Origin of the sequence: Vibrio aestuarianus, from assembly GCF_012395185.1 — a bacterium.
GTDB classification, from domain to species: domain Bacteria; phylum Pseudomonadota; class Gammaproteobacteria; order Enterobacterales; family Vibrionaceae; genus Vibrio; species Vibrio aestuarianus.
In genome coordinates, this window is the sequence record NZ_JAAZTU010000005.1 from 57,672 (window position 1) to 115,342 (window position 57,671).

Genomic DNA, 57,671 nt, shown 5'->3' on the forward strand with positions numbered 1-57,671 from the left:
ACCGCATTATTTGCAAAGCAATACTCAGCTCAGTCATCCACAAGAATTGATCAAACACCCTTGGATCGATTTCATCGCATTTCGCCAAGAAGATCTCACACTGCTTCATCCTCACAATGGCAGCTTTATATTACCGGCGCTCTCTAGCCGTTTACAAAGCGACAATTTGGCTATGCAAGCCGATGCCATCGCCAAAGGTAGAGGAATTGGTTTACTACCAACATGGTTTGCCGAAGGGTTTGAAAACGCACATCCAGGCAGTGTCGTTTCTTGTCTACCTGGTTGGGTATCAGAGCCTAGCGAAATTGGTTGCTATTATCCAACTGGTCGCCACCCTCTAAGGTTGCGATTATTTATCGATGCATTGCGTCAAGCTTGCCCTGATGACTGGAAGTGAGCTAAATGATGGCATAAAAAAGCCCCGCTTATCACAAGCGGGGCTCTGTTTATTGTATGCCTAAAGTCAATTAAGCAAGCAGCTCATTTGCTGTTTTCACTACGTTTTCAGTGGTGAAGCCAAACATCTCGAACAACTGATCAGCAGGCGCTGACTCACCAAAGGTGGTCATACCGATGATCTTGCCGCCAAAGCCAACGTACTTGTACCAGAAATCCGCAATGCCTGCTTCAATCGCGATACGTTTAGTCACGTCTGCTGGCAATACGGCTTCGCGGTAAGCGGCATCTTGCTTATCGAATGCATCAGTTGCAGGCATTGAAACCACGCGTACTTTCTTACCTTCTGCGGTTAGTTGCTCTGCAGCTTTCACTGCAAGTTCAACTTCTGAACCAGTCGCGATTAGGATGAGCTCAGGCTTACCCTCGCTGTCTTTCAGGATGTAACCACCCTTAGCGATATTTGCCACTTGCTCAGCAGTACGTTCTTGCTGTGCTAGGTTTTGACGAGAGAAGATAAGCGCTGACGGGCCATCTTTACGCTCAATCGCCAGTTTCCATGCTACCGCAGATTCCACTTGGTCACATGGACGCCATGTGCTCATGTTTGGCGTTAAACGCAGTGAAGCGATTTGCTCAACTGGTTGGTGCGTTGGGCCATCTTCACCCAAACCGATAGAGTCGTGCGTGTACACTTGAATGTTCTGAATTTTCATCAGAGCGGCCATGCGCATTGCATTACGTGCGTATTCCATAAACATTAGGAACGTCGCGCCGTAAGGAACGAAACCGCCATGAAGCGCAATACCGTTCATGATGGCAGTCATACCGAATTCACGCACACCGTAGTGAATGTAGTTACCTGAGAAATCTTCCGCCGTCAGCGATTTAGAACCAGACCACATAGTAAGGTTAGAAGGTGCTAAGTCAGCAGAGCCGCCCATAAATTCTGGTAGCATTGCACCAAAGGCTTCAAGCGCATTTTGTGACGCTTTACGTGATGCAATATTGGCAGGGTTAGCTTGCAAGTCGGCAATAATTGCGCTGGCTTTTTCTTCCCACTGCGCTGGTAAATCACCATTTAAACGACGTTTCAGTTCTGCCGCTTCCGCTGGATATGCCGCAGCGTATGCTTTAAATTTGTCGTTCCAAGCGGATTCTTTTGCTTGACCTTCTTCTTTTGCATCCCACTGTGCATAAATATCAGCAGGAATTTCAAACGGTCCGTGTTCCCAACCTAGGAATTCACGAGCCGCTTTAATTTCTTCCGCACCAAGAGGCGCGCCATGACAGTCATGTGAACCCGCTTTATTTGGAGAACCAAAACCGATAATCGTTTTAGTACAAATCAAAGTTGGGCGACCAGTTTCAGCCTTCGCCGCTTCAATTGCCGCATTAATAGCTTCAGCATCGTGGCCATCAACCGCAGGAATAACGTGCCAACCATACGCTTCAAAACGTTTAGGTGTATCGTCAGAGAACCAACCTTCAACGTGACCATCAATAGAAATGCCGTTGTCATCCCAGAAAGCAACCAGCTTGCCAAGACCTAACGTACCCGCTAAAGAACAAGCTTCATGAGAAATACCTTCCATCAAGCAGCCATCACCCATGAATACATAAGTGAAGTGGTCGACGATGTCGTGGCCTTCTTTATTAAATTGTGCGGCTAGTGCTTTCTCTGCCATCGCCATACCAACCGCGTTGGTAATGCCCTGGCCTAGTGGACCTGTAGTCGTTTCAACACCCGGTGCATAACCATATTCTGGGTGACCTGGGGTTTTTGAATGCAGTTGACGGAAGTTTTTCAGATCATCAATCGATAACTCGTAACCGCTTAGATGCAGCAAAGAGTAAATCAACATTGAGCCATGGCCGTTGGAAAGAACGAAACGGTCGCGGTCTGCCCATTGTGGGTTTTGTGGGTTGTGATTTAGGTGAGAACGCCAAAGTACTTCAGCGATATCAGCCATCCCCATTGGTGCGCCTGGGTGACCAGAGTTGGCTTGTTGAACACCATCCATGCTAAGAGCGCGGATTGCATTGGCTAGTTCTTTATTAGAAAGAAGGTTACGGGAAGACATGTCTGCTCCTGAGTGCATTAAGCGAATTCAAAGTAACGAAATTGGGCTGAAAACAGCGCGGCTATTCTCTCAAAGCACTTTTATCACTGCAAACGTTTTACTGAGGAAATCCGGCTGTTTGTGGCTTATTTTTAGGATATTAACCCAAATTCAAAAATTTTTGAGCAAACCTAAGCAATCGTTTGGCTTTCAGATCAGAAAAAAATTACTTGTAATTCGACCATTCAAAACTAGAATAGACGTCTAGATGTAGAAACACCTACATAAATTAATGAATTGAGGTGGTAAGTTGCTAGCGACTTGCCACCGACCAACTACTTAAATTGGAGCTCTCATGGCTAAGCACCTGTTTACTTCTGAATCCGTATCAGAAGGTCATCCAGATAAAATTGCAGACCAAATCTCTGACGCTGTCCTTGACGCCATCTTAGAACAAGATCCAAAAGCTCGTGTTGCTTGTGAAACTTACGTGAAAACAGGCATGGTGATGGTTGGTGGCGAAGTGACCACTTCAGCATGGGTTGATATTGAAGAATTAACTCGTCAAACAGTACGTGAAATCGGTTATGTGCACTCAGACATGGGTTTCGATGCAAACTCATGCGCCGTATTGAATACTATCGGTAAGCAGTCTCCAGACATCAACCAAGGTGTTGATAAAGCCGATCCTAAAGAGCAAGGCGCCGGTGACCAAGGTATCATGTTTGGTTACGCAACTAACGAAACTGAAATCCTAATGCCAGCACCGATTACCTACTCTCACCGTCTGGTACAAAGACAAGCAGAAGTTCGTAAAAACGGTACTCTTCCTTGGTTGCGCCCTGATGCAAAATCTCAGGTTACTTTCCAATATGACCAAGGAAAAATCGTTGGTATTGATGCAGTCGTTCTTTCAACTCAACACTGTGATTCTATCTCTACACCAGACCTACGCGAAGCGGTAATGGAAGAGATCATCAAACCAGTATTGCCAGCAGAGTGGATCAGCAAAGAAACCAAATTCTTTATTAACCCAACCGGCCGTTTTGTTATCGGTGGCCCAATGGGTGACTGTGGTTTGACTGGTCGTAAGATCATTGTTGACACCTACGGCGGCGCAGCGCGTCACGGTGGTGGTGCATTCTCTGGTAAAGATCCATCAAAAGTAGACCGTAGTGCAGCATACGCAGCACGTTATGTAGCGAAAAACATCGTCGCTGCAGGCCTTGCTGACCGTTGTGAAATTCAACTTTCTTATGCAATTGGTGTTGCTGATCCAACATCTATCATGGTTGAAACATTTGGTACTGAAAAAGTTTCTGAAGAGATCATTATCGAAGCAGTACGTCAACACTTCGACCTACGCCCATACGGCCTACAAGAAATGTTGAACCTACTACAACCAATCTACAAGAAAACTGCCGCTTACGGCCACTTTGGTCGTGAAGAATTCCCTTGGGAAGCAACAGATAAAGCCGTTATTCTTCGTGAATTCGCTGGCTTGAAATAAGCAACTGCAGTGTAGATGAAAAATACACAAGCCCTTACTTTTTAGTAAGGGCTTTTTAGGAATAAATACGTGCAAAACTTTGAGTTACATTACCGCGCTCAAGCAAAAGTTAAACAATGTATTGATATCGCATCCGACCATTTTCGACATCCCTTTCCTTTGCCAACATTAAATTACCAACTCAGAGGCAAAGTCGCTGGAAAAGCTTACTTACAACGTTGGGAAATTCGCTTAAATCCCATTTTATTTGCAGAAAACGCACAAGCTTTTTTAGATGAAGTGATCGCACATGAAATCGCTCACCTCATTACTTATCGACGCTATGGTCGAGTCCGTCCACATGGAAAAGAGTGGCAGAGTGTGATGAATCAAGTCTTTCATTTACCCGCCAATACCACTCATCGGTTTGAAGTCTCTTCTGTGCAAGGCAAAACCTTTGAATATCGCTGCGACTGTACTCGCTATCCTCTGACTATTCGTCGCCATAACAAAGTGTTGCGCCATCAAGCCACTTATCGCTGCCAACAATGTTCGCAAACTCTGACCTTTACAGGCGTACAGCTTTCTTAAATTAGTGTTCTATTCGCTGCTTTTCGTGATGACCATCCCCGAAAATTAACGATAAAAACATCATTTATAATTCCTCATCCTGAGTGTTAGACTGAGAAAAACCATACTTATATCAGTCTAAATTATGTCGTATTTTCGTTTATTGTCTGTCGCAGGACTCTTAGCATTACTCTCGTTTAGTGCACTATCAGCACCACCCTCTTCATTTTCTAAAGCAAAGAAAGAAGCATTGAAGATCTATCAAGATCATCCAATTAGTTTTTATTGTGGCTGTGACATTGAATGGCAAGGCCGTAAAGGTACACCAGACTTACAAGCTTGTGGTTATCAAGTACGTAAACAACAAACCCGCGCCAGCCGCATTGAATGGGAGCATGTGGTTCCTGCTTGGCAATTTGGTCACCAGCGTCAATGCTGGCAAAATGGCGGGCGTAAAAATTGCACTAAGAATGATACCGCTTTTCGTTCTATGGAGGCGGATCTACACAACTTAACCCCCGCGATCGGAGAAGTTAACGGTGATCGCTCAAACTACAATTTCAGTCAATGGAATGGAGTGGATGGTGAAACCTATGGTCGCTGTGAAATGCAGGTCAATTTTAAGCAGCGTAAAGTCATGCCACCGGATAGAGCGCGCGGGTCGATTGCTCGTACCTACTTGTACATGAGCCAAGAATATGGTTTTCAGCTATCAAAACAACAAACTCAGCTAATGCAAGCATGGAATCGCCAATATCCGGCAGATTCATGGGAATGTAAGCGTGACCAACGCATTGCTAAAGTACAAGGCAACCACAACCCATTTGTTCAAAAGCAATGTGGTTCATAATCCGTTGAAACGTTTAATCTTGATGGCTGAAACTCATTCTTGCCCCTTGTTTTTTCAGCTAAAAGCATCCATGTTAGTGGCTATTCAATGTCAGGCAGGAAGTTACCATGCGCATCCCTAGAATTTATCACCCGACCCCAATTTCGCAGCTCGGCACCATCGCGTTAAGTGATGACGCGGCTGGACATATTGGCCGAGTGTTACGCATGCAAGTTGGTCAAGAAGTGCTGCTATTTGATGGCAGTGGCGCTGAATTTCCAGCAACTATCAGCGAAGTGACGAAAAAAGGCGTGTTAGTCGAAGTAGCAGAACGCGTAGAGAGTAGCTGTGAATCACCATTAAACTTGCACCTTGGACAAGTCATCTCTCGTGGTGACAAAATGGAATTCACCATCCAAAAATCGGTTGAGTTGGGGGTGAATACTATTACACCACTGATTTCTGAACGTTGCGGCGTTAAACTTGATGCTAAACGATTCGAGAAAAAACTCGAACAGTGGCAGAAAATTGCGATCAGTGCCTGTGAGCAATGTGGCCGCAACACCGTTCCGGTGATTCGTCCTATCATGCAGCTAGAAGCTTGGTGTGCAGAACAAAGTGATGCATTAAAACTTAACCTGCATCCAAGAGCTAAATATTCAATTAACACCTTGCCAGAGCCTGTCACTAAAGTACGTTTATTGATTGGCCCTGAAGGCGGATTATCGGCACAAGAGATCCGCATGACGGAAGAATATCAATTTGAAGAAACCCTGTTAGGCCCACGCGTGCTTCGCACTGAAACGGCTGCCTTAACTGCAATTACTGCCCTTCAAGTTCGTTTCGGCGACCTTGGCTAACCGGAGAAAATCAATGATTAAACTTGGTATCGTAATGGATCCCATTGCATCCATTAATATTAAAAAAGATTCCAGCTTTGCCATGTTGCTTGAAGCACAGCGCCGTGGTTATGAAATCCACTATATGGAAATGAATGATCTACACTTAGATCAAGGCGTCGCAGTCGCCGATACAAAAATCGTCGAACTGAAAGAAGATCCAAATGGCTGGTATGAATTTAAATCACAACAAACCATTAAATTAGCCGAACTTGATGCAGTATTGATGCGTAAAGATCCTCCGTTTGATACCGAGTACATCTACGCCACCTACATTTTAGAGCGCGCAGAAGACGAAGGCACTTTAATCGTTAACAAACCACAAAGCTTACGTGACTGTAATGAAAAGCTATTTACTGCATGGTTCCCAGAACTGACACCAACCACAATTGTTACGCGTAAAGCAGAGAAAATTAAAGCCTTCCGCGAGCAGCATGGTGATGTGATCTTAAAACCACTTGATGGAATGGGCGGCGCTTCAATATTCCGAGTCAAAGAAGGTGATCCTAACGTCTCGGTGATCATTGAAACATTGACCAACCACGGTCAAAACTACTGCATGGCGCAAACCTTCGTGCCAGACATCAGTAATGGCGACAAACGTATTTTGGTAGTTGATGGTGAACCAATGCCTTACTGCCTTGCTCGTATCCCAGCGAAAGGTGAAACACGCGGTAACCTAGCTGCTGGTGGTCGTGGTGAAGCTCGTCCACTGAGCGAAACCGATATTAAAATTGCGCAGACAATCGCTCCAACACTGAAAGAAAAAGGCTTAATTTTTGTAGGTCTTGACGTTATTGGCGACAAGCTAACTGAGATAAATGTGACAAGCCCAACCTGTATTCGTGAGATTGAGGCGGCATTTGATATCTCAATTACCGGTAAGTTGATGGATGCTATCGAGCGTCGTATCAACAAGTAACGTTTAATAGGGTAAGTCATTACACTATTACTCGCGGAAGGGTTGGAGGCAGTATGAATCTTACAAATCATTTTTTAGTCGCCATGCCAAGTATGCAAGATCCTTACTTCAAGCACAGTGTCATTTATATCTGTGAACATAATGAAGAAGGGGCGATGGGGCTAATGATCAATGCACCGATAGATATCACTGTCGGGGGCATGTTAAAGCAGGTCAACATCGAACCAAGTTATCCGCAGATCCAAGTGGATAGCCTGAAAATGCCGGTCTTAAATGGTGGACCGGTTGCAGAAGATCGCGGGTTTATTTTGCATCGCCCGAAAGATCATTATGAGTCGAGTATTCGCATGAGTGATGACCTTGCCGTTACCACTTCGAAGGATATTCTGTCTGTACTAGGTACTGATGCTGAACCAAGTAACTATCTGGTTGCCTTGGGCTATTCTGGTTGGGAACCGGGTCAGCTAGAACTGGAACTTTCAGAAAACTCATGGCTGACCATTGAAGCAGACCCAGAGGTCATCTTTAATACGCCAATCCATGATAAATGGAGCCAAGCGATTAAAAAACTCGGTATCGACCCGATACAGCTGTCTGGCCTGGCTGGACACGCGTAAACCGATCAAGAACGTAATTATGACTTCAAGAACCATTATGGCTTTTGACTTTGGCACCAAAAGTATTGGCAGTGCCATTGGTCAAGAGGTAACAGGAACGGCTTCACCGTTGAAGGCTTTTAAGGCCAATGACGGCATCCCTAATTGGGATGACATAGAAAAATTGATCAAAGAGTGGCAGCCCAACTTACTCGTAGTTGGGCTGCCTACTGATCTGCATGGCAAAGCACTAGAAACCATCACGCCGAGAGCGAAAAAATTTGCTCAACGTCTACAAGGTCGTTATGGCTTGCCAGTTGAAATGCACGATGAACGCCTATCGACCAGAGAAGCTCGCGCCGACTTATTTGAGATGGGTGGCTACAAAGCGCTTAGTAAAGGAAATGTTGACTGCCAATCGGCGGTCGTCATATTAGAAAGTTGGTTTGAGGCGCAGTGGGGCGAATAATCGCACCACTTTCCAATACCTAATCCCAAACTAGTTTTGGGATTTTTCTTTTTACAATAGCTAAAAGTTAATCCATATCAATCTGAACATTATCTAATGAGCCAGATCCATAACGGTCACCGCGTTTGGCTTTGAGCATCAAACGTAAATCATTGGCTGAATCGGCACTATGAAGTGCGTCTTGCTCGCTGATCTTGCCATCAATCACTAGTTGGTAAAGCGCTTGATCAAATGTCTGCATACCTACCTGTTGTGATTTCCCCATGGTGGCTTTCAGTTCGTGCAGTTCACCGCGGCGGATCAAATCAGAAACGCGCGGACTATTGAGTAGGATCTCAAACACACCATGTCGCCCTTGTCCGTTTTTATCGCGGATCAACTGCTGGCCAATCACCCCTTTCAGGTTCATCGACAGATCAAACAAAAGCTGATCTTTTTGCTCTTGAGGAACCAAATGAAGAATTCGCTCTAACGCTTGGTTGGCATTATTAGCGTGTAACGTTGCCATGCATAAATGGCCCGTTTCAGCAAAGGTCATCGCATACTGCATGGTTTCTCGAGAACGTATTTCGCCAATCAAAATCATATCAGGCGCCTGTCGAAGTGAATTCTTCAGCGCCACCTCGTAGCTTTCGGTATCTAACCCAACTTCACGCTGCGTGACGATGCAGCGTTGATGCTCATGCACAAACTCGATCGGATCTTCCACCGTTAAAATATGCCCGGTTCGATGCGTATTGCGATAGCCCGTCATCGCCGCCATTGTGGTCGATTTACCCGACCCCGTAGCTCCAACCACAAGTACTAAGCCACGCTTTGCAATCGACAGATCCTGTAAAACGCCTGGTAACTTTAGGTCATCAAAGGTCGGAATATTGGTTTCAATGCGGCGGATCACCGCTCCCGGTAATTCACGCTGAAAAAAGGCGCTGACACGAAAACGCCCAAAATCACGCACAACCGCGAAGTTAGCTTCATGAGTGAGCTTAAACTCTTCACGACGTTCGCTATCCATCATTGCATCAAGTAAATCCATCACTTGTGAAATGGTTAGCTTTTCACCTTGCGCTCTCAATTCGCCATCAACTCGAAACAAAATCGGGGCACCGACCGTAATATAAAGGTCCGATGCTTTTTGACTTAACATGCCCTCAAGGCATTGATTTAATTCCATGGGCTGTCTCTTAGAACGGAGATGAATTCAATTCTAACTTTGCTTGCACTTCTTCAGCGTCAACCATGCCTTGAGCAATAAGCTGTTTCGCATTTTGTTCCATGGTTTGCATCCCATGAGCCGCCCCAGTTTGAATAATGGAAAACATCTGAGCAACTTTGTCTTCGCGAATCAAGTTACGAATGGCAGGCGTCCCCAACATAATTTCATGGCAAGCAACCCGGCCACCACCGATTCGTTTGAGCAGTTTTTGCGCTATCACAGCACGTAATGACTCTGACAACATAGAGCGCACCATCTCTTTATCGCTACCGGGAAACACGTCAATAATTCGGTCAATGGTTTTTGCCGCAGAGCTAGTGTGCAAAGTACCAAACACCAAATGGCCAGTTTCCGCTGCGGTTAACGCTAAACTGATCGTTTCTTGGTCACGCAATTCACCTACTAAAATAACGTCTGGGTCTTCACGCAGAGCGGAGCGCAAAGCCGCCTTGAAACTGTGTGTATCACGGTGTACTTCTCGCTGATTGACCAAACATTTATTGTTGTTATGTACGAATTCAATGGGGTCTTCAATCGTTAAAATATGCTTGTTGTGATGGGTATTAATGTAGTCGACCATCGCCGCCAAAGTCGTTGACTTACCTGACCCTGTTGGCCCGGTCACCAGTACTAGCCCCTTTTCGTAGTTGGCAATTTTGCTGAAAATCTCTGGCGTTTGCAGCTCTGCTAATGTCGGAATCGTAGTTGGTATCGTGCGAAAAACCGCAGAGCAGCCACGAGATTGATGAAAAGCGTTGACACGAAAACGCCCAACATCAGGTAACTCAAACGAAAAATCGACTTCCAATTTCTCTTCAAATTCACTACGTTGAGCATCGTTCATGATCTCAAAAATCAAACGATGTACGTCTGCATGAGTAAAAGCTGGCACTCCAAGCTTTCTTACTTCACCATCTATACGTACCATAGGTGGAACACCAGCAGAAAGATGTAGATCCGACGCGTTGTGCTTTACACTAAAATCCAGTAGCTCAGCGATATCCATTTAATTTCCTTAGTAAAGTCAGGCTATGAGTAGTATTCAACAAAACATTGAACAGATCACTTCACAAATTGAAAGTACACAACAAAAGTGTGGACGCGCTCTAGACAGAGTGCAACTTTTAGCGGTCAGTAAAACCAAACCTGTCGAAGCTATTCTAGCCGCAGCGCAAGCTGGGCAGACTGTGTTTGGAGAAAATTACGTGCAAGAAGGGGTCGATAAGGTGCAATATTTTGCTGCACAACACCCTGAACTGGCCTTGGAATGGCATTTTATTGGCCCGATTCAATCCAATAAATCACGCTTAGTCGCTGAAAACTTTAGCTGGGTGCACACGGTAGATAGAAACAAAATTGCACAACGTTTAAATGACCAACGCCCATCAGCTATGCCGCCACTACAGGTGTTAATTCAGGTTAATACTAGTGGTGAAAGCTCAAAATCAGGTATTTCTGAACAAGAAATATTTGAATTGGCAGAGTTGATATCCTCTCTTCCCAACCTCACTTTAAGAGGGTTAATGTCAATTCCTGAAAATGTCACAGACCATGCTTCTCAACTGGCAGCATTCCAAAAACTAGCCACGTTAAAAGCACAATTGTCTGAACATTTTGCAGGGTTAGATACGCTATCGATGGGCATGAGTGGTGACATGGAAGCTGCGATTGAAGCGGGTAGCACAATGGTACGGATCGGTACCGCTATTTTTGGCGCACGCGATTACGGTCAAGCGTAACGAGCGCACCAACCACAAGTTAGGAATCTTTTAATGGAACACAGAAATATCGCTTTTATCGGTGCGGGGAATATGGCGAAGGCCATCATTGCAGGCTTGGTTGCCAGCGGTTATCCGGCTAATAAAATCACCGCGACCGCACCGTCAAAGACACGACGTAAGCCGCTTGAAGCCGATTATGGCATTCAAACCACCAGCGACAACTTGAGTGCGGCGCAACAAGCCGATGTCGTCGTGCTGTCGGTGAAACCACAACTGATGGCTAGCGTTTGTGAACCATTACAAGTGATCGACTTTTCTAACAAATTGGTTATCTCGATTGCCGCTGGTATTTCGATTTCACGCCTGAATGAGATGCTAACCAGTGATTTGAACATCGTGCGCGTTATGCCGAACACACCATCATTGGTCAATCGTGGTATGAGTGGCTTATTTGCAGCACCACGAGTTTCTATGCAAGATAAAACTTTTACCGCTGAGTTGATGCAAGCGGTTGGCGAAGTATGTTGGGTAGAACAAGAGTCGGGTATTAACGGAGTAATCGCCGCTGCAGGTAGTGCGCCGGCCTATTTTTTCTTGTTTATGGAAGCGATGCAAACCGAAGCAATTGCACAAGGTTTTGACCAAGCGACCGCTCGTTTGTTGGTTCAGCAAGCCGCACTAGGTGCCGCAGAAATGGTGGTAGCGAATCAAGATATTGAGCTATCCACACTGCGTGAACAAGTGACCTCCAAAGGTGGCACTACCGCAGAAGCCATTCGTACTTTTAATGACCACCAGCTGTCAGATATTGTGGCAAAAGCGATGCAAGCAGCCGTCGCACGTGCACAAGAGATGGAAAAACAGTTTTAATCCTAGTGTCGTTTCACTAAGCTATAGCGCAAACGACACACTACTCGTATTAAGGGCCATTTATGAATTCAATGAGTTTTTTGATATCCACCCTGTTTGATCTGTATATCATGGTTGTGATCTTACGTATCTGGCTTCAAGCAGCGCGTGCGGATTTCTATAACCCATTCTCGCAATTTATCGTTAAATCAACACAACCAGTCGTGGGGCCACTGCGCCGCGCAATCCCATCGATTGGCAGTCTTGATTTAGCCACCGTACTGTTTGCTTATGTACTGTGTGTACTTAAATTCGTCGCATTGATCTTAATCGCCTCGGGCGGTTCAGTTAGCTTCAGTGTGGACTTTTTATTCCTAGGCTTACTATCTTTGATTAAAGCGGCGGGCGGTTTACTGTTTTGGGTATTGTTGATCCGAGCTATTTTGAGCTGGGTTAGCCAAGGCCGTAGTCCAATTGAATACGTTTTCCATCAATTGACAGAACCAATGCTGGCGCCTATTCGCCGTATTTTACCTGCAATGGGTGGCTTTGATTTAAGCGTATTAGTGCTCTTTATTGGCCTTCAATTTGCCAACTTCCTGATGGGCGATCTGATTGGCCCAGTGTGGCACCAGTTGTAATGTCAGTTGCCGCTTGGCAAGAGGGCGACGATTTAATTCTCAAGCTCTACATTCAACCTAAAGCAAGCCGCGATAGCATCGTCGGCTTGCATGGTGAGGAGCTGAAAGTCGCCATCACTGCACCTCCGGTCGATGGTAAAGCTAATGCACATTTAACTAAGTTTTTGGCCAAACAATTTAAAGTGGCTAAAAGTTTAATAGAGATTGAAAAGGGAGAATTGGGCCGTCACAAACAAGTCAGAGTCCATTCACCACAAGTGATACCAGCACCTATTGAAGCCATCTTGTGATGGCTTTTTATTTAGTAAACCTGCATGCATAAGGAGCAAACCATGCGCAAATGGATTATCGCCCTACTGATGGCAGTCCTCTCACTGCCCACTCTAGCCGAGCAGTTTAAGACCATTAAAAATGTGGAAGTGCACTACTCCGCCTTTAATTCCACCTTTTTGACACCGCAAGTGGCGCGCAGCTACCAGCTCAAGCGTAATGGCTATTCCGCGATTTTAAACATCAGCGTGCTGGACAACTCATCGTTAGGTAAACCTGCGGTCGAAGCGAAAATTACCGGTTACGCCAAAAACCTCATTGGTAATTTACGTGAGCTAGAATTTAAACAAGTAAAAGAGGGAGATGCAATCTATTACATTGCTCAATTCCCGATCACCAATGAAGAAAATTTGAGTTTCGATATTGATGTTAATACTGGCTTAAAAGGGGCTGGCAAACTTAAATTTTCCCAAAAATTTTATGTCGAAGAATAAAGAGAAACATTGAAGATGAAAAAAATAGTCTTAGCCACCGGCAACCAAGGCAAAGTGCGTGAAATGGCCGATCTCCTCTCTGATTTTGGCTTTGATGTGGTTGCGCAAAGCGAATTCAATGTGTCTGAAGTAGCCGAAACTGGCACCACTTTTATTGAAAATGCGATCATCAAAGCGCGTCATGCCGCTAAAGAAACAGGCTTACCTGCGATCGCTGATGATTCAGGCTTAGAAGTTGATTACCTACAAGGTGCTCCGGGCATTTACTCGGCTCGCTACGCCGGTGAGAAAGCAAGCGACCAACAAAACTTAGAGAAACTATTAGCAGCAATGGATGGTGTGCCAGATGAACAACGCAGCGCACGTTTTCATTGTGTTTTGGTTTTAATGCGCCACGAAAACGACCCAACACCTTTAGTTTGCCATGGCAAATGGGAAGGGCGAATTCTCCATCAAGCACATGGCAGCAATGGTTTTGGCTATGACCCAATCTTCTTTGTACCGGAAGACAATTGTTCCTCAGCGGAACTAGATCCTGTGCGTAAAAAGCAGTTGTCACATCGCGGCAAAGCACTGCAAAAGCTATTTCAAGCCATCAATGAGCAAAAATAATAATGCTGCAACCACCCGCACTTAGCTTGTATGTACACATCCCTTGGTGTGTACAAAAATGCCCATATTGTGACTTTAACTCACACGCGCTAAAAAATGATATTCCCGAGCGTGAATACATTGATGCGTTACTGGAAGATCTCGATACCGACATCGCCAAATATCAACTGGCTGACACCCCTCGCCCACTGCATTCTATTTTTATTGGTGGTGGTACACCAAGCCTGTTTTCCGCACAAGGTATTGCCCGCTTACTGCAAGGCATTGAAGCACGAATCGCGTTTAAACCTGATATTGAAATCACTATGGAAGCGAACCCTGGCACGGTAGAAGCCGAGCGCTTTGTCGGTTACCGACAAGCTGGTGTGACCCGAATATCGATTGGTGTACAAAGCTTTGAGCAACAAAAACTTGAGCGCCTAGGTCGTATCCATGGTCAGCAAGAAGCCGTCAATGCCGCCCACTTAGCTCATCAAATTGGGCTCAATAGCTTTAACCTTGACTTGATGCATGGTTTGCCGGATCAAAGCACTGAACAAGCACTAGCAGATTTAGACAAAGCGATAGAGCTTAACCCTCCGCACTTATCGTGGTATCAGCTAACCATTGAGCCAAATACCATGTTCTACTTCAAACCACCAACGCTACCTGACGATGATGCACTGTGGGATATTTTTGAATTAGGTCATCAAAAATTGGCGGCAGCTGGGTACGTACAATATGAAATTTCAGGCTACAGCAAGCCCGGCTATCAATGTCAGCACAACCTCAATTACTGGCGCTTTGGTGACTATCTCGGTATTGGCTGTGGCGCTCACGGTAAACTGAGTTTTGCTGATGGTCGAATTGTACGCACCACCAAGGTCAAACACCCTCGCGGCTATCTCAACTTACTTAAACCTTATCTGGATAGTGAAATGGAAGTGGCTGACAGTGATCGCCCATTCGAATTTTTCATGAACCGTTTTCGACTGATGGAGCCTTGCCCAAAACAAGATTTTGTCGAAACCACAGGCTTAAGTTTAGATGTCATCAAGCCGACCATTGATTGGGCACTGGCAGAGCAATATTTAAGTGAAAACGCGACACACTGGCAAATCACCGAGAAAGGAAAATTGTTCCTCAATGATTTGTTAGAAGCCTTTATGGCTGATGAAGAGTAACGCTAAGACGCCTCTCATAAGAGGGGCGTCATTAATGTATAAAACGGTTTGTAAACGAAAACAATGTATTAAAAGATAGAGCGGCCAATACGTTCTGCTAATAACTCTAATGCTTTTGTCCCAGCCAGAGAGTTTCCTGAAGGATCGAGCTCTGGAGACCATACAGCAATCGTCATTTCCCCCGGGACAATGGCAACAATACCACCGCCTACGCCAGACTTGCCCGGCATACCCACTCGATAAGCAAACTCTCCCGCTCCATCGTACAAACCACATGTGGCTAGTAGTGCATTAATTTGCTTGCTTTGAGTGGTCGTCACAATCGCTTCCCCCGTCTGTACCGACACACCTTTATTGGCCAGGTAGCTAAAAGTTTTCGCCAACTGGACGCAACTCATTTTTAGTGCACAAGCGTGAAAATAGTTATGAAGAACCGGAATAACCTCGTTGTGAAAATTACCAAAAGAACGCATCAGGTAGGCTATCGCGGCATTACGGTCACTGTGCATCATTTCAGAGGCAGCCACAACTTTGTCGTACACGATACTCTCTTCACCGGATAGCTGGCGCACAAATTCAAGCAAACGTTGTCGAGGCGCAGACAAGCGACTATGCAGCATATCAGCTACCACTATTGCTCCTGCATTGATAAAAGGGTTACGAGGAATACCCTGTTCCATTTCAAGCTGAATCATCGAATTAAACGCTTGGCCTGAGGGCTCTTTGCCAACACGTATCCATAACTCTTCTGGCTTATACAACATCATCGCCAATGTTAAGCTCAGTGCTTTTGAAATCGACTGAATCGAAAAACCTTGGTCTGCATCTCCCGCTTTAATCACTTCGCCTTGGTTGGTATAAACCGCAATCGCCAGTTTTTGATTCGAAACTTTCGCCAACGCAGGAATATAGTTGGCGACCTTGCCGTGACCGATAAGAGGGCGAACCTCATCCAAGATGTCCGCAAGTATTGCTTGTGTCGGTTTCATTGATGACCTTACCTTCGGTGAGAAATGTACTTTCTCTATTTTTATAATGGTGATGTTTTGTAGGGCGCTAAGGCCGAAAAAGCCAACATTACTATAATGTTGGCTTTTATTTAATCGTTTATTGTAGTGAGCATGCTTAGCGGTAATGGATCACGACTAAACGCACTTCATTTGTAGTAGTGATACAAACACGCCTTATGCAATACGCTTGTATTTAATATCCCACACGCCATGACCTAAACGGTGGCCACGCGCTTCAAACTTGGTCAGTGGTCGTTCATCTGGGCGAGGAATATAGTCACCATCGGTTGCAATATTGGTAAAACCTGGCGCTTGGTTCATTATCTCAATCATATGCTCAGCATAATTTTCCCAGTCTGTCGCCATATGGAAGATACCGTCTTCCATTTTTAGTTTTTGACGTACCATTTCAGCAAATTCTAACTGTACGATACGGCGTTTATGGTGGCGCTTTTTATGCCAAGGGTCTGGGAAGAACAGTTGCAAAGTATGCAGGCTGCTCGCTGGGATCATGTGCTCAAAAACTTCAACCGCATCATGACACATTACACGTAAGTTAGTGACACCCGCTTCGCGCGCAGAAGCTAAACACGCACCAACACCAGGACTGTGTACTTCAATACCAAAGAAATTTTTCTCAGGTGCATTTTTAGCCATTTCAACTAATGAGGCACCCATACCAAAACCAATCTCCAACACTACTGGATTGTCATTGCCAAAAACAGCGCTCCAATCAAGTAATTGTGGCTGGTAATCAATACCCATTGTTGGCCAACATTCATTCATCGCAGCTTCTTGGCCTTTAGTTAATCGACCTTCACGACGAACAAAACTACGGATTCTACGTAGGATCTTGCCTTCTTCGGTGTATTCGTTGGTGGTTACTTCACTCATTGATCTTGCCTGCACATTGATTAATCAAAGCGGGGATTATCCAAAGAATCATTCTCGGTGCAAGTGTTATCGAAATAAACTTGCTGGATAAACCCACACAGTTTGTCGGTTTTACAACTCATCATTTATGTGGTGCAATTTTGCCCCACTAAAACTATAAACTAAAGAGCACGTCGTGACACCTTTCGCTAAAGCCATTTTAAAATGGTATGACGCCTATGGGCGCAAACATTTACCGTGGCAACAGAATAAAACCGCTTACAGCGTTTGGCTGTCTGAAATTATGTTGCAGCAAACCCAAGTAACCACGGTGATCCCCTATTTCGAACGCTTTATGCAACGTTTTCCAACCGTGGTTGACTTAGCCAACGCCGAGCAAGACGAAGTTTTGCATCTGTGGACAGGGCTTGGTTATTACGCGCGAGCACGTAACCTTCACAAAGCGGCTCAAATTGTTGCGAGTGAATATGGCGGAGAGTTTCCCCTTGATATAGAGCAAATGAATGCTCTACCGGGTATTGGCCGCTCTACAGCGGCAGCGGTACTCTCTTCGGTTTATAAGCAGCCACACGCTATTTTAGATGGCAATGTAAAACGCACATTAGCGCGCTGTTTTGCTGTAGAAGGCTGGCCGGGACAGAAAAAAGTCGAAAATTTATTGTGGCAATACGCCGAAACCAATACACCCAGTCAAGATGTCGATAGCTACAACCAAGCTATGATGGACATGGGAGCCATGGTTTGTACTCGTAGTAAACCAAAGTGCACGCTCTGCCCAGTTGAATCCTTTTGTATCGCCAATAAACAAGGTAACCCTCTCGATTACCCGGGTAAAAAACCCAAAACAGAAAAACCAACCAAGCAAACTTGGTTCATCATGATCCATCATAATAATCAGGTTTGGTTAGAACAGCGTCCTCAAAGCGGTATTTGGGGGGGGTTATTTTGCTTTCCAGAAAACCCTAATAACGCGATTGAAGATCAACTTGATCACAGGGCAATAAAAGAAAGTACCGTGCGTTCAATTCGTCCTTTGATCGCATTTCGTCATACTTTTAGCCACTACCACTTAGACATTACGCCAATATTGGTTGAACTGTCTCAACAACCCAATATCATCATGGAAGGAAGCAAAGGTCTTTGGTATAACTTATCGCAACCAGAACAAATCGGCTTAGCTGCCCCTGTAAAGCAGCTATTAGAAAGCCTTCCATTTGAAATTAACCCTTAAAAACTTAAGAGGAAGTCATTATGAGCCGCACTGTATTTTGTGCTCGACTAAATAAAGAAGCCGACGGTTTGGATTTTCAACTTTACCCAGGCGAATTGGGTAAACGTATTTTTGATAACATATCAAAAGAAGCATGGGCGCAATGGCAGCATAAACAGACCATGCTAATCAACGAGAAAAAACTCAATATGATGGATCCAGAACATCGTAAGTTGCTCGAAACCGAGATGACCAATTTCCTATTTGAAGGAAAAGAAGTCCACATTGAAGGCTATACGCCTCCAAGCAAATAAAAGTAACCTTATTTATTTCAAGGATAATCAATGACATCATAGTCGACGCTCTGATGTCATTTTTGTATTGGGAACCTAATGAGAAAGCTGACTTACTTTTTTATTGCAATGCTGCTGGCTGGCTGCAGTCGAGAATTCATAGAACGTATTTACGACGTCGACTATGAACCCACCAACCGCTTTGCGAAAAACCTAGCGCAATTACCCGGGCAGTTTGTCAAAGATACCGCTGCTTTAGATGCGTTAATTAGCAGTTTCTCCGGTAACATCGAAAAACGCTGGGGTAGCAAAGAAATTAAAGTTGCAGGTAAAAGCAACTATGTGAAATACATCGATAACTACCTTAGCCGCTCTGAAGTTAACTTTTCTGATGGCACCATTACTGTCGAAACCGTATCCCCGACCGACCCCAAAAAGCATCTGCGTAATGCCATTATCACCACCTTATTGACACCTGATGATCCTGCCCAAGTTGACCTTTTTTCATCACAAAATATTGAACTCAAAGGCCAGCCATTTTTGTACAACCAAGTTCTGGATCAAGACAAACAGCCAATCCAATGGTCTTGGCGCGCTAATCGATACGCTGATTATCTCATTGAAAATCAATTAAAAACGAAAAATGTAGATTTCAAAAAAGCCTATTACGTACAAATTCCGATGGTGGTCGACCACGCATCAAAGCGTAGCTACAAGTACGCGGATATTGTGCACCGAGCATCAAAGAAATATGACATCCCCGAAGATTTGATCTACGCGATCATCAAAACAGAAAGTAGTTTTAACCCTTACGCCGTCAGTTGGGCTAATGCTTACGGCCTAATGCAAGTAGTACCTAAAACAGCAGGCCGAGATGTCTTTTCTTTGGTGAAAAAGAAACCAGGTGAACCTAGCCCTGAGTACCTATTTAACCCAGAAAATAATATTGATACCGGTACAGCCTATTTTTATATCCTCAAAAATCGCTACCTGAAGGACGTAAAGCACCCAACATCGCTCGAATACAGTATGATATCGGCTTATAACGGCGGCACTGGCGGAGTTCTCAACACCTTCAATAAAGACAGAAAACGGGCCATGAATGACTTAAACTCACTGCAACCCAACCAAGTTTACTGGGCGCTCACTAAAAAACATCCCAATTCAGAATCAAGAAGATACTTAGAAAAAGTAACAAAGTTTAAAAAGGAATTTAACACCAGTGGCTAGCAAAGGTGTTTTTGTCTAAATTCGCAGCAAACAAACGGTTTTTTGAAAATATTTTAAAAAAGCAGTTGACGATTGAGAGGAAAATCCGTTTAATAGCGCTCCGTTGCCCGGATAGCTCAGTCGGTAGAGCAGAGGATTGAAAATCCTCGTGTCGGTGGTTCGATTCCGCCTCCGGGCACCACAAATTAAATTGTTGGTGCTTAACTTAAGTAACAGCAAGCAATAAATAAAGTGTGCCGACTTAGCTCAGTAGGTAGAGCAACTGACTTGTAATCAGTAGGTCACCAGTTCGACTCCGGTAGTCGGCACCATTTATTGCCTCGATAGCTCAGTCGGTAGAGCAGAGGATTGAAAATCCTCGTGTCGGTGGTTCGATTCCGCCTCGAGGCACCATTATTTGGTGCAAGTGTTTAATAAAGACATTTACACAAGAATAATTCCCCCTTAGTTCAGTCGGTAGAACGGCGGACTGTTAATCCGTATGTCGCAAGTTCAAGTCTTGCAGGGGGAGCCACTTTAAAAGCCAAGTCGCAAGACTTGGCTTTTTTTGTGCCTATTGTTTCTATCCACAATCCCCCCACCTAATAAGTTTCATGTTGAATTGGACTTTTTTTGAGATAAAAATTTAATCATTGTCATATTTTTGTAATCACCTATTACTGATGTAGGTATATTCCTACTATGATGGTTTCATTATTAAAAGTGATACTTAAAATATCACTTATAAGCCATAAACAGAGTATGAGAGTTAGGCCATGAAACTAAAGACACAAGCTTATTTATTATCAGGAATTATCTTTATAGCATTACTAGCCCTTACTACATCAGGCTTATGGACTCTACGAGTCGCCAGTAACTTAGATAACAAAGCTCGAGTAACAGAGTTATTCAAAAGTGCTTACAGTATTTTAACTGAAGTCGAAAAAATGGAGCAAGAAGGCAAACTTCAAGAGCAGGAAGCGAAAGATCTAGCCACAAGATTACTGCGCAACAACATCTATAAAGATAATGAGTACGTATATGTAGCTGATGAAAATATGACGTTTATCGCCACCCCACTCGACCCACAATTACATGGTACAAGTTTTAATGACTTTAAAGACAGTGATGGCAAAAGTGTTGGAGCTCTAATACAAAAAGTTATTGGCAATCAGTCAGGGAAAATTGTCGAATACACTTGGACACAAACTCAAGCCGATGGCTCTATTGAAGAAAAACTCTCTATTGCAGAAAAAACACCGCACTGGGGCTGGGTTGTCGGCACTGGTATTGGTTTTAATGAAGCCAACGCCCGTTTTTGGTCGACAGCACAATGGCAATTAGCACTCTGTGTTGTTATCGCAGGCATTATTTTATCCATTCTGATTTACTCCATTCATAAAATGCTCACGCTACTTGGTGGTGAACCTAAAGACGTACTCAATGCTGTTCAAGCCGTTGCTAAAGGCAGTATTCAAACAAGTTTTGAGACTAAAGCCTCTGACGGCAGTATCTATCAAGCAGTACAGCAAATGAGTCAATCTTTAGCAAACTTAGTGACAAATTTAGAGTCGTCAATGCATGCTCTGCGTCAAGAACTCGCTCAGGTAGAATCTCGCTCTTCTTCGATTGCTTATCTGACCGAAACTCAACAGCAATCAACGGCAATGATTGCGACCGCAATGACAGAAATGGCATCGTCGGCAAATAATGTGGCCGATTCAGCAAGTGATACGGCGCGCAACACAGACCAAGCCGATAAGCAAAGCCAACACACTCAGCAGTTGATACATAATACCGTCGACAATATCCGAGGCTTAGCAGCTCAACTAGGTACCGCAAGCCAAGCAGTATCAAACTTAGATAACGACGTAAACAACATAGCCAAAGTATTGGATGTGATTGGTGATATTGCCGAGCAAACCAACCTACTCGCTCTCAATGCTGCCATTGAAGCGGCTCGAGCTGGCGAACAAGGACGAGGCTTCGCAGTCGTGGCTGATGAAGTGAGAAACCTCGCGGGGCGCACCCAAACCAGCACGAAAGAGATCCAGCAAATGATCAACAACTTACAGGAAGGCTCTCGTAACGCAATTCAAACAATGCAAGTTTGTGCTGATACTAGTCAAAGCACGGTGACGGAATCTGAAGGTGCCTCTGAAGCGCTACAACAAATTGTGATTGCGTTAGAGTCAATCTCTGAAATGAGCCATCAAATTGCCACAGCAGCGGCAGAACAAACCCAAGTCGGTGATGATATTTCAAAAAGAATTAATATGATCGAAGAAAGTGGTGTACAACTTAGCCAGGTGGTTACTGAAAGTCACAATAGTACTCAAACTTTAACCTCACTCTCTAATGAACTTGAACTGTGGGTGAATAAATTCACCATAAAAAACTAGCTCTCTGTATTACAGCAATAGCTCAGCACACATCATCAAATTCAACAAAAGCATGTTTTCGACGTGCTTTTGTTTTTTCTCCTTTTAATTAAATGGCCTTATTTCATTATCTGATATCCATTTCCCTACATAATCCGCTACCATTTCTTAACCTAAATGGGCAAAAACGAGTCACTAAGTATAGAAAAGCAACAAACGATATTTTTTTTGCATTTTAGTGTTGACGTTAAATGCGAAAAACCTTTTAATACACCCCGTCGCCCGGATAGCTCAGTCGGTAGAGCAGAGGATTGAAAATCCTCGTGTCGGTGGTTCGATTCCGCCTCCGGGCACCACAGTTTCTAAATTGTTGGTGCTCAGCACAGACAATAAAATTAAAGAAAATATGTGCCGACTTAGCTCAGTAGGTAGAGCAACTGACTTGTAATCAGTAGGTCACCAGTTCGACTCCGGTAGTCGGCACCATTCTTTAAAACCTGTTCCCCCTTAGTTCAGTCGGTAGAACGGCGGACTGTTAATCCGTATGTCGCAAGTTCAAGTCTTGCAGGGGGAGCCACTTTTCATCAATGAGCCATAGCTTATTGATTCGGAGCCGACTTAGCTCAGTAGGTAGAGCAACTGACTTGTAATCAGTAGGTCACCAGTTCGATTCCGGTAGTCGGCACCATTCTCTTGATGAGAGATAAAAGCATCAATTCCCCCTTAGTTCAGTCGGTAGAACGGCGGACTGTTAATCCGTATGTCGCAAGTTCAAGTCTTGCAGGGGGAGCCACTTTCCAAAGCCAAGTCGCATGACTTGGCTTTTTTCATATCTGAATCATAAAAAAAAGAGCCAGTATCGACTGACTCTTAAATCTACGACTCAAACCGAGTTTATTTGAAACCTTTTACTTTTTTGATTAGGTCATAAGCATTTTGGATTTGTTGTGATTTTTCTTTCGCAACATTCATCATTTCTGGTGGTAAGCCTTTAGCCATTAGTTTATCTGGATGGTGCTCGTTCATCAGCTTACGATAGGCTCGCTTAATTTCTTTGGAATCCGCACTGTCGTCCACCCCCAAAACATCATAAGCGTCTGACAAGCGATCGCCTTGCGAAGCTTGCTGCCATGAACCTGATTGTTGCTGTCCTTGGTGTCCACCAAAACTACCACCATTTTGCTGAAAGCGGAAAGCCGCTTCTTGCATACGTAAACGTTGCTCTAATTGCGCTGAAGAAAAGCCCAAACCGTTGGCTATTTTGTGCAGTACACTACGTTCACTCGGATGCAGAGAACCATCAGCAAACGCTGCGGATATTTGCAGTTCAAGGAAAAACTGCATCAAATCAAAACGGCCACCGGTTGATAAGCGCACTCGCTCAAGTACCTCATCAAGAGGAAAGTGTGGCTCTTTACCATCACGAAATGCTGCTTGTGCTGCGGCTCTTTGCTCGCCATGCAGATTCATTCGTTCCATCATCGTTGTGGCGAGTTGAATCTCTTCTTTGGTCACCTGCCCTTTGGCTTTGGCTACATGCCCCATTACCGCAAATGCAGCTTTGAAAAACTCTTCTTGTCGCTCACTTTGGCTTGGACCAGAGCCAAATGCGCCAGTTTTAAAACCCGCTTGATTTAAGCGGCGAGCCTTATCAAATTGATGCCCGAGGAATAAACCAAACATTGCGCCAAACGGCCCGCCAAACAAGAAGCCAAAAAAAGCGCCAAGAATTTTGCCAAAAATATGCATTATGTGCTCTCAATCTATGAATTTTTTAGTAGTGAAGCTGTCTGATAGTGCCGGGAGCTTCAATTTCCTTTATGATAGGAAACGTTTTATTTAACATTCGGCCATTCACATTCCGAATCAATCAAGTTCAACAGGATAGTACAACTCGATGTCATGTTTTTCCCGCACCATACTAGCCGCTTCAATCAGCGCAGCTCTTTTTGTGCCACCGACTCAAGCAGAAGCTATGTTAGACGATAGTGTGCAGGAACTGCCCGCTATAGATCAATGTTTGATCAACGAACCCGAAGCTGAAGGCGCTAATGAGCAGCCTATCAATGTTGAAGCCGATACGCTAGAAGCAGTGAATGGCGAACGCGCAAACTACAAAGGTAACGTGGTCGTCGTTCAAGGCAAAAAACGTATTTTGGCAGATACAGTGACTCTTCACCAAAAAGAAAACATTGTGGTTGCTGAGGGCAATGTAAACTTTAGTGATGGCGAAGTAAAAACCGTTTCAGACAAAGCGACCAATGATCTTAATACCGACTTAATGACGCTAGAAAACACAAAATATCAGTTTTTGTGTGAACCGGGACGCGGTGAAGCGGTTTATGTTTCAAAAACAGGCAAAGCGGTTTATGAAATTGAAGATGGTTCGATTACCTCTTGCCCCGAAGGCGATAACACTTGGCGTTTGAAAGCATCGAGCATAGATATTGACCAGAACGAAGAACAAGCGACGTTCTACAACCCTCGTTTTGAAATTCAAAATGTACCGGTTTTTTACTTACCGTTTTTAACCGTACCGATTGGTGATACTCGTAAGACTGGTTTTTTGTACCCAACGATATCTTATGGCTCTAGTGATGGTTTTGAGGCTGAAGTACCTATCTACTGGAATTTGGCACCAAACTACGACCTAGAAACCACGTTTAAATACATGCAAGAACGTGGCACACAGTTAAACAGCAAATTTCGTTATCTGAGTGACTTCGGTAGCGGTAGCATTAAATCTGAATATTTACCTGACGATAAAAAATACACTGAACAAGGAAACCGTTGGGGCTTCCAATATGAACATAGCGGTATTTTCAACCAGGTATGGAAGTTTGATATTGATTACTCTCGCGTCAGTGACATTAGCTACTTTTCCGATTTAGATTCTGGCATTGGTAACCGTGAGGATGGGCAGTTAATTCAAGAAGGTCAAGCTACCTATCGCTCTGATAATTGGGATTCATCAATACTGGTTCGTGATTTTCAATTACTCACTGAAGATAAAACAAATACCAATCAACCATACCGTTTAATGCCACAGCTTGCGTTTAACTATTACGCACCAGAGCTGCTGCCCTATATGGACTTCGACTTAATCAGTCATATATCGCGCTTTGAAACCAATGCAACAGGCAAACCCGCTGCAACACGGGTACATATAGAACCCGGCATTACTATCCCTATCGCTAATACCTGGGGGACCTGGACTACCGAAGCCCGACTGTTAGGGACTTATTACCAACAAGATCTCGATGGTGTTACAGCAAGTGAATACCAAGATCTTGAAGAAAGCGTCACTCGCGTTATACCTGAATTTCGCTCTCATGCCGGAATTGTCCTAGAAAGAAATACCGCAATCTTCGAGGACTACACACAAACTCTCGAACCACAACTCCAGTACTTGTATGTCCCGAAAGAAAATCAAAACAACATTGCTAAGTACGATACAACGCTGCTGCAAACCGATTACTATGGGCTTTTCCGCAGCCGCAAATACAGTGGTGTTGATGAAATAGCGGCAGCAAACCAATTTAGCTACGGCGCATCAACCCGCTTCTTTGATGAGCAATATAAAGAACGTTTGAACATCTCTTTTGGTCAAATTCTATACCTTAACAAAAGCAACCGACTGGATAGCAGTAATAACGAAGAGGTTAAATCCAACTACTCAGCTTGGGCGGTAGAAATGGACTTCAACTATGACGATTACCTTTTCTACCACGGTGGCGTTCAGTACGACATTGATACAAGTGCGATGCAACTCGCCAACAGCACCTTAGAGTATCGTGCTGGCTCTGGATATATTCAAACTAACTATCGTTATGTAACGAAAGAGTATATCGAAAACACCGTCGGTGATAGCGTTCCGGTAAATTCAATTACTGTCGATGGCATTTCACAGGCTGGTTTATTAGGCGGTTACCAGATTAATCGTAAATGGAATGTGAGCGGTCAGTACTTCTACGATTTAACGACCGATGAAAGCTTGGAGTGGCTGGCGAACTTAAGCTATACCTCTGATTGTTGGTATATCGGCTTTACCTATAGCAATCAGTTAAGAAGTTGGAATGGTAACTTTATCACTGATCCGGATGCTGACCCAGTTTATGAAAATAACTTTAGCCTAAACTTCGGCATTGTCGGTTTTGGTACCACCATTGGTGCTGGTTCAGGTTTAGCTGGAGTTGATAACGCTGGTAATGCTTTAGGTTATGGTCGCCCATTTACTCTAAGTAACTAATTTATTTGGCCTATGCTATCACGTAGGCTTTTTCTCATCTTTGATAGGACTGCAAATGAAATTGTGGAAACACACCCTTATTGGCTTAGTTGCAACATTAAATATTGCAACCGCTTCAGCGACTCCCGTTGAGCTTGATCGCGTTGCCGTTATCGTCAATAGCGGCGTTATTTTGCAAAGCGATATTAATAGCGCCATAAAAACCCTGTACATCAATGCTAAGAAAAATAACCAAACACTTCCTGATGAAAAGGTCCTGCGCGAACAAGTGATAGAAAAACTGATTATCGATACCGTTCAGCAGCAAGAAGCTGAGCGTATTGGAGTGCGGATCGATGATAATCGCCTTAATGAAGCCATCAATGAAATTGCTAAAAATAACAACCAAACGATTGACGAACTGACTACTTCTGTTGCCGCTGAAGATTTAACTTACGCAGAATTTCGCGAACAAGTGCGCAAAGAAATTGCGGCTAGTGAAGCTCGCAATGCTCTTGTACGCCGGCGAGTCAATATCCTCCCAGCTGAAGTCGATAACCTAGCCGATATCCTTGCCCAGGAAACCAATGCGACCGTTCAGTATAAAATTGGTCATATCCAGCTACGTTTTAGTGATGACCAAGATAAAACCGTTGTTGAGAAACAAGCCAAAGAATTAGCTGAAAAACTAAACCAAGGTGCTGATTTTAGTACCATGGCTTATACCTACTCTAAAGGTCCAAAGGCACTACAAGGTGGTGATTGGGGCTGGATGCGTAAAGAAGAAATGCCAACCATCTTTGCCGATCAAATCAAAATGCAAAATAAGGGCACTATTATTGGTCCATTTCGTAGTGGTGTTGGCTTCCATATTTTAAAAATCGAAGATGTGAAAGGCTTAGAAACGGTCGCGGTAACCGAAGTAAATGCACGCCATATTCTGATAAAACCAACGGTTATTTTAAGTGATGACGGTGTACAAAAAGAGCTGAATGAATTTATCCGCCGCATTAATGCTGGTGAGGCTACCTTTGCCGAACTCGCTCAACAATACAGTCAAGACCCAGGTTCAGCAGCGCAAGATGGTGAATTAGGTTACCAAACACCTGACTTATACGTTCCAGAATTCAAACACCAAGTTGAAGTTTTACCTGTGGGTCAAATCAGTGAACCATTTAAAACCGTGCATGGCTGGCACATTGTTGAAGTGCTTGATCGCCGTGAAGTTGACCGCACCGATTCCGCAATAAAAAATAAAGCCTATCGTATTCTCTTTAACCGTAAATTTAATGAAGAAGCAAGTGCTTGGCTGCAAGAAATGCGCGCCAGTGCATTTGTGGAAATTTTAAAGGATGAGCAAGATGACAATTAAACGTATTGTTGTCACTGCTGGTGAGCCTGCGGGTATTGGTCCAGATTTAGTACTGGCGCTATCTAAAGAAGATTGGGCACATCAACTGATTGTGTGCGCTGATAAAACGTTACTCGAACAACGTGCACAACAGCTTGGTATTAATGTAAAACTTGAAGATTATGACTCAAGTGCGGAGCCGACCCCCCAACAAGCGGGGTCATTAGTTGTTGATCACATTCCTCTCGCAACCCCCGTTGTCGCGGGGAAGCTTGATGAAGCAAACGGTCATTATGTATTAAACACATTAGAAAGAGCCGCTTTAGGCTGTATGAATGATGAATTTGATGCTATTGTCACCGGCCCTGTGCATAAAGGGGTGATCAACCGTGCTGGTGTTGCTTTTAGTGGCCACACCGAGTTTTTTGCTGAGAAGTCAAATACACCATTAGTCGTGATGATGCTTGCAACTGAAGGATTAAGAGTGGCACTGGTGACGACTCACATTCCACTTGCGTATGTATCCAAAGCGGTTACGGAAGAGCGGTTAGAAAAAATCATTGAGATCCTACATAAGGATCTGTTGGAAAAATTTGCTATCACAGAACCGAAGATTTATGTGTGCGGATTAAATCCTCATGCAGGAGAAGATGGCTGCCTAGGTCGTGAAGAGATTGAAACCATCACGCCGACACTAGAAAAAATTCGTCAACAAGATGGCATTAATTTGATAGGCCCACTACCAGCCGACACCATCTTTAACGACAAATACTTGCAAGATGCCGACGCTGTTTTAGGCATGTATCACGACCAAGTTTTACCCGTATTAAAATACAAAGGTTTTGGTCGTTCAGTAAATATTACTCTTGGTCTACCCTTTATAAGAACATCGGTCGATCATGGCACCGCGCTCGAATTAGCAGGGAAAGGGGTTGCGGATACAGGGAGCTTTAGAACAGCACTCGCCTACGCGATTGACTTGGTAGAAAAGAAACCTAATTAATTTTGAGAAAACTATGAGAAATGATGTCCACTTAGGACACAAAGCGCGTAAACGTTTTGGTCAAAACTTCCTAAACGATCCATACATTATTGATGGTATTGTCTCTGCGATTAATCCACTACCAGGGCAAAACCTGGTTGAGATTGGTCCTGGTCTTGGTGCCATCACTGAACCTGTAGGCCGTGAAGTCGATAAATTTACGGTCATAGAGCTGGATCGTGACTTGGCCGAACGTCTCCGTAACCACCCTGAATTATCAAGTAAATTGACGATTCATGAAGGCGATGCCATGCGTTTCGACTTCACTCAATTAGTGAAGCCAAATAATAAACTGCGTATTTTTGGCAACTTGCCGTATAACATTTCAACACCGCTAATGTTCCACTTATTTGAATTTCATAAAGACATTCAAGACATGCACTTCATGTTGCAAAAAGAAGTGGTTAATCGTTTAGCTGCGGGCCCTGGTAGCAAGGCATACGGCCGTCTAACCGTTATGGCTCAGTATTTCTGTAAAGTAGTACCGGTGTTAGAAGTACCACCTACTGCATTTGTACCGCCACCAAAAGTAGATTCAGCCGTTGTACGTTTAGTGCCTTATGAAGTCCTACCGCATCCAACAACCAATATGAAGTGGTTGGAACGAGTGTGTCGTGATGGCTTTAACCAACGTCGTAAGACGGTACGTAACTGTTACAAAGGTTTAATTGAAGCGGAAACGTTAGAAGAACTTGGTGTTAACCCTGCTTTGCGCCCAGAAAACCTAACACTTGAACAGTTTGTTGCTATGGCAAACTGGTTAGACGCTAATCACGCCTAATGACGATTGAGCGATATACTTTCAATGTCTATCGCTCATCTATCAAACAAGGAGTTAACATGGACGTATCTCAACCTTGTATCAAAATCCAAGTCCAAACTAAATACATTGCCGAACAGTCAAGTCCTGAATTACATCGCTATATATTCGCTTACCTCATCACCATCACCAACTTAAGTAAACAGCAAGTTCAACTTATGAGCCGCCGCTGGCTTATCACTGACTCTAATGGTAAGCAAATGTCGATTGAAGGCGATGGCGTCGTTGGAGAGCAACCAATTATCCAAGCCAATGATGAATACTCCTATCACAGTGGAACGGCTTTAGAGACACCAGTCGGTGTTATGCAAGGTCACTATGTCATGCTTGATCAAGATCAGAATGAATTTATCGTAGAGATAGCCCCTTTTCGTCTCGCGATCCCTAACGTTTTAAACTAATGAGGTACTCGTGGCGAATTATATCGTCGGTGATATTCAAGGCTGTTTTGATGAACTTCAGCATCTGCTTGCTACCGTAAAATTTCAACCACAACATGATACGCTTTGGCTAGCGGGTGACTTAGTCGCACGGGGGCCAAAATCATTAGAAACATTACGCTTTGTAAAAGCGCTAGGTAATTCAGCGCGCGTCGTGTTGGGTAACCATGATCTTCACTTACTCGCGGTATCTATTGGGATTCATCCGGCCAAATCTCGAGATAAAACACTGCCGATCCTTCAAGCTCATGACGCTGACGAACTATTAGAGTGGCTACGCCATCAACCACTTATGGCTGAACATCCCGAGTTTGTGATGTGTCATGCCGGTATTTCGCCGCAGTGGGATCTCAATACAGCACGTGAGGCAGCAAAAGAAGTCGCCGCGGTCTTGCAAGGTGAAAACTGGCGCTGGTTGATAGAGCAGATGTATAGCAACACTCCCGATATCTGGAGTCACAAGCTGCAAGGTATAGAGCGTTATCGCTACATCATCAATGCTTATACCCGCATGCGATTTTGTTTTACGGATGGAAGGCTAGACATGGCGTGTAAGCTGCCGCCACAACAAGTTAGCGATGACGCACTCGTGCCTTGGTTTGATGTTCCTCAGCGAATTCCATTAGATAAAACCGTCATATTTGGTCACTGGGCCGCATTGGAAGGCTACCGCAGTCAATGCTGCATTGGATTGGATACTGGCTGTGTATGGGGAGGAACTCTGACCATGCTACGTTGGGAAGATCAACAATATTTCATTCAACCAGCTTTAGCACACAAAAACTAACGGATTAGAACATCCGGATCACCGCTTAATGGCGATCCGGAATCTGTTATTTCTTATCGAAAATCACAAACTGCATGTTGTGTGCATTTTTTTCATCCGCTTGATACGCTTCACGATGCACTTCCTGCCACTCACTTCCCCATTCAGGAAATTGGGTATCCCCCTCAACATTTAAGTCAATAAAGGTGAGGTATAGCTTATTAGCTTTTGTCATACAGGCTTGATAGATAGAGCCCCCACCAATGATCATCACTTCATCCACATCACCCGCAACCTTGATTGCTTCATCTATAGAAGGCGCAACACAGACTCCTTCTATCATCAGAGAAGCATCACGGCTGATCACGATATTATGGCGACCAGGTAGAGGACGACCAATCGACTCATAGGTTTTACGCCCCATGATCACAGGTTTACCTAAAGTACAGCGCTTAAACCACGCAAAATCAGCAGGTAAATGCCATGGCATTTGATTATCTTTACCAATAACTCGCTTGTCTGCCATCGCGGCAATCATACTGATGATCATAAAATAAGATCCTAGAGTGGAATGAGAGAAAACGATATTCCGCTTTCAATGTTCTAAACAATGGGTTTACGGCGATAGAATAACAAGCCTGGAACCGCGAGGCCAACCGCTAAGCCGGCAATAATAAACATTGCCTTCAGAAAATTAGCCATCAGCGTCGAAAATAGCTCGGGGGTGAAGCCAAGATGGTTAATTTCAACCATGGCGATCATTGCTTTAAAAGCAAAGACACCAGGTACCATCGGGATTAACGCCGCAACAGTGAACACTTTGGGATGTGCCAAAAATTTATGCGACCAATTAACGCCCACCATTCCAACAATGGTTGCGGCGAAAAAAGTCGCCCACTCAATTGGAATACCAAATTGCATCATCAAATAACGCGAGCCATGACCAATCGCACCACCTAAAGCACAGTACTTAAGCGCAGGCACGGGCACATTGAATACCAAAGCAAAACCCACCGCAGGAATCGCTGCAAAAAACATATCATTAGCTAAGCCAATCAATAAATTCATCCAATCCATGTTACCACCCCCACACGCCAGTAAGACTCATCGCAGCAACAATTCCAAGGCTAGTTGCCAGGGTCAGTAAGCTGGCCATGACAAAACGAGCAATGCCCATATTGATGTAGCCTTTGAGCATATCAGCAACCGCATTAATCAATGGAAAACCAGGCACTAACATCAATACCGAAGAAGCCATGACAATGGTCGGCTTATTACCTAATTGGTAAATGACCGCTTGAGTAGAAATGGTAGACGTAACAAATGCTGTGACCGCAAAGTTGACGAGCGGATTAAAGTGGCGATGGCCTATTTCTTGGCGAACGATCATGCCTACAGCAGAAGCAATGAAAGTCATTGCAAATACGGTCCAATCTCCGCCAGCCAAACGAGCGAATGCCGCACATGAAAGACCGATCATCACCACCACTAACCAACGATTATAGCGCTCTGGACTTATTTGATTGAGTTTCTTCTGTGCAAGAGAATAGTCTAAAATTCCTTTCTCCATCATGATACAAATGCGCTGCACTTGAGTCACAACTCGCATATTGATACCACGATCAGGGCAACGACGAGCGGTCGTAATGCAGTGGCTATCATAAACGGTAGTCAATACTAACGAACTGGCGGAAAGTGATACTTCCACTTCACTCATTCCACAGGCTGCGCCCATTCGACGCATAATATCACCCACTAAAGTGCTTTCAGCACCATGCGCTAATAACATCTGCCCTGCTTGGGCGACTAATCGAGAAACCGATCTCTGTTTGGATGCCATGATTCCTTTCCTAACGTCCTAAAAGTGCAACATTTTGCACGAAAATAAGTATCTGAAATTTGATTTAGACACAAAAAAGCCGCAATTGCTATTGCGGCTCAATACTTTGGACAAAATTAATCACGAACATAGATAACGTGACCGTCATCTTCTTCGTCATCCCAATCGTCCCAATCATCATCGTCATCTTCAGTAATAACGTTCTGACCACTCATTGCATCTTTATGGTAATCATCCCACATGAAGTCAACTTTTTGCGCTTCGCTTAGCTCTTCTTTTTCACGAGGTAATGTTTCCATAAAGTCAGCCAACTCACGGCATAACTCCGCGGTGCCTTTCTTATTCACAGCTGAAATTTTGAAGTATTTACCTTCCCAAGCCAATGCTTCCAAGATCTCTTGGATCTTTTCATCCGCTTCTTCTTCCAGCATAAGATCAACTTTGTTGAACACTAACCAACGTGGTTTTTGTGCTACTTTCTCGCTGTATTGCTCGAGCTCATCAATGATGGTTAGTGCATTTTGCGCCGGATCACTTTGATCAATCGGCATGATGTCGATCATATGCAGCAACACGCGACAACGCTCTAGGTGTTTTAAGAAGCGAATACCCAAGCCAGCACCATCCGCAGCGCCTTCGATCAAGCCTGGAATATCGGCAACCACAAAGCTCTTCTCAGGGACAACACTCACCACGCCTAAGCTTGGGATTAAGGTTGTAAACGGATAATCGGCAACTTTCGGTTTTGCAGCGGAAACAGAACGAATGAACGTTGACTTACCCGCATTAGGTAAACCAAGCATACCGACATCAGCAAGCAGCAATAGCTCAAGACGCAGCTCACGGACTTCACCTTTAGTACCCATCGTCTTTTGACGTGGAGCACGGTTAACCGAGGACTTAAAGCGAGTGTTTCCTAGACCGTGCCAACCGCCTTTTGCGACCATGACGGTTTTACCATGCTCAGCAACTTCACCAACCACTTCATTGGTATGGATATCAACCGCACGCGTACCGACAGGGACTTTTAGCGTAATGTCTTTACCGCGTTTACCAGTACAGTTACCACCACTACCATTTTTACCACGCTCAGCTGCGTAGAAACGCTGGAATCGGTAGTCAATTAGAGTATTAAGGTTTTCGTCAGCTTGAATGTAGACGTCACCACCATCACCGCCATCGCCACCGTCAGGGCCACCTTTCGCCACGAATTTTTCACGCCAAAAGCTAACGACACCGTTACCGCCATCGCCCGCTTCGACTTTAATTACCGCTTCATCAACGAATTTCATTTGTTACTCCGCACTATTTGCGCTGCGATATCACTGTTACACAATGATATAAATTCTAGCAGATACAGACTCAGAATCGACCTTGGTCATCCTTTGTTTCACCTGCAATTGGAACACATAAGGAGAAACTCTAGCGATTAGAGTGTCTTCTTTTCTGTTCGACTGATAAATAAAAAACCCCACCGTAACGGCAGGGCTTTTGAATTCAGCTAGGTACTAAACTTATTCAGCTTCGATGCTAACAAATTTACGGTTTTTAGAACCTTTAACCTCAAACTTCACTTTACCTTCGGTAAGAGCGAAAAGAGTATGGTCTTTACCAATACCAACGTTAGTGCCTGCGTGGAACTTAGTACCACGTTGACGAACGATGATGTTACCTGCAAGAACAGATTCACCACCGAAACGCTTAACACCAAGACGTTTGCTTTCTGAATCGCGGCCGTTACGAGTAGAACCGCCAGCTTTTTTGTGTGCCATTGTTAAACTCTCCTAAATTACTTAAGCGTTGATGCCAGTGATTTTCACTTCAGTGAACCACTGACGGTGGCCTTGCTGCTTACGAGAGTGTTTACGACGACGGAACTTAACGATTTTAACTTTATCGCCACGACCGTGTTGTACTACTTCAGCAGTAATTTTACCGCCTTCAACAAGAGGTGCACCAACAGTGATAACCTCACCGTTAGCAACTAGAAGAACTTTATCAAATTCAACAGTTGCACCAGTTTCAACGTCTAATTTCTCTAAACGAAGAGTTTGACCTTCGCTTACACGGTGTTGTTTACCACCAGATTGGAAAACAGCGTACATATTTTACTCCGCTCTTTCCGCACAGCCGTATGCTTTTTATTTGAGCAATTTGGGTGTGCGCTAAACTAATCATCAATAGGGCGCAGATTCTACGCGAATGAGTACCCTAAGACAAGCCATATTTTGAAAAAATTGGCGAAAAGCTAATCGCCAATGAAAAGTGCCGCAATCATGCCTTTAAGCCATGTATTAATCAACGTTTTTTAGTGTATTATTCGAGAATTATAGAAGAACAAAATACCTTATAGGTTCTAACTTCAGCCGGATCAATCATGGATTTTAACGCTATCCAAACACTTACTGCCAACGACATGGCAAAAGTGAATGAAACAATTCAAGCTCAGCTCAACTCTGATGTATCTTTAATCAACCAATTAGGGTTTTATATTGTCAGTGGCGGAGGTAAACGCCTGCGCCCTCTGCTGGCCATCTTGTCAGCTCGTGCTCTCGGTTATCAAGGAGAGGCGCACACGACCGCAGCCGCATTTATCGAATTTATTCATACTGCGACCTTGTTGCACGATGATGTCGTCGATGAGTCTGACATGCGTCGTGGCAAAGCAACTGCCAATGCCGCGTTTGGTAATGCCGCCAGCGTGTTGGTCGGAGACTTCATCTACACCCGTTCATTCCAAATGATGACTAAGTTAGGATCATTAAGGATCCTCGAGTTAATGAGCGACGCTGTAAACGTCATTGCGGAAGGTGAAGTTCAGCAGTTAATGAACTGTAATGATCCTGACACCACCGAAGAAAGTTATATGCAGGTGATCTACTCAAAAACAGCACGTTTATTTGAAGCGGCAACTCAAATTGGCGCTATCTTAAACGATGCCCCTCAAGAGATCGAAACAGCTTTACAAAATTACGGCAAATACCTCGGCACCGCTTTCCAGCTCATCGATGACGTGATGGATTACACCTCTGATGGAAAAGAGATGGGCAAGAATGTTGGTGATGATCTAGCGGAAGGTAAACCCACTTTACCACTGCTGTATGCCATGCAAAATGGTACGCCAGAACAAGCCAGTATGATCCGCGAGGCAATTGAAAAATCGAATGGCATGGAGCGTTTAGATGAAATTCTAGCGGTCATGAAGCAGACAGGTTCGTTAGAATATACAACGCAAAAAGCGCAACAAGAAGCCGATAAAGCGATCGCTGAACTTGCTGTAATTACTGATAGCGATTACAAACAGGCGTTGATTACACTGGCTCATATGGCAGTGAACCGCACTAAGTAACCGATAATGATGGCTCGATATAGCTTGCGATTTGTTCTTCTATTTTACCCGCAAGTAATCAAGCATTAGACAAACAGAGATGAAGAGCCTTGTTATCAAGGCTCTTCATCATTCTACTGAACATTAAGCTACAACCCACCTTGCCAAATCATCCCACAAGCAACAACAGCAACAACGGTCAAAGCACACGCGCCAAACTTCTCTCTCCCTTGGAATGGATGAATGCCCTGCTCTCGTTTAGCTTTGATGTAGAAATAAAGCCCTGGCAGATACAGCAATGCAGAGAGCATCAAATAATGCAGACCAGAAGCGTACAGCAACCACAACCCATAAATCGTCGCCGACAAACCAATGATGAGTAACTTACCACGATTTTTCTGTTCAATCGCCAGCTTAAGCGTGAACGCACCGACCAAAAAATATGGCACTAAGATCATTTCAGATGCAAAGATCAACAAAGTGTCATAAGTACTGCCCGCATACATCACTAAAATCAATGAACACTGGATACAAATATTGGTTAACGTCAGCGCCTTAACCGGGCTGCCCGCTGCATTTTGTTTAGCGTAAATGGCTGGAAACACTTTATCTTTTGCGCATAAAAATGGCGCTTCAGATGCCAGCACTGTCCAGCTTAAAAATGCCCCACAAACAGAAATAATAAGGCCGATACCAATGATGTACTCGCCCCATGGGCCAATAATCATGGTCAATACTTTTGCCATTGATGGATTCTGATATTGCGCCAGTTCTACCGGCTTGATCACCCCCATTGACAGCAACGTCACCAGCACATATATCGTCAAAGCTGTCAACAAACCGAGAATGGTCGCTTTGCCAATATCAGCACGATGACGAGCTCGACTAGACACCACGACAGCACCTTCAATACCAATGAACACCCACACGGTAATCAACATTGTGCTTTTGATTTGGGTAAGCAGATCGTGTTCGCTGCCAAAATGGAGCCCAGTAAAATCTAGCGTAAATTTATCCCAACTAAAGGCAAATGCAGCGCAAAGAATAAACAGAACTAAAGGTACCATTTTCGCAAAGGTAGTAATGAGGTTAATAAACGCCGCGGTTTGCACTCCCCTTAACACCAGTAAATGCACAAGCCAGAGTAATACCGAAGCACTAGCAATAGAAACCCAAGTATTTCCTGCTCCGAAAATGACGCTATCTGGGCTATCAAAAAACATTCCCAACGTGCTAAAAACGATGACTAGGTAAGAAACATTGGCGACCATGGCACTAAACCAATAACCCCAGGCAGAACAAAAACCTGCAAAGTCTCCAAAACCCTCTCTGGCGAAACCAAACACACCGCTATTGATGTGCGGCTTATGGATCGCTAGTTGTTGGAAAGAAAGCGCAAGAAAGATCATCCCTATACCAGTGATCCCCCATCCAATCATGACGGCTAAAGGGCTAGCCACAGAGGCCATATTTTGCGGCAGGCTAAATACACCAGCACCAATCATTGAGCCAATGACAAGCGCTGTGAGTGAGCCTAAACCGAGTTTATTATCCATGGTGATGTTCCAGTGAGTATCTACACATACGAGGAAGAAGGCGCTATTTTAGAGAACAATATGATAAGACATAGCCCTAAAGTGATCTTTATCACCTAGATAGTGATAAAGATGGCAACTTCATTGCCGAGGATCAAAAAGATAGTAAGTTCATCATCAAAATAACAGTGCAAACAGTAAAAAACTCCGCATTCTACACACAGAGAAGCGCCTTAATACAAAAAGTCGCACTTACTCAAACAATAACACCAACCTGATCATAAAAATCAAAATTAATGACTAAGAACTGGTGAATATAGCGATTAAATCGCTTAGAAAACACACAAGTGCTAAACCGATTAAAGTGCTGTTATGAAAACATTTATCCCATAAAAAATGCCGCTCTTAAAAGAGCAGCATTTTTAGAGTCATGATGTTTCGCGATTATTTAGCGAATTCAACACCAATAGCGATATCACCTTGCAGTGTTTCAAGCATGCCGTCTAAAGCAGCTTGCTCATAAGCACTTAATACACCGTAGCTTAATACTTCTTCTACGCCGTCTTTGCCTAATTTGATTGGTTGAGCAAAGAAAGAAGCATGTTCGCTACCACCATCAACGTAAGCACACTCAACAATACCAGGTTCACCTTGCAGTGCTTTCACTAAAGACAGACCGAAACGGCAAGCCGCTTGGCCCATAGAAAGTGTCGCACTACCGCCACCCGCTTTTGCTTCAACCACTTCAGTACCCGCGTTTTGAATACGCTTAGTTAAAGCTTCGACTTCTTCAGCGCTAAACTCAACGCCTTCAACTTGAGATAGAAGAGGCAAAATAGTGACACCAGAGTGACCACCAATAACTGGTACACGAATCTGGCCTGGATCTTTATCTTTAAGTGCTGCCACAAAGGTTTCAGAACGAATAACATCCAGTGTAGTCACACCAAACAATTTGCGCTTGTCGTACACACCCGCTTTTTTCAATACTTCAGCCGCAATTGGTACTGTTGTGTTTACTGGGTTAGTGATGATGCCAACGCAAGCTTTTGGGCACACTTTAGCAATTTTTTCTGCCAACGCTTTTACAATACCAGCATTAACATTGAATAGATCAGCACGATCCATACCTGGTTTGCGCGCAACACCAGCTGAAACTAAAACCACATCCGCACCTTCCAGTGCTGGTGTTGGATCTTCTCCAGCATAACCTTTGATCGATACCGGCGTCGGGATATGGCTAAGATCAGCAGCGACACCAGGAGTAACTGGTGCAATATCGTATAACGCTAGATCTGAACCAGCAGGAAGACGGTTTTTAAGTAGAAGTGCTAGGGCTTGACCGATGCCACCAGCGGCACCAATAACAGCTACTTTCATCGTAGTTCTCCTTGAGAGTTAATCTCTTATAAATGTTTTTAGTAGGGTATTTTTAAGGTAGAACGCTATAGCAATCACAATATGATTACAATCAATTAACGTCAGCTTTGCGACCTTGCGCAATCGCAAAAAACCGTGCCACAAAACCAGTGGCGATTATGACGCTTATTATCTTTACTGACAAAGGCTTAAGCCGCTATTCGACCAAAGTTTTACGTCAACTTTACAGTGACCTTTTAGACACTTTTGCAGGATAGTTTGGCTATAACTGCATAGCTATGCGAGAATATGCAGCAATAAATGTTCAATCGAAGACGATGACTATGCGCAATAATGATAAGCAAGATAATCTAGTTCGTGCTTTTAAAGCCCTACTAAAAGAAGAACGATTCGGCTCTCAAGGTGACATCGTTGATGCACTGCGTAACGAAGGGTTTGAGAATATCAACCAATCTAAAGTTTCTCGCATGCTCACTAAGTTTGGTGCCGTACGTACTCGCAATGCAAAAATGGAAATGGTTTACTGCCTTCCTGCTGAGCTTGGGGTTCCGACAGTATCAAGCTCACTGCGCGAACTGGTGCTAGATATCGACCATAACGCTGCACTGGTTGTGATCCATACCGGCCCTGGCGCAGCGCAGCTTATTGCTCGCTTGCTCGACTCTTTGGGGAAATCAGAAGGTATTTTAGGCGTAGTAGCCGGTGATGATACGATTTTTATCACCCCAACTTTGAATGTCACGACAAAGCAACTATTTGATTCTGTTTGCGATCTGTTTGAATACGCAGGTTAAACTTCAGCTCAAACTCCGCTCATTTTCTAACATTATCAGAGTCGTGCCGCTTATTGAGGCGTGACTCTGTTCACATCTTCAAAAATAAGACATCACTAATTAAGCGATAATAACTCATTGATAGGCAAGCCATTGTCATATATTTGACACTAAAGGAGTCACTAATATATAGCCTATTTCGCTATATTTTTTAACATTCCTATAATTATGTGTCGATTTTTTGGTATTATTTAGCCGCTTTTTCAACACACGGATTGAAAAAGACGACGTTTCCTAGTTAAGGAAACTCCCCCTATATTGCTATTATTTATGGGGTTAATAATGGATAAGGAAGGAAAATTCATGGCATTGAATAAATTGATTAAAGTTGGAGCGATTGCAGCTGCAGTGATTGGCGCGGGTGCGGTCAATGCTCAAGAGTTCATTACAATTGGTACCGGTTCGGTGACGGGTGTTTACTACCCAACAGGCGGTGCGATTTGTAAACTTGTCAACAAAGGACGTAAAGATCACAACATTCGCTGTTCTGTAGAATCAACTGGCGGCTCTATCTACAACGTTAACACTATTCGTGCTGGTGAGTTAGATTTCGGTATCGTTCAGTCAGATTGGCAGTACCACGGTTACAACGGTACCAGTAAATTTGAAGAGCAAGGTCCATTCAAAAAACTACGCGCGGTTTTCTCACTTCATACCGAACCTTTTAATATCATCGCGCGCGCTGATTCTGGCATTAATGGCGTAGCAGACCTGAAAGGTAAACGTGTCAACATTGGTAATCCAGGCTCTGGTGACCGCGCAACCATGGGCGTTGTTATGGATGCGATGGGTTGGACTAACGATAGCTTCAAACTTGCCTCTGAACTAAAAGGTTCTGAGCGTTCTCAAGCATTATGTGATAACAAAATTGATGCCTTCATCTACATGGTTGGGCACCCAAATGGTTCAATCAAAGAGGCAACAACTTCTTGTGATGCAAAATTAGTTTCTGCAACAGGGCCTGAGATTGAAAAAATCGTCGCTGATAACCCTTACTATGCATACAGCACAGTACCTGCTGGCATGTACCGTGGTACAGATCAAGATGTGAAAAGCTTTGGTGTAGCGGCAACATTAGTGACGAGCACTGACGTTTCAGACGATGTTGCCTACAACTTAGCTAAAGCAGTATTTGAAGATTTCGATACCTTCAAACGCCTACACCCTGCTTTCGCAAACTTGAAAAAAGAAGACATGGTAAAAGCGGGGATCTCTATTCCTCTTCACCCTGGCGCTGAAAAATACTACAAAGAAATTGGCCTGCTAAAATAATGTCGCACTGCGATAACTCATAACTTAGCGAACCAGAAAGGAGGTGTCATGCCTCCTTTCATTAACACATTCATATATTCCAAACCGTTAGAGTTTAGCCAAGCTGTTCAAACTCTATATCTTAGGGATGTATTTTGGTTTTCAATGATTAGAAAACCAACTTTGATCGATTCCTGAAAACCCTACTAATCTGTTCACGGCAATGAATCATTCATGCCGAATGCACTGATGTATGGAAACTTTTCAGATCAGACCATCACATAATAAGGATAACGTACATGACGAAGACAACGACTCAGTCTACCGATGTGCAAGAAATGGTGGCGCAATCCGATACTGGCGCAAGAAACCCAAGTGGGTTATCTGGGCGCATTCTATGGTTTGTCCCACTATGTTGGTCATTGTTCCAACTTTGGTATGCATCACCGTTACCATTTATCTTCAATTTTGCTGTCTTGAACGATACTCAAGCACGAGCCATTCATCTTACTTTTGCCGTATTCCTAGCGTTTACCGCTTATCCCGCCATGAAGAGTTCATCGCGAGATCGCATTCCTCTTATCGACTGGCTATTGGCCCTAGCAGGAAGTTTCTCGGCTGCCTACATCTACCTTTTTTATACCGAGTTGGCGGGGCGTTCGGGAGCTCCGACAATATTAGACATCGTCGTTTCAGTCATTGGTATGGTGTTACTTCTTGAAGCAACACGCAGAGCGTTAGGTCCACCGTTAATGATGGTGGCTGCGATATTCTTGCTCTATACCTTTGGCGGCCCATACATGCCAGATGTCATTGCTCATAAAGGTGCAAGCTTAAATAAAGCAATGTCGCATTTATGGCTAACGACCGAAGGGGTATTTGGGGTTGCGTTAGGGGTATCCACTTCTTTTGTCTTCCTCTTTGTTTTATTTGGCGCCATGCTTGAGCGTGCGGGAGCCGGTGCTTATTTCATTAAAGTCGCATTTTCAATGCTTGGCCATATGCGTGGTGGTCCAGCAAAAGCCGCGGTAGTTGCATCAGGTTTATCTGGCCTAGTATCTGGCTCATCGATTGCCAACGTTGTGACAACCGGAACCTTTACCATTCCATTGATGAAACGAGTTGGCTTTCCGGGCACTAAAGCCGGAGCGGTCGAAGTTGCGGCATCAACCAACGGACAATTAACGCCACCAATCATGGGGGCGGCGGCATTTTTGATGGTCGAATATGTCGGTATCTCGTACGTTGAAGTTATCCGTGCCGCATTACTGCCTGCACTCATCTCTTACATTGCGCTTATCTATATTGTGCATTTAGAAGCCTGTAAAGCCGGTATGACCGGACTACCTCGTCGTAATACACCGACCTTGCTTCACAGCTTGCTCTCTTTTACCGGCACAATTTTAGGTTTGTGTGTCATCAGCGCCGTCGTTTATTACGGCATTGGCTGGACTAAAGACGTATTCGGCGCAGCAGCAACCCCTATCGTTACCATTGCATTACTGTTGACCTATGTCGCCTTAGTTAAGATCTCTGCTAGCTATGCCGCTGAAGGGGCAATGGATATGGATGCCGAACTGACCGAAGTTCCGGATCCGGGTCCGACGGTAAAGTCTGGTCTTCATTACCTCTTACCAATTGTGGTTCTAGTCTGGTGCTTAACGGTAGAACGTTTTTCCCCAGGGCTTTCCGCCTTCTGGGCCACCGTGTTTATGATCTTTATTTTGATCACTCAACGACCTCTCATGTCGCTCATTAACAAAACCAATGATGTGAATATCCAGATCAAAGCGGGTTTTATCGACTTAAGTGAAAGCCTAGTGTCTGGCGCTCGCAACATGATCGGTATTGGTGTAGCAACAGCGGCAGCAGGGACTGTCGTCGGTGTCGTGACGTTGACGGGGATTGGTCTCGTCATGACTGACTTTGTTGAGTTCATCTCTGGTGGTAGCGTGATCATGATGCTGATCTTCACCGCAGTGATCAGTCTGATCCTCGGCATGGGTCTACCAACAACAGCTAACTATATCGTTGTATCGACGTTAATGGCTCCGGTGATTGTTACTTTAGGCGCGGCACATGGGCTTATCATTCCACTGATTGCAGTCCACCTATTTGTGTTCTACTTCGGTATTTTGGCAGATGATACACCACCGGTTGGTCTCGCGGCCTTTGCCGCGGCGGCTATCGCCAAATCAGATCCGATTCGTACTGGTATTCAAGGTTTTGCCTACGATATTCGTACCGCTATTTTGCCATTTATGTTCGTGTTTAATACACAACTACTGTTGATGGGTATTGATACTTGGTGGCATTTAGCATTGACCATCTTCTCAGCCATCACGGCGATGCTACTGTTCTCAGCAGCAACTCAAGGGTGGTGGTTTACTCGCAGCAAATGGTGGGAAACCGTCTTATTGCTGGTGCTCACTTTCTCATTCTTCCGCCCTGGTTTTTGGTGGGATATGATTTATCCAGCGACCGAGATTCACCCAGGTACTGAGATTGCTCAAATTACTGAGGCGCTCAATGTCGGTGAGTCTATTGAACTGATCGTTGCTGGTGAAACACTTGACGGAGATTTCCGTTCAAAGACGGTACTACTACCTTTTAATGATAAAGCAGTAAGCGCTGAAGAGCGTATTCAGTCTATGGGGCTAACACTCAAGCAAGTCAATAACCGTATGATTGTCGACATGATTGAATTTGGTAGCCCAGCAGAAGCATCAGGGATTGATTTCGATTGGGAAATTCGCTCAGTCGTGGTTGATAGTGATCGTCCAATGAAAGAGTGGGTATTCCTACCTGCGCTACTATTGGTCATTGCTTTAGCATGGAATCAAAAACGCCGTATCAGAACACAAAAAATACGCGCTTAATCAATATGCCTAGCTAAAGCTAGGCATATACTTAACGGAAACAAGGTGCTCCAAAGCGCCATATCGCACAATGAGATAAACAATAATGTATAAACATATCCTTGTTCCAGTTGACCTAAATGATAAAGGCTTTGCAGATAAAGCCGTTGAACTTGCTGTTTGGCATGCAAGACATTCAAACGCTGAAATTCATCTATTAAACGTACTACCTGGCATTCACATGTCGATGGTCGCGACTTACTTCCCTAAAGATGCTGCAGCTAAAATGAAAAGTGATGTCAAGCAGCAGCTCAAACAGTTCGCTGATCAGCATATCGATGATGAAATTATTTACAAACTGCACGTAGCTGAAGGCAAAACCTACACGACCATTTTAGATTATGCAGAAAAGCTCGGAGCGGATCTGATTGTGATGCCAAGCCATAAACGTTCGAAGATCGATAAAGTCATGTTGGGTTCAGTGGCGAGTAAAGTCGTGCAGCATTCACCGATTAACGTGTTGGTTGTAAAGCCACAAGGTTAAAAACCTTATCCCCCACCGAAAAAAGGCGCTGAATGCGCCTTTTTTACGTTAGGAATCAACTATCACATTAATCGATATTTCCACCTTTTCATTATGAGAATAGTTATCAATAATGTTTGTATCCCATAGATAATCAATAGGTATACGACATGAAAAAGACACTTAACTTTGCAGCTATACATTTTAGCATTGCGTTTACAGTGGCTTATTTATTAACCGGTGACATCATTCTCGGTAGCTTGATTGCTATGCTTGAACCTATGGTCAACACAGTTGCTTTTTACTTCCATGAGAAGCTATGGGCTCAATATTCACCGTTGCAACGCTTTGCTCAGTCCGCCACAATCAAAACCACCAGTTTTGCTGTCATACATTTTAATGTCGCCTTTGGGGTCGCCTACTTAATGACAGGGAGCTTTTTAATTGGTGGGGTAATGGCGATGATCGAACCAAGCATTAACACTTGTGCTTACTACTTCTACGAGAAATTTTGGCAACGCAAACATGCAGCCACTTGGCACCCAGCCCATTGTTCACACTAAAATGTCTTGCAATTGTAGTAGAGGTGCAAACAAGCCCCTCAATGGCTATAAACAAGGTAATTGGGAAAGTTGAGCGCCATCAGCAACTTCACAGCGCAAGGCTTACAAAGGAAAATGAGTGACACATAAATCTTCACTCAATGCGATATGAAATGATTGCTGCTGTCCATCAAGTTGCACGGTTAACGTGTAGAGATCACTCGGATCAAGCTTATTCAGATCTGCATATTTAGGGGCTTCAACTTGAAATAGCGCGCTAGTGTGATCTTGGCGCACATCGATCGGCAACTGATAGCTCATACCATTAAATTTAACCACCGCCGCCACCAACCCTGGTGAGTAGGTTTTGTAGTGCAGATTGACCAAAAACTCACACCCACCACCGTGGTGCCAAATCTGTTCAGTGGTCACATGCTCTAAACGAACGTGACGAATAAACTGTAGATACGGCTGCTGCCAAATACCGATTCGTTGATCGTACTTTTTAACCTGATGATGGCCCAGTGGACAAAGTTCAATCGCATCTTCTTCGTCAAGCAACCACTCTTCTTCCTGTTCGAGAAATAAAATCTCAAAACGATTGCGCCCAAGCTGCATTAAAGGACGAATATCTTTTTTATAGATAGACTGGCTACCATCACAATCGAAAAGGGCCACGCCGTTTAACCGTATTTCGGCGTAAAAATCGATCCCTTCCAATACCAAATCTACCGCGGCAAACGCCAGCATAGACTCATCGACATCAATATCATGCATCAAGTGCCATTCTTGTTCGGCAATCTGCTGCTCTGTCATCGTTTCAGGCAAAACTTGACTAAGAGGAGCAGGAAAGCACAGATCATCTTGAGGGATCGACAAATCAGTCAACGGTGAAAGCTGCCAAAAGCCAGCGAGAGAAAGTTGCATAATAAACTTGAGCCAGATCAATTTTGTCGCATTATATACAAAAAAAGCACTCAAATGTGCGCTTACAGGTAACTATTTATTCTGTAGTCCAAGATAAGCAAAGATGAAATGTTGGATAAATCAATGCACCTTGCCCTAATTGCAGATAAAAAAATACCAGCAACAAGGCTGGCATTCTTTAACTGAGGAATTACTCTTCATCATCCTCGTCGTCATCACCGTACAGTGCATCCTCACCTTCGTAGTAAGTGCCCCATCCGTCGTAGATGATGTCATATTTTTCAGCAAGATTGATAAGCTTAGCCGCTTGTTCGTCAATGGCTTCTGCATTGAGCGTTGACTGCATTGTCGCATCACAGCACAGTAATTTATTGCCATCTTCATCTTCAGTTTCTTCAGCTTCAAGAACTTCAAAACCCATTTTAAATGCTTCAACGACCGCTTTTTCTAACGTGTCAAAATCTTCAGCAAACAGATGGTGCTCAATCTCATATAACGCTTCTGGATCACTTCCATCTTCCAATAGTGCTTGAATGATGTCGCGAGTATCCTCTTTTTGGATTTCAATTAACTCTTCAACGGACACGTAATCATCTTGTTGAGGTTGAGACATAAGGCGCTCCAGATTTGGCAAAAATAGATCTAAATGAATTGCGACGAAATATGGCATGGATCGCTAAAAATTACCACCAACAAAGCATTAAGATCGTTATCTTTGTAGAAGATCATTCACCTTAAAACTCTCGTAAAGCGGCGAGACAGCATAATTTAACAATTTATTTTCAATTGACCACTTCAGCAGATTATCTGCCTATCGCTTTTGGTGAATTACGCCTGAAAGTGCCCATTTATCGATCATCCATGCATATTCGAAAATTAGAACTTACAGAGAATCTCTGACCTTTATTCACTAAAAACGCATAAAAGCGAAAATTTATGCATATATTGTTCATGCTTGATTACTTTCTATTTTACGCAAAAGCGCATAATAAGGCATTTTCTATTCTAGCTCTTATTTATGCAAAATTGGAATTAATGATTATAAAAGTAAACATTAATGAAATTTAAAACCAATCATGTTGATTTTTTTGGTTTATATTACCAAAAGGATAACTTGCATCTTAACGGTAAGCTTGTCATTAATAACATCAGGAATAAGAGTAAGGATACAAAATGAGTAAGTTGTACGTGGGATCTGAAGTAGGCCATTTACGAAGAGTACTGTTAAATCGACCAGAACGCGCCTTAACCCATCTCACCCCTTCGAACTGTCATGAACTGCTGTTTGATGACGTTCTCGCGGTAGAAGATGCGGGAAAAGAACACGATGCTTTTGCTGATACACTAAGAAAGCAGGATGTCGAAGTATTGCTATTGCATGATCTTTTAGTCGATACCTTAGCGGTGGCAGAAGCAAAAACCTGGCTGCTTGATACTCAGATATCTGATTTTCGCTACGGGCCGATCTTTGCTCGCGATCTTCGCCGTTATCTAGCCGAGATGGACAACGAGCACCTTGCCACTATTTTACTTGGTGGGCTAGCCTATTCGGAACTACCGATACCTTCATCATCGATGCTACCAAAGATGCATAGACCATTGGATTTTGTGATTGAGCCTCTACCCAACCACCTATTCACTCGTGATACATCATGCTGGGTATACGGTGGCGTATCACTCAACCCAATGATGAAACCGGCTCGTCAACGTGAAACTAACCATCTGCGTGCAATTTATCGCTGGCACCCAGTCTTTGCTGGTCAAGATTTCATTAAATATTTTGGCGATGAAGCTCTGCATTACGATAATGCCAATATTGAGGGTGGTGACGTACTGGTGATTGGTAAAGGTGCGGTTCTGATTGGTATTTCAGAACGAACCACACCACAAGGTGTAGAAAATTTAGCGGCGAACCTATTCAAACATGGTCAAGCCAAAGAGGTAATTGCGGTTAATTTACCCAAACATCGCTCTTGCATGCACCTAGATACCGTCATGACACATATGGATATTGATACGTTCTCTGTCTATCCGGAAATTATGCGTAAAGACTTAGATACCTGGCGTTTAACACCAAAAAACGATGCTGATATACAGGTAGAAAATGTTCCCAGTTATATTCACGCCATTGAATCGGCCCTCGAGGTTGATTACCTTAAAATCATCACCACTGGTGGTGACAGCTATGAAGCAGAGCGTGAACAGTGGAATGACGCTAACAACGTACTGACAGTAAAGCCAGGCGTGGTTATCGGTTACGAACGCAATGTGTATACCAACGAAAAATACGATAAAGCAGGTATTGAAGTACTTACGATTCCAGGAAATGAGCTTGGTCGCGGTCGCGGTGGAGCACGCTGTATGAGTTGCCCAATTGAACGCGATGGCATTTAACCGTTTCTAACTTGGTAAGTATTGCATCATAAAAAAGCGGCGAATCATATCGCCGCTTTTTGTAAATCCAACCACCCCAAAAGTGCTTATTCCGTGCCGCCAACCGTCAAGGAATCAAGTTTAAGTGTGGGCTGACCGACACCCACTGGTACACTTTGTCCTGCTTTACCACACACGCCAACACCACGGTCAATGCTTAGATCATTGCCGACCATCGACACCTGCTGCATAGCTTCAATCCCTGAACCAATCAAGGTTGCACCTTTAATTGGGTGAGTGATCTTACCATTTTCAATCATGTAAGCTTCTGAAGCTGAGAAAACAAACTTACCAGATGTAATATCGACCTGACCACCGCCAAAGTTAGGCGCATACACCCCTTTTTTAACGGTAGAAATGATCTCTTCTGGTGTGTGTTCACCTGGCAACATGTAAGTATTGGTCATACGCGGCATAGGCAAATGTGCGTAAGATTCACGACGACCGTTACCGGTCGGGTTCACGCCCATCAAGCGCGCATTAAGCTTATCTTGCATGTAGCCTTTTAATACGCCCTTTTCAATCAAGGTATTATATTGGCCGTTCACCCCTTCATCATCAACATTGAGTGAACCACGCAAATCTTTCAAAGTGCCATCATCAACAATAGTACAAAGATCTGACGTCACTTTTTGGCCGATCTTACCGGAAAATACCGATGAGCCTTTACGGTTGAAATCACCTTCCAGACCATGTCCGACCGCTTCGTGAAGCAGTACACCCGGCCAGCCAGAACCCAAGACCACTGGCATAGTGCCTGCGGGAGCGGCTACCGCTTCTAAATTCACTAACGCTTGGCGAATCGCTTCATCTGCAAATTGGAAAGCAATTTTGCTTCCGTCTTGTTCAGTCAAGAAAAAGTCGTAGCCAAAGCGTCCACCACCACCAGCACTACCGCGCTCACGGCGGTCACCTTTTTGAGCCAATACGCTGATAGACAAACGAACCAATGGGCGTATATCCCCAGCATAAGTGCCATCAGTGGCAGCGACTAACATTTGTTCGTGCACACCACTTAAGCTAACCGACACCTCCTGAACCATTGGCTCTTTAGTTCGGATGTAAGCATCGAGCTCTTTGAGGAGATCTGTTTTTTGCTGCTTTTGCCAGCTTTCTAATGGATTATCCGCAGAGTAAAAGGCTTGGTTATCGGTTCGCTTAAATGCTTGAACACGGCCATTTTTACCTTGCTGAGCAATACCACGCGCCGCCATAGCACTTTGTTTCAACCCTTCAAGTTGAATTTGGTCTGAATAGGCAAACCCCGTTTTCTCTCCGGTAACAGCGCGTACGCCAACACCGCAGTCGATATTAAATGAACCATCTTTGATAATGCTGTCTTCAAGTACCAATGACTCATGCCAGCTAGATTGAAAATAGATATCGGCATAATCAATTTGGCGAGTGGCAATGCTCGCTAGCGTGTCAGCAATATCTTGCTCAGTTAAGCCAGCGGGTTTTAATAGTGCATCTTCAATGCGGTTAATACTCATAGTTTGCTCTTATCATCTATAAATTGATTCGTGAATCGTGTATGTGTGGCAATGGGCATGCGTTGGCGAATCTGCTCAACGATGCTTAAATCAATATCAACCACCAAGTTATCAGCTTGGTTGGCTAAGCTTGCGACAACTTCACCCCAAGGATTGATAACCATAGAATGCCCCCAAGTTTCACGCCCACATGGATGAACGCCCGTTTGCCCGACGGCAACGACCCAACACTGATTTTCTATCGCTCGCGCTCGCAGCAGAATTTCCCAATGTGCTTGTCCAGTCACAGCGGTAAAAGCTGCGGGAACTATTAAAATCTGTGCACCTTGTTTTCGAAGCTGAGAATACAAATGAGGAAAGCGAACATCATAACAGATGGATAGACCTATTTGACCAAATGGTGTCGAAACAACATTCAGCTTTGTGCCGGGGGTAAAAGTTTCAGACTCTCGATAGCGTTGATGGCCATCGGTAACATCAACATCAAACATATGTAGCTTATCGTAATGTGCGCAAAGTGTGCCTTGCGCATCAAACAGCAACGATGTTGTCGTCACAGCAGCACCTTGCTTAATCGGCATACTACCAACCAACAACCAGACCCGATACTGACGCGCAATCGATGCTAACTTGGCTTGAATATCACCTTGCCCTAGTGGCTCTGCATATTGGTGATAATCTTGCCGAGTACCAAATACAATCGAGTTTTCTGGTGTGACAACCCATTGAGCGCCTTGAGCAGCCAACTGACTAACTTGTTGCTCGATATCAGCAAGATTCAAATCCGGCCGAGGGCCGGAAGTCATTTGAATAAGTCCTACGCTATCCATGCTTGTGTCCTTATTTTTCTGCGATATTTCTCAGTTTTTCGGGCAGTTTGAATTCACCTTTGCTACGTGACAGTTCTTTAACAACAGGAGCGTTAATGGGCCCTTTAACCTCATAGTTCACTTGGCTAAACACTTCCACTACGGGCGCAATGACCGTGGTAATTGCCAATACATACAACGCGGTTTGTGGCGTTACCGCAAACGCTGTCAGTACTGGAATGCCAGAGGTAATATCAGGCACAAAGTTAACTTCAGCATCGACTATCCGTGTATTAAGGTTGGCTAACCCTTTAATTTTCATGTCACCCGCAACCGCATCCATCTCGATATTATTAGTCACAAATACCCCTTGGGAAATTTCACCGCTACCGGTAATCGAGTTAAATGCCATACCTTTATCAAACACGTCGCTAAAATCGAGCTGCATCTTACGGATGATCGAATCTAAACTAAACAAACCAAGTAACCGCGCCGCGCCACTTACATCTGAAATGATACCTTTTCCTAATTTAGTTCTGAGTTGTCCTTGTAGCGTATTGATCTTCATTGACCATGGTGCGCCATCCCAATTACTTTCAGTGGACAATTCAAAAGGCGCTTTCTGAATGCCGGAACTAATACCAAAACGTTCCATTACATCGCTGTTATTGTCACCTTTCATATTGAGGTTGAAAACAGTGTGACTGGTTTGCTCGCTGAGCGTCCAAGTACCATCTATATTGATCTGGTTAGTACCGCTATTGATGTCAATACTCTTCCATTCGAGCGTGTCACCATGGCGTTGGAAGTCCATATTTAACTGACCAATTTTATACCCTTGCAACCAAAAATCATCGATAGCTAAGGTTAAGTTTGGCATCAACTGATGAAACTGGCGGTCAAAATCAGAAATAAGAGGCTCGGCTTGACGATCTGAATCCACTAGTAAGTTTTTATTATTATCGTCATACAAAGTATCTAAAGATGGAATGTAAACATGCAGACGTTCTAATGAGACAGACAAATCATAAGGCTCAATATAACTGGCTTGTCCTTTGACTTCTTGACTGTCAAGTTGTACCAACCACCCTAGGTTTTTACGTCTTGCACTAAAATCAACATCGTGCCATTCAAGCCCAGCTAACATCAATTCCTTGACGTTAACATTAATCTTTTCTGGCTGTGGAATAGTCGGAGTGTTCATTTTATCAAGCACAGCACTAGCTTTTGGCTGAGGTTCATTGGCTACGTTTAACCACTGGTCTAAATCAAATTGATCACTACGTATCAGAGCATAATGCCCCACGACAGGGCTAATTCTGAAATTTCCATTTCCAACCACTAGGTTGGTGGCGGTAAGCACTGGTGTATTAGGCGTTATGTCTATTTCCGCTTGGTATTTAACTTGTGGCAATTGTAAGCGAGCCGTAATCGACTCTTGATTTCCAGAGGCTTGCAAACGCGCTCTACCCGCCACATTAGATGATTTTTTCAATGGATATGGGTAATCACTTTCGATCATCTTCATATCTGCTGTGCTATCAATTTGGTAAGTAAAACCAATATCATTGAGCTGGAGATCAACGCCCATTTGCCATGGTGCATGACCACCTAAACGACTCACCCAACGTTCACCAACAAACGGGGTCAACGGTTTTATGTCCCAATCACCTAGCGCATCAATCTTCACTGAGTAACCTTGAGGGACATTTTCCCCCTTAAAATCGACAGAGATTGGCTGAGTCAGCAGTTCAGCGGAAAGACCGGCCGCCGTTACGACATCATTATCAAATTCAATTCGTCCTGATACCCCGTCCAGTGTCATTGGTGGTGCATTAATTTGGACATGGTTACTGTTTAAGTCAGCCCAACCCCACGCTCTGGCTTCTCTATCGTGATCAAAAGGGATATTGAGCTGAAATTGTGATTGAACTTCGCCACTCACTTGAATAGCGGTTAATGCCGCACCAACCGAATCAACCAACGGTGTGGAAGTCATGTAATCACGAACTGCGTTGCCTTGCGCTACCGCCGTGGCTTCAATTTCTATATGACCACCCGGTGCAAGCTTGGGGATACGACCTGTAATTCTTTTGGCTGCTACATCCATTAACGTTGCAGAATGTGAATCTAAATACATCACATCATTTTCAAATAACAGATCAAGCTGCAAATCGGTGATCGGTGGCCATGCGGTATCAAAACTAAACTTAGCTTGTTTTAATCCAACCCACGCCTGGAACATGCCGTTATTTTTGTCGTAAGGGAAATCTGCCAGTTCACCGTACCACAATAGTTTAGAAGTAGTGACTTTACCGGCCTGAATAGCCGTTGAAAGATAATCGGTTAAACTACGACCCATCGCAAGCGTTGGTAAATAACGCCACGTTTCACCAGCGTTGTATAAATCCGCTTCCGCATAGAATGAAAGCAAAGGGCTTTTCTGCTCAGGAAAATCGAGGCGAAATGCACCAAGCACTTGTAGATCGGGCGTTGCTGCAGTGACTTTATCGGCCCATAATGACCAACCGTCAACCTGCTGTTGCCAGACAATATCAACTTCAGCTTGGCGGATATTTAATGGCGCTTGGAAGACTTCGCCATACGGTAACACATCATCAATCAAAGTGACCTTGGCTCTGGCTTGTTCTGTATTACCAGAAATCGCAGCTTGCAGGTGATGAACTTCAGGCAATAACTTCCATTGCGCCATTGAACCGTCATTCAATTTGGCAGAATATTTCAGTGAATTTAGCGTTTCGCCTTTACTCAACCGGATATCTTCCAGTGTGCCGCCAAAGTTTAACTGTTGCAAAAGCTGGTTGGTTTTCGATGAATCAGGTGCAAGTTTGACCAACGGAAGCAGTGTTTTAATGTCCAATTGAGAAAGGTTTAAGCGCCATTGGCTAGGATGCCAATCAAAAGCGACATCAAGATCTGGCCATGCATCATCATCCGTACGAAGTTTTAGTGAGTAAGCATTTACTTGCCAACCTTTATCCACAGGAGAAAGCTTAACCGTTCCTGATTCTAATAGCAGATCATGTTGACGTTCATCATGCCACACCAGTTCTGACGGTTTTAGCTCAACATAACCATCGACTGGCTGGTTATGTTGAGCCGTTAGCCAACCATCAAAGCTAATGTTGCCTTTTTCAATCCCGGTTTCATCTTTCAAGTAACGTGTTAGCCAAGGCCCGATTTTAATATTGTCAGCACTGACATAGAAATTGCCAGAAATATCAAGCAATGAACCATGATCTTCGAAGTTAGCACTCACCAACAAAGAGTTGATACTGGTATCAGCAATACTGACCACACCTTCCGCTTTATGCTCAGCGCCATTATTTTGCCAACGCAGACGCTCTATATCTAACTGACGAATATCGCCCGCTACCGACTGATAAAAGACAGTAGAGTCGAGCAACGCAAAATCATCCAGTTGCCGTAGCAGTAAGTTATCTAAACGATGAATGACACTGCTCTGAGTGTTATTTTGAGGATTATCATCTTTATTAAGTTCTAACCAATTTACTGAACGAATATCCAGTTTGAGTTGATGTACGCTTAGGTCAGCAATGACAGGCTGTAACTGTAACAGAGATTGAATAAGGTCAAACTCAACATCAATTTGCTGGGCGGAAAAATAAATTTTCGAACCATCGGGTAAATTAGCTTGTAGCCCTTTTAAGGCAATAGAAGGGTGCGTATTACGCCAGAATCCCTTTACCTCACTGAGCTCAAATTCAAAGCCTGAGTTTTGGTTGATCCAATGCTGAATCTCGCCCTGAAAACGATTCATTTGTGGCAGTGCAACACGCAAGGTGGTCACAGCAATGGCTAAGACCACCATGGCACTGACTAGTAGCCATAACACGATGCGCCAGAGGCGCGTAAAAGGTGATATCACAAAGGTCCTACTACATCATTACAACGTCAAATTGCTCTTGAATATACAGTGGCTCAGCCTGAATACGCACTTCTTTACCAATAAAGACTTCCAGTTCAGCCAGAGCATGAGACTCATCTCCTTGCAAACTTTCTGCCACAGCTGGCGATGCATACACCACAAATTTATCCGAATCGTAGGCGCGATTGACGCGTGTAATTTCACGTAATATTTCAAAACAAACAGTCTCAACCGTCTTCACACTGCCACGACCCTCACAGGTTGGACAAGAAGAACAGAGCACATGTTCAATACTTTCGCGTGTGCGTTTACGCGTCATCTCTACCAATCCGAGTTGCGTAAAGCCGTTGATGTTGGTTTTTACACGATCTTTAGATAACGCAGCATCTAATGAAGCGAGTACCCGCTTACGATGCTCTTCTGACATCATATCGATAAAATCAATAATGATGATGCCACCAAGATTACGTAACCTAAGCTGACGAGCGATCGCCTGGGTTGCTTCAATGTTGGTGTTAAAGATGGTTTCTTCAAGGTTACGACGACCGACAAACGCACCAGTATTAATATCAACTGTGGTCATTGCTTCGGTTTGATCGATGATCAGATAGCCACCAGATTTAAGCTCAACCTTTCTCTCTAGAGAGCGTTGAATTTCATTTTCGGTGTCATACATGTCGAAAATTGGTTTATCCCCTTCATATAGTTCAAGCTTTTCGGTAAGCTCTGGCACGTATTCAGAGGTGAATTCTTTGAGGTTTTCAAATTCAAGACGTGAGTCAATGAGGATCTTAGTCAGTTCTGTGCCGACAAAATCTCGTAAAATACGTTGAGATAGACCTAATTCACCGTACAAAGTAGTGCGTGTTTTGTACTTTACACGTCGTTCTAACACTTTCGACCATAAGCGTTTAAGAAAGGCAGCATCTTGCGACAGCTCTTTTTCATCCGCCCCTTCCGCAGCCGTGCGAATGATAAAGCCACCATGTTCATCACAGTAATGTGAAACTACTTTTTTTAGCCGCTCACGCTCACATTCACTTTCAATACGTTGTGAAACACCCACATGACTCGCTCCGGGCATAAACACTAAATAGCGAGAAGGAATGGTAATATCGGTTGTCAAACGAGCGCCCTTGGTGCCTAGAGGGTCTTTCACCACTTGCACTACGATATCTTGACCTTGACGAACCAATTCTGAAATATCACGTACTTGAAATTGCTGTTTCTCATTTTCAGCAACGCATTCGGTATGAGGAACGATGTCGGACGCGTGCAAGAAAGCGGCTTTATCTAAGCCAATATCGACAAAAGCCGCTTGCATACCAGGTAAAACCCGGCTGACTTTGCCTTTGTAAATATTGCCGACAATACCGCGCTTTGCTTCACGTTCAATATGGATCTCTTGAAGAACTCCACCTTCAATCATCGCCACACGAGTTTCACTCGGGGTGACATTTAGTATCAACTCTGCACTCATGAGCACACCTCAATGTTAAATTATAAGAATTCGTGCAAGAGCTGGTCAGTTTCAAATAGCGGTAACCCTACAACGGCGTAATAACTGCCTTCGATCCTCGTTACAAATCGTCCACCCAATCCTTGAATGCCATAACTGCCAGCTTTATCGCATGGTTCACCTGACTGCCAATATTGTTCTATTTCATTGTCTGACAGGGGTTTAAACCAAACATCCGTGGTAACAACCACGGATTTATAGTGATCATTTGTTGCTACGGTTACTGCAGTCATCACTTGATGCTTAGTCCCCGATAAATGGCGTAACATTTGTTGAGCATGGTCAAAATCAATCGGTTTTTCCAGTACGGAATCACCTTGCACAACGATGGTATCTGAACCGATAACAATCGCATCAGAGGAAGTCAGCTTAAGTCCGGCAAACGCTTTATCACGAGAGAGTCGCTCAACGTAAGCTTTCGGGCTTTCATCCGCTTGTCGCGTTTCTTCCACATTAGGTACGTTAATATCAAATTGATAACCCAATTGGGCGAGCAATTCTCGGCGTCTTGGCGAGCCAGAGGCTAAAACAATTTTTTTACTCATCACTTCACATGCCAATGGCGACGAACTCGACGCAGTAGTAAAAACATCCATGGCCATAAAATGCAGTTAATCAACCCACTCCATAGTGAAAGAGGATTGAAAGTCACATCTTGAATCAAATATTCACCAAAGAAAATCAATACATCTAGCAACATCGAAAGCAAACCAATCACTACCGCTTGTTGCCACAACGCCATATTGCGTAATACTAAAAAGTTGATCGCAACCAAATAGATCACGATCGCCATCATCATACCGCGAATACCGAGTGTAGAACCGAGCAATAAATCCCAAAGTAAACCAAGGATTAATGCGGTGCCGACGTTGATTCGATACGGCAAAGCCAGCACCCAATAACACGCAACCAGCAATAACCATGATGGGCGCATCAGATCTAATTCACCAGGCCATGGAATAGTTTGCAAAATCAGAGCGAAAAGAAACGAAACACCAATAACCAATTTACCGCGAAATACTCTATTGGCCATGCTCTACGTCCTCTGACATTTGCTCTGGTGTTGCTTGTAATACTTTATGTTGGCGGTCTTCATTAGGCCAAATAAGTAACAAGTACCGCAGCCGATCAAAATCGACAACAGGGTCAGCAATGATAGAAGCAAACTCGCGCTGCGTGTCTTTATCAACCACAGAAACGTGCGCCACTGGGTATCCTTCTGGATAAACACCACCTAGACCTGATGTCACTAATAAATCACCCACTTCAACATCAGTGCTCGTTGGGATGTGCTCTAACTGAATTCGATCAATCTGACCATTACCAGAAGCAATGACCCGAATGTCGTTACGGATGATCTGCACCGGAATGGCGCTATTGGAATCGGTAAGTAACAACACACGGCTATTATGTGCCGCAACAAACGTAACTTGCCCAACAATGCCTTTATCGTTGATAACCGGTTGCCCTTCATAGACCCCATCAATACGCCCTTTATCGATCACAACTTGATGCCGATAAGGTGAGGTGTCTACCGCCATGACTTCGGTAACGACCTTCTTTTCGTCACGAACAAAAGAAGAGCCAAGTAGTTTGCGCAAGCGCTGATTTTCTTCACGATATTGGTCAAATAAAATCAAATCACTT

General features: G+C 44.0%; 55 protein-coding genes and 9 tRNA genes (2 of these 64 cut by a window edge). 41 read left to right on the forward strand and 23 right to left on the reverse strand.

The features are described 5' to 3' along the window. Nucleotides 1–397: the end of a LysR family transcriptional regulator gene (locus tag HGG78_RS03355; protein ID WP_172532130.1), read on the forward strand. Its footprint begins 500 nt before the window's first position; 397 of the gene's 897 nt are visible here — the last part of the coding sequence; its start codon lies beyond the left edge, outside the window; the stop codon is at nucleotides 395–397. A 70-nt stretch (nucleotides 398–467) separates the two neighbouring features. On the opposite strand, the gene tkt is transcribed toward HGG78_RS03355, so the two are convergent. Next, entirely contained in the window at nucleotides 468–2,480 is a 2,013-nt protein-coding gene (gene tkt, locus HGG78_RS03360; protein WP_172532086.1) for a transketolase, read from the reverse strand. Between the two features lie 334 nt (nucleotides 2,481–2,814). Between tkt and metK the strand changes: the two genes are divergently transcribed. From metK to ruvX, 7 genes are all read left to right on the forward strand, one after another. Then, nucleotides 2,815–3,969 carry a methionine adenosyltransferase gene (gene metK, locus HGG78_RS03365; RefSeq protein WP_172532087.1) on the forward strand — a complete coding sequence of 385 codons (1,155 nt, stop codon included), beginning with the start codon at nucleotides 2,815–2,817 and terminating at the stop codon, nucleotides 3,967–3,969. 69 nt (nucleotides 3,970–4,038) lie between these two features. Beyond that, the gene (locus HGG78_RS03370) at nucleotides 4,039–4,539 is read left to right on the forward strand and encodes a SprT family zinc-dependent metalloprotease (protein ID WP_172532088.1); all 501 of its coding nucleotides are present in this window, start codon (nucleotides 4,039–4,041) and stop codon (nucleotides 4,537–4,539) included. 124 nt (nucleotides 4,540–4,663) lie between these two features. Continuing rightward, nucleotides 4,664–5,368, forward strand: coding sequence for an endonuclease (locus tag HGG78_RS03375; RefSeq protein WP_172532089.1), 705 nt, complete (start codon nucleotides 4,664–4,666; stop codon nucleotides 5,366–5,368). A gap of 107 nt (nucleotides 5,369–5,475) precedes the next feature. After that, the gene (gene rsmE / locus HGG78_RS03380) at nucleotides 5,476–6,207 is read left to right on the forward strand and encodes a 16S rRNA (uracil(1498)-N(3))-methyltransferase (protein WP_172532090.1); all 732 of its coding nucleotides are present in this window, start codon (nucleotides 5,476–5,478) and stop codon (nucleotides 6,205–6,207) included. Between the two features lie 13 nt (nucleotides 6,208–6,220). After that, complete coding sequence (gene gshB, locus HGG78_RS03385; protein ID WP_053308733.1) at nucleotides 6,221–7,168, forward strand: glutathione synthase; 948 nt, start codon at nucleotides 6,221–6,223, stop codon at nucleotides 7,166–7,168. A gap of 53 nt (nucleotides 7,169–7,221) precedes the next feature. Next, nucleotides 7,222–7,785 (forward strand): YqgE/AlgH family protein, encoded by a 564-nt coding sequence (locus HGG78_RS03390; RefSeq protein ID WP_172532091.1) that lies wholly within the window; start codon nucleotides 7,222–7,224, stop codon nucleotides 7,783–7,785. A gap of 19 nt (nucleotides 7,786–7,804) precedes the next feature. Continuing rightward, on the forward strand, nucleotides 7,805–8,233 hold the full coding sequence (ruvX, locus tag HGG78_RS03395) for a Holliday junction resolvase RuvX (protein ID WP_053308735.1): 429 nt from the start codon (nucleotides 7,805–7,807) through the stop codon (nucleotides 8,231–8,233). A 67-nt stretch (nucleotides 8,234–8,300) separates the two neighbouring features. On the opposite strand, the gene HGG78_RS03400 is transcribed toward ruvX, so the two are convergent. After that, nucleotides 8,301–9,407, reverse strand: coding sequence for a PilT/PilU family type 4a pilus ATPase (locus HGG78_RS03400; protein ID WP_172532092.1), 1,107 nt, complete (start codon nucleotides 9,405–9,407; stop codon nucleotides 8,301–8,303). A 10-nt stretch (nucleotides 9,408–9,417) separates the two neighbouring features. Continuing rightward, nucleotides 9,418–10,455: a type IV pilus twitching motility protein PilT gene (locus HGG78_RS03405; protein ID WP_172532093.1), complete on the reverse strand. Its 1,038-nt coding sequence runs from the start codon at nucleotides 10,453–10,455 to the stop codon at nucleotides 9,418–9,420. 25 nt (nucleotides 10,456–10,480) lie between these two features. Between HGG78_RS03405 and HGG78_RS03410 the strand changes: the two genes are divergently transcribed. The 7 genes from HGG78_RS03410 to hemW all read left to right on the forward strand — a co-directional run bounded on the left by HGG78_RS03410 (nucleotide 10,481) and on the right by hemW (nucleotide 15,199). Then, nucleotides 10,481–11,188, forward strand: coding sequence for a YggS family pyridoxal phosphate-dependent enzyme (locus HGG78_RS03410; protein WP_172532094.1), 708 nt, complete (start codon nucleotides 10,481–10,483; stop codon nucleotides 11,186–11,188). Between the two features lie 33 nt (nucleotides 11,189–11,221). After that, nucleotides 11,222–12,040: a pyrroline-5-carboxylate reductase gene (gene proC / locus HGG78_RS03415; protein ID WP_172532095.1), complete on the forward strand. Its 819-nt coding sequence runs from the start codon at nucleotides 11,222–11,224 to the stop codon at nucleotides 12,038–12,040. Between the two features lie 62 nt (nucleotides 12,041–12,102). Further along, entirely contained in the window at nucleotides 12,103–12,660 is a 558-nt protein-coding gene (locus HGG78_RS03420) for a YggT family protein (protein ID WP_053308740.1), read from the forward strand. Next, entirely contained in the window at nucleotides 12,660–12,950 is a 291-nt protein-coding gene (yggU, locus tag HGG78_RS03425) for a DUF167 family protein YggU (protein WP_053308741.1), read from the forward strand. Before HGG78_RS03420 ends, yggU begins: the two co-directional genes overlap by 1 nt. Before the next feature lie 42 nt (nucleotides 12,951–12,992). Beyond that, complete coding sequence (locus tag HGG78_RS03430) at nucleotides 12,993–13,424, forward strand: DUF4426 domain-containing protein (RefSeq protein WP_168523454.1); 432 nt, start codon at nucleotides 12,993–12,995, stop codon at nucleotides 13,422–13,424. Between the two features lie 15 nt (nucleotides 13,425–13,439). Next, entirely contained in the window at nucleotides 13,440–14,036 is a 597-nt protein-coding gene (locus HGG78_RS03435) for an XTP/dITP diphosphatase (protein WP_172532096.1), read from the forward strand. 2 nt (nucleotides 14,037–14,038) lie between these two features. Continuing rightward, nucleotides 14,039–15,199: a radical SAM family heme chaperone HemW gene (gene hemW, locus HGG78_RS03440; RefSeq protein ID WP_172532097.1), complete on the forward strand. Its 1,161-nt coding sequence runs from the start codon at nucleotides 14,039–14,041 to the stop codon at nucleotides 15,197–15,199. A gap of 68 nt (nucleotides 15,200–15,267) precedes the next feature. Here the strand turns inward: hemW and glsB are convergent, their stop codons facing one another. Further along, nucleotides 15,268–16,188: a glutaminase B gene (gene glsB / locus HGG78_RS03445; protein ID WP_053308745.1), complete on the reverse strand. Its 921-nt coding sequence runs from the start codon at nucleotides 16,186–16,188 to the stop codon at nucleotides 15,268–15,270. 195 nt (nucleotides 16,189–16,383) lie between these two features. Beyond that, the gene (gene trmB, locus HGG78_RS03450; protein ID WP_172532098.1) at nucleotides 16,384–17,103 is read right to left on the reverse strand and encodes a tRNA (guanosine(46)-N7)-methyltransferase TrmB; all 720 of its coding nucleotides are present in this window, start codon (nucleotides 17,101–17,103) and stop codon (nucleotides 16,384–16,386) included. Nucleotides 17,104–17,278: 175 nt separating this feature from the next. Between trmB and mutY the strand changes: the two genes are divergently transcribed. The 13 genes from mutY to HGG78_RS03515 all read left to right on the forward strand — a co-directional run bounded on the left by mutY (nucleotide 17,279) and on the right by HGG78_RS03515 (nucleotide 22,989). Next, nucleotides 17,279–18,334, forward strand: a complete 1,056-nt coding sequence (gene mutY, locus HGG78_RS03455) for an A/G-specific adenine glycosylase (RefSeq protein ID WP_168523458.1) — start codon at nucleotides 17,279–17,281, stop codon at nucleotides 18,332–18,334. Between the two features lie 20 nt (nucleotides 18,335–18,354). Continuing rightward, nucleotides 18,355–18,627 carry an oxidative damage protection protein gene (locus HGG78_RS03460; protein WP_010320634.1) on the forward strand — a complete coding sequence of 91 codons (273 nt, stop codon included), beginning with the start codon at nucleotides 18,355–18,357 and terminating at the stop codon, nucleotides 18,625–18,627. 78 nt (nucleotides 18,628–18,705) lie between these two features. Next, nucleotides 18,706–19,836, forward strand: a complete 1,131-nt coding sequence (gene mltC, locus HGG78_RS03465; protein WP_172532099.1) for a membrane-bound lytic murein transglycosylase MltC — start codon at nucleotides 18,706–18,708, stop codon at nucleotides 19,834–19,836. 105 nt (nucleotides 19,837–19,941) lie between these two features. Continuing rightward, nucleotides 19,942–20,017: transfer RNA gene (locus tag HGG78_RS03470), tRNA-Phe, on the forward strand. A 54-nt stretch (nucleotides 20,018–20,071) separates the two neighbouring features. Continuing rightward, nucleotides 20,072–20,147, forward strand: a tRNA-Thr gene (locus tag HGG78_RS03475). A gap of 6 nt (nucleotides 20,148–20,153) precedes the next feature. Then, nucleotides 20,154–20,229 (forward strand) — tRNA-Phe (locus HGG78_RS03480). A gap of 45 nt (nucleotides 20,230–20,274) precedes the next feature. Beyond that, nucleotides 20,275–20,350 (forward strand) — tRNA-Asn (locus tag HGG78_RS03485). A gap of 241 nt (nucleotides 20,351–20,591) precedes the next feature. Continuing rightward, entirely contained in the window at nucleotides 20,592–22,217 is a 1,626-nt protein-coding gene (locus HGG78_RS03490) for a methyl-accepting chemotaxis protein (protein WP_172532100.1), read from the forward strand. Between the two features lie 259 nt (nucleotides 22,218–22,476). After that, nucleotides 22,477–22,552: transfer RNA gene (locus tag HGG78_RS03495), tRNA-Phe, on the forward strand. 54 nt (nucleotides 22,553–22,606) lie between these two features. Further along, nucleotides 22,607–22,682: transfer RNA gene (locus HGG78_RS03500), tRNA-Thr, on the forward strand. A 15-nt stretch (nucleotides 22,683–22,697) separates the two neighbouring features. Further along, nucleotides 22,698–22,773: transfer RNA gene (locus HGG78_RS03505), tRNA-Asn, on the forward strand. Nucleotides 22,774–22,808: 35 nt separating this feature from the next. Beyond that, nucleotides 22,809–22,884 (forward strand) — tRNA-Thr (locus HGG78_RS03510). A gap of 29 nt (nucleotides 22,885–22,913) precedes the next feature. Then, a tRNA-Asn gene (locus HGG78_RS03515) sits at nucleotides 22,914–22,989 on the forward strand. Between the two features lie 101 nt (nucleotides 22,990–23,090). Here the strand turns inward: HGG78_RS03515 and djlA are convergent. After that, nucleotides 23,091–23,945, reverse strand: a complete 855-nt coding sequence (gene djlA / locus HGG78_RS03520; protein ID WP_053308750.1) for a co-chaperone DjlA — start codon at nucleotides 23,943–23,945, stop codon at nucleotides 23,091–23,093. Between the two features lie 148 nt (nucleotides 23,946–24,093). Here djlA and lptD point away from each other — a divergent pair, with 148 nt between their 5' ends. From lptD to apaH, 6 genes are read left to right on the forward strand one after another with little or no spacing between them, the layout of a single operon-like run. Next, complete coding sequence (lptD, locus tag HGG78_RS03525) at nucleotides 24,094–26,445, forward strand: LPS assembly protein LptD (RefSeq protein ID WP_172532101.1); 2,352 nt, start codon at nucleotides 24,094–24,096, stop codon at nucleotides 26,443–26,445. A 55-nt stretch (nucleotides 26,446–26,500) separates the two neighbouring features. Then, nucleotides 26,501–27,796, forward strand: a complete 1,296-nt coding sequence (gene surA, locus HGG78_RS03530) for a peptidylprolyl isomerase SurA (protein ID WP_172532102.1) — start codon at nucleotides 26,501–26,503, stop codon at nucleotides 27,794–27,796. After that, nucleotides 27,786–28,778, forward strand: a complete 993-nt coding sequence (gene pdxA, locus HGG78_RS03535; protein ID WP_373682304.1) for a 4-hydroxythreonine-4-phosphate dehydrogenase PdxA — start codon at nucleotides 27,786–27,788, stop codon at nucleotides 28,776–28,778. The genes surA and pdxA overlap by 11 nt, the downstream gene beginning before the upstream one ends. 13 nt (nucleotides 28,779–28,791) lie before the next feature. Continuing rightward, nucleotides 28,792–29,598, forward strand: coding sequence for a 16S rRNA (adenine(1518)-N(6)/adenine(1519)-N(6))-dimethyltransferase RsmA (gene rsmA / locus HGG78_RS03540; RefSeq protein WP_053308754.1), 807 nt, complete (start codon nucleotides 28,792–28,794; stop codon nucleotides 29,596–29,598). A gap of 59 nt (nucleotides 29,599–29,657) precedes the next feature. After that, the gene (apaG, locus tag HGG78_RS03545) at nucleotides 29,658–30,038 is read left to right on the forward strand and encodes a Co2+/Mg2+ efflux protein ApaG (protein ID WP_053308755.1); all 381 of its coding nucleotides are present in this window, start codon (nucleotides 29,658–29,660) and stop codon (nucleotides 30,036–30,038) included. A 10-nt stretch (nucleotides 30,039–30,048) separates the two neighbouring features. After that, entirely contained in the window at nucleotides 30,049–30,864 is an 816-nt protein-coding gene (apaH, locus tag HGG78_RS03550; protein ID WP_172532103.1) for a bis(5'-nucleosyl)-tetraphosphatase (symmetrical) ApaH, read from the forward strand. 46 nt (nucleotides 30,865–30,910) lie between these two features. Here apaH and folA read toward each other — a convergent pair whose 3' ends face one another. The 6 genes from folA to rplU all read right to left on the reverse strand — a co-directional run bounded on the left by folA (nucleotide 30,911) and on the right by rplU (nucleotide 34,788). Then, nucleotides 30,911–31,393: a type 3 dihydrofolate reductase gene (gene folA, locus HGG78_RS03555; protein ID WP_172532104.1), complete on the reverse strand. Its 483-nt coding sequence runs from the start codon at nucleotides 31,391–31,393 to the stop codon at nucleotides 30,911–30,913. Between the two features lie 53 nt (nucleotides 31,394–31,446). Beyond that, nucleotides 31,447–31,920, reverse strand: coding sequence for a threonine/serine exporter family protein (locus HGG78_RS03560; protein WP_053308758.1), 474 nt, complete (start codon nucleotides 31,918–31,920; stop codon nucleotides 31,447–31,449). Nucleotide 31,921: 1 nt separating this feature from the next. Next, the gene (locus HGG78_RS03565; RefSeq protein ID WP_053308759.1) at nucleotides 31,922–32,683 is read right to left on the reverse strand and encodes a threonine/serine exporter family protein; all 762 of its coding nucleotides are present in this window, start codon (nucleotides 32,681–32,683) and stop codon (nucleotides 31,922–31,924) included. A gap of 116 nt (nucleotides 32,684–32,799) precedes the next feature. After that, the gene (gene cgtA / locus HGG78_RS03570) at nucleotides 32,800–33,975 is read right to left on the reverse strand and encodes an Obg family GTPase CgtA (protein WP_053308760.1); all 1,176 of its coding nucleotides are present in this window, start codon (nucleotides 33,973–33,975) and stop codon (nucleotides 32,800–32,802) included. A gap of 222 nt (nucleotides 33,976–34,197) precedes the next feature. Further along, nucleotides 34,198–34,455 carry a 50S ribosomal protein L27 gene (gene rpmA / locus HGG78_RS03575; RefSeq protein WP_053308761.1) on the reverse strand — a complete coding sequence of 86 codons (258 nt, stop codon included), beginning with the start codon at nucleotides 34,453–34,455 and terminating at the stop codon, nucleotides 34,198–34,200. Between the two features lie 21 nt (nucleotides 34,456–34,476). Next, nucleotides 34,477–34,788: a 50S ribosomal protein L21 gene (gene rplU / locus HGG78_RS03580; protein ID WP_053308762.1), complete on the reverse strand. Its 312-nt coding sequence runs from the start codon at nucleotides 34,786–34,788 to the stop codon at nucleotides 34,477–34,479. A gap of 272 nt (nucleotides 34,789–35,060) precedes the next feature. Here rplU and ispB point away from each other — a divergent pair, with 272 nt between their 5' ends. Then, on the forward strand, nucleotides 35,061–36,032 hold the full coding sequence (gene ispB, locus HGG78_RS03585; RefSeq protein ID WP_172532105.1) for an octaprenyl diphosphate synthase: 972 nt from the start codon (nucleotides 35,061–35,063) through the stop codon (nucleotides 36,030–36,032). A gap of 128 nt (nucleotides 36,033–36,160) precedes the next feature. On the opposite strand, the gene HGG78_RS03590 is transcribed toward ispB, so the two are convergent. Together HGG78_RS03590 and mdh are read right to left on the reverse strand one after the other, a co-directional pair. Next, nucleotides 36,161–37,567, reverse strand: a complete 1,407-nt coding sequence (locus tag HGG78_RS03590; protein ID WP_053308764.1) for a basic amino acid/polyamine antiporter — start codon at nucleotides 37,565–37,567, stop codon at nucleotides 36,161–36,163. Nucleotides 37,568–37,990: 423 nt separating this feature from the next. Beyond that, the gene (gene mdh, locus HGG78_RS03595) at nucleotides 37,991–38,926 is read right to left on the reverse strand and encodes a malate dehydrogenase (protein ID WP_172532106.1); all 936 of its coding nucleotides are present in this window, start codon (nucleotides 38,924–38,926) and stop codon (nucleotides 37,991–37,993) included. A gap of 323 nt (nucleotides 38,927–39,249) precedes the next feature. Here mdh and argR point away from each other — a divergent pair, with 323 nt between their 5' ends. The 5 genes from argR to HGG78_RS03620 all read left to right on the forward strand — a co-directional run bounded on the left by argR (nucleotide 39,250) and on the right by HGG78_RS03620 (nucleotide 44,954). Beyond that, the gene (gene argR, locus HGG78_RS03600; RefSeq protein WP_053308838.1) at nucleotides 39,250–39,720 is read left to right on the forward strand and encodes a transcriptional regulator ArgR; all 471 of its coding nucleotides are present in this window, start codon (nucleotides 39,250–39,252) and stop codon (nucleotides 39,718–39,720) included. 342 nt (nucleotides 39,721–40,062) lie between these two features. Next, nucleotides 40,063–41,031: a TAXI family TRAP transporter solute-binding subunit gene (locus HGG78_RS03605; RefSeq protein WP_171979676.1), complete on the forward strand. Its 969-nt coding sequence runs from the start codon at nucleotides 40,063–40,065 to the stop codon at nucleotides 41,029–41,031. A gap of 278 nt (nucleotides 41,032–41,309) precedes the next feature. After that, a complete protein-coding gene (locus HGG78_RS03610; RefSeq protein WP_172532107.1) occupies nucleotides 41,310–43,889 on the forward strand; it encodes a TRAP transporter permease in 2,580 nt (859 codons plus the stop codon). A gap of 85 nt (nucleotides 43,890–43,974) precedes the next feature. Then, nucleotides 43,975–44,412 carry a universal stress protein gene (locus HGG78_RS03615; RefSeq protein WP_172532108.1) on the forward strand — a complete coding sequence of 146 codons (438 nt, stop codon included), beginning with the start codon at nucleotides 43,975–43,977 and terminating at the stop codon, nucleotides 44,410–44,412. Between the two features lie 149 nt (nucleotides 44,413–44,561). Next, nucleotides 44,562–44,954, forward strand: coding sequence for a DUF2061 domain-containing protein (locus HGG78_RS03620; RefSeq protein WP_168523477.1), 393 nt, complete (start codon nucleotides 44,562–44,564; stop codon nucleotides 44,952–44,954). Nucleotides 44,955–45,056: 102 nt separating this feature from the next. Here the strand turns inward: HGG78_RS03620 and HGG78_RS03625 are convergent, their stop codons facing one another. After that, nucleotides 45,057–45,860: a glycosyl hydrolase 2 galactose-binding domain-containing protein gene (locus tag HGG78_RS03625; protein WP_172532109.1), complete on the reverse strand. Its 804-nt coding sequence runs from the start codon at nucleotides 45,858–45,860 to the stop codon at nucleotides 45,057–45,059. Nucleotides 45,861–46,050: 190 nt separating this feature from the next. Beyond that, nucleotides 46,051–46,473, reverse strand: coding sequence for a ribonuclease E inhibitor RraB (gene rraB / locus HGG78_RS03630; protein ID WP_168523479.1), 423 nt, complete (start codon nucleotides 46,471–46,473; stop codon nucleotides 46,051–46,053). A gap of 560 nt (nucleotides 46,474–47,033) precedes the next feature. On the opposite strand from rraB, the gene arcA reads away from it, so the two are divergent. Continuing rightward, the gene (gene arcA, locus HGG78_RS03635; protein ID WP_172532110.1) at nucleotides 47,034–48,254 is read left to right on the forward strand and encodes an arginine deiminase; all 1,221 of its coding nucleotides are present in this window, start codon (nucleotides 47,034–47,036) and stop codon (nucleotides 48,252–48,254) included. Nucleotides 48,255–48,340: 86 nt separating this feature from the next. On the opposite strand, the gene tldD is transcribed toward arcA, so the two are convergent. The 7 genes in view from tldD to mreC are tightly spaced (at most 20 nt apart) and all read right to left on the reverse strand, a layout consistent with a single transcriptional unit that may run on beyond the window. Further along, the gene (tldD, locus tag HGG78_RS03640; protein ID WP_168523484.1) at nucleotides 48,341–49,786 is read right to left on the reverse strand and encodes a metalloprotease TldD; all 1,446 of its coding nucleotides are present in this window, start codon (nucleotides 49,784–49,786) and stop codon (nucleotides 48,341–48,343) included. Then, entirely contained in the window at nucleotides 49,783–50,616 is an 834-nt protein-coding gene (locus tag HGG78_RS03645) for a carbon-nitrogen hydrolase family protein (RefSeq protein ID WP_171979689.1), read from the reverse strand. The genes tldD and HGG78_RS03645 overlap by 4 nt, the downstream gene beginning before the upstream one ends. A gap of 10 nt (nucleotides 50,617–50,626) precedes the next feature. Next, nucleotides 50,627–54,505 (reverse strand): YhdP family protein, encoded by a 3,879-nt coding sequence (locus HGG78_RS03650; protein ID WP_172532111.1) that lies wholly within the window; start codon nucleotides 54,503–54,505, stop codon nucleotides 50,627–50,629. A 10-nt stretch (nucleotides 54,506–54,515) separates the two neighbouring features. Next, nucleotides 54,516–55,985 carry a ribonuclease G gene (gene rng / locus HGG78_RS03655; protein WP_053308809.1) on the reverse strand — a complete coding sequence of 490 codons (1,470 nt, stop codon included), beginning with the start codon at nucleotides 55,983–55,985 and terminating at the stop codon, nucleotides 54,516–54,518. A gap of 20 nt (nucleotides 55,986–56,005) precedes the next feature. Further along, nucleotides 56,006–56,569: a Maf family protein gene (locus HGG78_RS03660; protein ID WP_254068103.1), complete on the reverse strand. Its 564-nt coding sequence runs from the start codon at nucleotides 56,567–56,569 to the stop codon at nucleotides 56,006–56,008. Further along, on the reverse strand, nucleotides 56,569–57,057 hold the full coding sequence (gene mreD, locus HGG78_RS03665) for a rod shape-determining protein MreD (RefSeq protein WP_172532113.1): 489 nt from the start codon (nucleotides 57,055–57,057) through the stop codon (nucleotides 56,569–56,571). Before mreD ends, HGG78_RS03660 begins: the two co-directional genes overlap by 1 nt. After that, nucleotides 57,047–57,671, reverse strand: partial view of a rod shape-determining protein MreC gene (mreC, locus tag HGG78_RS03670; RefSeq protein ID WP_172532114.1) — the 3' portion only. The gene runs 263 nt beyond the window's last position; 625 of the gene's 888 nt are visible here — the last part of the coding sequence; its start codon lies off the right edge, out of view; its stop codon occupies nucleotides 57,047–57,049. Before mreC ends, mreD begins: the two co-directional genes overlap by 11 nt.

Excerpts from the sequence above, each read along its gene's own strand:
- tkt (WP_172532086.1), bottom strand. The coding sequence starts at position 2,480 with ATGTCTTCCCGTAACCTTCTTTCTAATAAAGAACTAGCCAATGCAATC.
- metK (WP_172532087.1), top strand. The coding sequence starts at position 2,815 with ATGGCTAAGCACCTGTTTACTTCTGAATCCGTATCAGAAGGTCATCCA.
- HGG78_RS03375 (WP_172532089.1), top strand. The coding sequence starts at position 4,664 with ATGTCGTATTTTCGTTTATTGTCTGTCGCAGGACTCTTAGCATTACTC.
- rsmE (WP_172532090.1), top strand. The coding sequence starts at position 5,476 with ATGCGCATCCCTAGAATTTATCACCCGACCCCAATTTCGCAGCTCGGC.
- gshB (WP_053308733.1), top strand. The coding sequence starts at position 6,221 with ATGATTAAACTTGGTATCGTAATGGATCCCATTGCATCCATTAATATT.
- HGG78_RS03390 (WP_172532091.1), top strand. The coding sequence starts at position 7,222 with ATGAATCTTACAAATCATTTTTTAGTCGCCATGCCAAGTATGCAAGAT.
- ruvX (WP_053308735.1), top strand. The coding sequence starts at position 7,805 with ATGACTTCAAGAACCATTATGGCTTTTGACTTTGGCACCAAAAGTATT.
- HGG78_RS03400 (WP_172532092.1), bottom strand. The coding sequence starts at position 9,407 with ATGGAATTAAATCAATGCCTTGAGGGCATGTTAAGTCAAAAAGCATCG.
- HGG78_RS03405 (WP_172532093.1), bottom strand. The coding sequence starts at position 10,455 with ATGGATATCGCTGAGCTACTGGATTTTAGTGTAAAGCACAACGCGTCG.
- HGG78_RS03410 (WP_172532094.1), top strand. The coding sequence starts at position 10,481 with ATGAGTAGTATTCAACAAAACATTGAACAGATCACTTCACAAATTGAA.
- proC (WP_172532095.1), top strand. The coding sequence starts at position 11,222 with ATGGAACACAGAAATATCGCTTTTATCGGTGCGGGGAATATGGCGAAG.
- HGG78_RS03420 (WP_053308740.1), top strand. The coding sequence starts at position 12,103 with ATGAATTCAATGAGTTTTTTGATATCCACCCTGTTTGATCTGTATATC.
- yggU (WP_053308741.1), top strand. The coding sequence starts at position 12,660 with ATGTCAGTTGCCGCTTGGCAAGAGGGCGACGATTTAATTCTCAAGCTC.
- HGG78_RS03430 (WP_168523454.1), top strand. The coding sequence starts at position 12,993 with ATGCGCAAATGGATTATCGCCCTACTGATGGCAGTCCTCTCACTGCCC.
- HGG78_RS03435 (WP_172532096.1), top strand. The coding sequence starts at position 13,440 with ATGAAAAAAATAGTCTTAGCCACCGGCAACCAAGGCAAAGTGCGTGAA.
- hemW (WP_172532097.1), top strand. The coding sequence starts at position 14,039 with ATGCTGCAACCACCCGCACTTAGCTTGTATGTACACATCCCTTGGTGT.
- glsB (WP_053308745.1), bottom strand. The coding sequence starts at position 16,188 with ATGAAACCGACACAAGCAATACTTGCGGACATCTTGGATGAGGTTCGC.
- trmB (WP_172532098.1), bottom strand. The coding sequence starts at position 17,103 with ATGAGTGAAGTAACCACCAACGAATACACCGAAGAAGGCAAGATCCTA.
- HGG78_RS03460 (WP_010320634.1), top strand. The coding sequence starts at position 18,355 with ATGAGCCGCACTGTATTTTGTGCTCGACTAAATAAAGAAGCCGACGGT.
- mltC (WP_172532099.1), top strand. The coding sequence starts at position 18,706 with ATGAGAAAGCTGACTTACTTTTTTATTGCAATGCTGCTGGCTGGCTGC.
- HGG78_RS03490 (WP_172532100.1), top strand. The coding sequence starts at position 20,592 with ATGAAACTAAAGACACAAGCTTATTTATTATCAGGAATTATCTTTATA.
- djlA (WP_053308750.1), bottom strand. The coding sequence starts at position 23,945 with ATGCATATTTTTGGCAAAATTCTTGGCGCTTTTTTTGGCTTCTTGTTT.
- lptD (WP_172532101.1), top strand. The coding sequence starts at position 24,094 with ATGTCATGTTTTTCCCGCACCATACTAGCCGCTTCAATCAGCGCAGCT.
- surA (WP_172532102.1), top strand. The coding sequence starts at position 26,501 with ATGAAATTGTGGAAACACACCCTTATTGGCTTAGTTGCAACATTAAAT.
- pdxA (WP_373682304.1), top strand. The coding sequence starts at position 27,786 with ATGACAATTAAACGTATTGTTGTCACTGCTGGTGAGCCTGCGGGTATT.
- rsmA (WP_053308754.1), top strand. The coding sequence starts at position 28,792 with ATGAGAAATGATGTCCACTTAGGACACAAAGCGCGTAAACGTTTTGGT.
- apaG (WP_053308755.1), top strand. The coding sequence starts at position 29,658 with ATGGACGTATCTCAACCTTGTATCAAAATCCAAGTCCAAACTAAATAC.
- folA (WP_172532104.1), bottom strand. The coding sequence starts at position 31,393 with ATGATCATCAGTATGATTGCCGCGATGGCAGACAAGCGAGTTATTGGT.
- HGG78_RS03560 (WP_053308758.1), bottom strand. The coding sequence starts at position 31,920 with ATGGATTGGATGAATTTATTGATTGGCTTAGCTAATGATATGTTTTTT.
- HGG78_RS03565 (WP_053308759.1), bottom strand. The coding sequence starts at position 32,683 with ATGGCATCCAAACAGAGATCGGTTTCTCGATTAGTCGCCCAAGCAGGG.
- cgtA (WP_053308760.1), bottom strand. The coding sequence starts at position 33,975 with ATGAAATTCGTTGATGAAGCGGTAATTAAAGTCGAAGCGGGCGATGGC.
- rpmA (WP_053308761.1), bottom strand. The coding sequence starts at position 34,455 with ATGGCACACAAAAAAGCTGGCGGTTCTACTCGTAACGGCCGCGATTCA.
- rplU (WP_053308762.1), bottom strand. The coding sequence starts at position 34,788 with ATGTACGCTGTTTTCCAATCTGGTGGTAAACAACACCGTGTAAGCGAA.
- ispB (WP_172532105.1), top strand. The coding sequence starts at position 35,061 with ATGGATTTTAACGCTATCCAAACACTTACTGCCAACGACATGGCAAAA.
- HGG78_RS03590 (WP_053308764.1), bottom strand. The coding sequence starts at position 37,567 with ATGGATAATAAACTCGGTTTAGGCTCACTCACAGCGCTTGTCATTGGC.
- mdh (WP_172532106.1), bottom strand. The coding sequence starts at position 38,926 with ATGAAAGTAGCTGTTATTGGTGCCGCTGGTGGCATCGGTCAAGCCCTA.
- argR (WP_053308838.1), top strand. The coding sequence starts at position 39,250 with ATGCGCAATAATGATAAGCAAGATAATCTAGTTCGTGCTTTTAAAGCC.
- HGG78_RS03605 (WP_171979676.1), top strand. The coding sequence starts at position 40,063 with ATGGCATTGAATAAATTGATTAAAGTTGGAGCGATTGCAGCTGCAGTG.
- HGG78_RS03610 (WP_172532107.1), top strand. The coding sequence starts at position 41,310 with ATGACGAAGACAACGACTCAGTCTACCGATGTGCAAGAAATGGTGGCG.
- HGG78_RS03615 (WP_172532108.1), top strand. The coding sequence starts at position 43,975 with ATGTATAAACATATCCTTGTTCCAGTTGACCTAAATGATAAAGGCTTT.
- HGG78_RS03620 (WP_168523477.1), top strand. The coding sequence starts at position 44,562 with ATGAAAAAGACACTTAACTTTGCAGCTATACATTTTAGCATTGCGTTT.
- HGG78_RS03625 (WP_172532109.1), bottom strand. The coding sequence starts at position 45,860 with ATGCAACTTTCTCTCGCTGGCTTTTGGCAGCTTTCACCGTTGACTGAT.
- rraB (WP_168523479.1), bottom strand. The coding sequence starts at position 46,473 with ATGTCTCAACCTCAACAAGATGATTACGTGTCCGTTGAAGAGTTAATT.
- arcA (WP_172532110.1), top strand. The coding sequence starts at position 47,034 with ATGAGTAAGTTGTACGTGGGATCTGAAGTAGGCCATTTACGAAGAGTA.
- tldD (WP_168523484.1), bottom strand. The coding sequence starts at position 49,786 with ATGAGTATTAACCGCATTGAAGATGCACTATTAAAACCCGCTGGCTTA.
- HGG78_RS03645 (WP_171979689.1), bottom strand. The coding sequence starts at position 50,616 with ATGGATAGCGTAGGACTTATTCAAATGACTTCCGGCCCTCGGCCGGAT.
- rng (WP_053308809.1), bottom strand. The coding sequence starts at position 55,985 with ATGAGTGCAGAGTTGATACTAAATGTCACCCCGAGTGAAACTCGTGTG.
- HGG78_RS03660 (WP_254068103.1), bottom strand. The coding sequence starts at position 56,569 with ATGAGTAAAAAAATTGTTTTAGCCTCTGGCTCGCCAAGACGCCGAGAA.
- mreD (WP_172532113.1), bottom strand. The coding sequence starts at position 57,057 with ATGGCCAATAGAGTATTTCGCGGTAAATTGGTTATTGGTGTTTCGTTT.